52 protein-coding genes and 2 tRNA genes (2 of these 54 running past the window's edge) are annotated in these 56,090 nt (G+C 65.4%); 24 read left to right on the top strand and 30 right to left on the bottom strand.

What is annotated here, in order from left to right; genetic code table 11:
* The 3 genes from DAEP_RS0101420 to cobF form a co-directional block, all read left to right on the top strand.
* Window positions 1-516: the 3' portion of a CbtA family protein gene (locus DAEP_RS0101420; RefSeq protein WP_027243418.1), read on the top strand. It extends 183 nt beyond the left edge of the window; 516 of the gene's 699 nt are visible here — the last part of the coding sequence; the start codon falls outside the window, past its left edge; its stop codon occupies window positions 514-516.
* A 66-nt stretch (window positions 517-582) separates the two neighbouring features.
* Complete coding sequence (locus tag DAEP_RS0101415; RefSeq protein WP_027243417.1) at window positions 583-1,086, top strand: hypothetical protein; 504 nt, start codon at window positions 583-585, stop codon at window positions 1,084-1,086.
* A 73-nt stretch (window positions 1,087-1,159) separates the two neighbouring features.
* Complete coding sequence (cobF, locus tag DAEP_RS0101410) at window positions 1,160-1,912, top strand: precorrin-6A synthase (deacetylating) (RefSeq protein WP_027243416.1); 753 nt, start codon at window positions 1,160-1,162, stop codon at window positions 1,910-1,912.
* Between the two features lie 50 nt (window positions 1,913-1,962).
* Here cobF and DAEP_RS0101405 read toward each other — a convergent pair.
* Window positions 1,963-2,052, bottom strand: a tRNA-Ser gene (locus tag DAEP_RS0101405).
* Between the two features lie 240 nt (window positions 2,053-2,292).
* On the opposite strand from DAEP_RS0101405, the gene DAEP_RS0101400 reads away from it, so the two are divergent.
* From DAEP_RS0101400 to DAEP_RS0101370, 7 genes are read left to right on the top strand one after another with little or no spacing between them, the layout of a single operon-like run.
* Window positions 2,293-3,204, top strand: a complete 912-nt coding sequence (locus tag DAEP_RS0101400; RefSeq protein ID WP_027243415.1) for an SPOR domain-containing protein — start codon at window positions 2,293-2,295, stop codon at window positions 3,202-3,204.
* 28 nt (window positions 3,205-3,232) lie between these two features.
* Window positions 3,233-4,402 (top strand): D-alanyl-D-alanine carboxypeptidase family protein, encoded by a 1,170-nt coding sequence (locus DAEP_RS0101395; RefSeq protein ID WP_008555617.1) that lies wholly within the window; start codon window positions 3,233-3,235, stop codon window positions 4,400-4,402.
* Entirely contained in the window at window positions 4,399-5,046 is a 648-nt protein-coding gene (gene tmk, locus DAEP_RS0101390) for a dTMP kinase (protein ID WP_008554353.1), read from the top strand. The genes DAEP_RS0101395 and tmk overlap by 4 nt, the downstream gene beginning before the upstream one ends.
* Window positions 5,043-6,161, top strand: a complete 1,119-nt coding sequence (locus tag DAEP_RS0101385; RefSeq protein ID WP_027243414.1) for a DNA polymerase III subunit delta' — start codon at window positions 5,043-5,045, stop codon at window positions 6,159-6,161. Before tmk ends, DAEP_RS0101385 begins: the two co-directional genes overlap by 4 nt.
* A 35-nt stretch (window positions 6,162-6,196) precedes the next feature.
* Window positions 6,197-7,006, top strand: a complete 810-nt coding sequence (locus DAEP_RS0101380) for a TatD family hydrolase (protein WP_027243413.1) — start codon at window positions 6,197-6,199, stop codon at window positions 7,004-7,006.
* Window positions 7,006-7,803, top strand: a complete 798-nt coding sequence (locus DAEP_RS0101375; RefSeq protein WP_027243412.1) for an MBL fold metallo-hydrolase — start codon at window positions 7,006-7,008, stop codon at window positions 7,801-7,803. The genes DAEP_RS0101380 and DAEP_RS0101375 overlap by 1 nt, the downstream gene beginning before the upstream one ends.
* A gap of 47 nt (window positions 7,804-7,850) precedes the next feature.
* Window positions 7,851-8,783 (top strand): AEC family transporter, encoded by a 933-nt coding sequence (locus tag DAEP_RS0101370; RefSeq protein WP_008557045.1) that lies wholly within the window; start codon window positions 7,851-7,853, stop codon window positions 8,781-8,783.
* A 123-nt stretch (window positions 8,784-8,906) separates the two neighbouring features.
* Here DAEP_RS0101370 and DAEP_RS0101365 read toward each other — a convergent pair whose 3' ends face one another.
* From DAEP_RS0101365 to DAEP_RS0101330, 8 genes are all read right to left on the bottom strand, one after another.
* Window positions 8,907-9,599 (bottom strand): GntR family transcriptional regulator, encoded by a 693-nt coding sequence (locus DAEP_RS0101365; protein ID WP_008553461.1) that lies wholly within the window; start codon window positions 9,597-9,599, stop codon window positions 8,907-8,909.
* Window positions 9,600-9,745: 146 nt separating this feature from the next.
* Window positions 9,746-10,648 (bottom strand): hypothetical protein, encoded by a 903-nt coding sequence (locus DAEP_RS0101360; RefSeq protein ID WP_008556343.1) that lies wholly within the window; start codon window positions 10,646-10,648, stop codon window positions 9,746-9,748.
* A 78-nt stretch (window positions 10,649-10,726) separates the two neighbouring features.
* Window positions 10,727-12,100 carry a hypothetical protein gene (locus DAEP_RS0101355; protein WP_027243411.1) on the bottom strand — a complete coding sequence of 458 codons (1,374 nt, stop codon included), beginning with the start codon at window positions 12,098-12,100 and terminating at the stop codon, window positions 10,727-10,729.
* On the bottom strand, window positions 12,090-12,791 hold the full coding sequence (locus tag DAEP_RS0101350) for an FkbM family methyltransferase (RefSeq protein ID WP_027243410.1): 702 nt from the start codon (window positions 12,789-12,791) through the stop codon (window positions 12,090-12,092). The genes DAEP_RS0101355 and DAEP_RS0101350 overlap by 11 nt, the downstream gene beginning before the upstream one ends.
* Window positions 12,788-14,356 carry a class I SAM-dependent methyltransferase gene (locus DAEP_RS0101345; RefSeq protein ID WP_027243409.1) on the bottom strand — a complete coding sequence of 523 codons (1,569 nt, stop codon included), beginning with the start codon at window positions 14,354-14,356 and terminating at the stop codon, window positions 12,788-12,790. Before DAEP_RS0101345 ends, DAEP_RS0101350 begins: the two co-directional genes overlap by 4 nt.
* Before the next feature lie 110 nt (window positions 14,357-14,466).
* The gene (locus DAEP_RS0101340) at window positions 14,467-16,743 is read right to left on the bottom strand and encodes a glycosyltransferase family 2 protein (protein ID WP_027243408.1); all 2,277 of its coding nucleotides are present in this window, start codon (window positions 16,741-16,743) and stop codon (window positions 14,467-14,469) included.
* Between the two features lie 203 nt (window positions 16,744-16,946).
* Window positions 16,947-17,033 (bottom strand) — tRNA-Leu (locus tag DAEP_RS0101335).
* Between the two features lie 311 nt (window positions 17,034-17,344).
* Window positions 17,345-18,961 (bottom strand): peptidoglycan-binding domain-containing protein, encoded by a 1,617-nt coding sequence (locus DAEP_RS0101330; protein ID WP_027243407.1) that lies wholly within the window; start codon window positions 18,959-18,961, stop codon window positions 17,345-17,347.
* Window positions 18,962-19,090: 129 nt separating this feature from the next.
* Between DAEP_RS0101330 and lipB the strand changes: the two genes are divergently transcribed.
* Window positions 19,091-19,741, top strand: a complete 651-nt coding sequence (lipB, locus tag DAEP_RS0101325) for a lipoyl(octanoyl) transferase LipB (RefSeq protein WP_027243406.1) — start codon at window positions 19,091-19,093, stop codon at window positions 19,739-19,741.
* Here the strand turns inward: lipB and DAEP_RS0101320 are convergent.
* A complete protein-coding gene (locus DAEP_RS0101320; RefSeq protein ID WP_027243405.1) occupies window positions 19,738-21,426 on the bottom strand; it encodes an alpha/beta hydrolase in 1,689 nt (562 codons plus the stop codon). The two genes, lipB and DAEP_RS0101320, sit on opposite strands and share 4 nt — an antisense overlap.
* Window positions 21,427-21,793: 367 nt before the next feature.
* Window positions 21,794-22,219: an HIT family protein gene (locus DAEP_RS0101315; protein ID WP_027243404.1), complete on the bottom strand. Its 426-nt coding sequence runs from the start codon at window positions 22,217-22,219 to the stop codon at window positions 21,794-21,796.
* A gap of 233 nt (window positions 22,220-22,452) precedes the next feature.
* Between DAEP_RS0101315 and DAEP_RS0101310 the strand changes: the two genes are divergently transcribed.
* Together DAEP_RS0101310 and DAEP_RS0101305 are read left to right on the top strand one after the other, a co-directional pair.
* Window positions 22,453-24,126 (top strand): cytochrome c oxidase subunit I, encoded by a 1,674-nt coding sequence (locus DAEP_RS0101310; RefSeq protein WP_008555249.1) that lies wholly within the window; start codon window positions 22,453-22,455, stop codon window positions 24,124-24,126.
* A 152-nt stretch (window positions 24,127-24,278) separates the two neighbouring features.
* Window positions 24,279-24,761, top strand: a complete 483-nt coding sequence (locus DAEP_RS0101305; protein WP_027243403.1) for a DUF2244 domain-containing protein — start codon at window positions 24,279-24,281, stop codon at window positions 24,759-24,761.
* A gap of 95 nt (window positions 24,762-24,856) precedes the next feature.
* Here the strand turns inward: DAEP_RS0101305 and DAEP_RS0101300 are convergent, their stop codons facing one another.
* Window positions 24,857-25,330: a GatB/YqeY domain-containing protein gene (locus DAEP_RS0101300; RefSeq protein ID WP_008554621.1), complete on the bottom strand. Its 474-nt coding sequence runs from the start codon at window positions 25,328-25,330 to the stop codon at window positions 24,857-24,859.
* Between the two features lie 182 nt (window positions 25,331-25,512).
* Between DAEP_RS0101300 and carA the strand changes: the two genes are divergently transcribed.
* Both carA and DAEP_RS0101290 read left to right on the top strand, forming a co-directional pair.
* Complete coding sequence (gene carA, locus DAEP_RS0101295) at window positions 25,513-26,673, top strand: glutamine-hydrolyzing carbamoyl-phosphate synthase small subunit (protein WP_008556709.1); 1,161 nt, start codon at window positions 25,513-25,515, stop codon at window positions 26,671-26,673.
* A gap of 110 nt (window positions 26,674-26,783) precedes the next feature.
* Window positions 26,784-28,736: a glycosyltransferase gene (locus DAEP_RS0101290; RefSeq protein WP_027243402.1), complete on the top strand. Its 1,953-nt coding sequence runs from the start codon at window positions 26,784-26,786 to the stop codon at window positions 28,734-28,736.
* On the opposite strand, the gene DAEP_RS0101285 is transcribed toward DAEP_RS0101290, so the two are convergent.
* A complete protein-coding gene (locus tag DAEP_RS0101285; protein WP_027243401.1) occupies window positions 28,696-29,340 on the bottom strand; it encodes a GntR family transcriptional regulator in 645 nt (214 codons plus the stop codon). The two genes, DAEP_RS0101290 and DAEP_RS0101285, sit on opposite strands and share 41 nt — an antisense overlap.
* 143 nt (window positions 29,341-29,483) lie before the next feature.
* Between DAEP_RS0101285 and DAEP_RS0101280 the strand changes: the two genes are divergently transcribed.
* The 3 genes from DAEP_RS0101280 (at window position 29,484) to DAEP_RS0101270 (ending at window position 31,815) form a co-directional block, all read left to right on the top strand.
* Window positions 29,484-30,128, top strand: a complete 645-nt coding sequence (locus DAEP_RS0101280; RefSeq protein ID WP_027243400.1) for a pyrimidine 5'-nucleotidase — start codon at window positions 29,484-29,486, stop codon at window positions 30,126-30,128.
* A gap of 162 nt (window positions 30,129-30,290) precedes the next feature.
* The gene (locus tag DAEP_RS0101275; protein WP_008555153.1) at window positions 30,291-30,539 is read left to right on the top strand and encodes a hypothetical protein; all 249 of its coding nucleotides are present in this window, start codon (window positions 30,291-30,293) and stop codon (window positions 30,537-30,539) included.
* Window positions 30,540-30,618: 79 nt separating this feature from the next.
* Window positions 30,619-31,815: a UbiH/UbiF family hydroxylase gene (locus DAEP_RS0101270; RefSeq protein ID WP_027243399.1), complete on the top strand. Its 1,197-nt coding sequence runs from the start codon at window positions 30,619-30,621 to the stop codon at window positions 31,813-31,815.
* 76 nt (window positions 31,816-31,891) lie between these two features.
* Here DAEP_RS0101270 and DAEP_RS0101265 read toward each other — a convergent pair whose 3' ends face one another.
* The 3 genes from DAEP_RS0101265 to DAEP_RS0101255 all read right to left on the bottom strand — a co-directional run bounded on the left by DAEP_RS0101265 (window position 31,892) and on the right by DAEP_RS0101255 (window position 34,125).
* The gene (locus DAEP_RS0101265) at window positions 31,892-33,016 is read right to left on the bottom strand and encodes an aminotransferase class V-fold PLP-dependent enzyme (protein ID WP_027243398.1); all 1,125 of its coding nucleotides are present in this window, start codon (window positions 33,014-33,016) and stop codon (window positions 31,892-31,894) included.
* Between the two features lie 198 nt (window positions 33,017-33,214).
* The gene (locus DAEP_RS0101260) at window positions 33,215-33,673 is read right to left on the bottom strand and encodes an Lrp/AsnC family transcriptional regulator (RefSeq protein WP_008557658.1); all 459 of its coding nucleotides are present in this window, start codon (window positions 33,671-33,673) and stop codon (window positions 33,215-33,217) included.
* Window positions 33,670-34,125 (bottom strand): Lrp/AsnC family transcriptional regulator, encoded by a 456-nt coding sequence (locus DAEP_RS0101255; RefSeq protein ID WP_027243397.1) that lies wholly within the window; start codon window positions 34,123-34,125, stop codon window positions 33,670-33,672. Before DAEP_RS0101255 ends, DAEP_RS0101260 begins: the two co-directional genes overlap by 4 nt.
* 132 nt (window positions 34,126-34,257) lie before the next feature.
* On the opposite strand from DAEP_RS0101255, the gene ilvC reads away from it, so the two are divergent.
* From ilvC to DAEP_RS0101240, 3 genes are all read left to right on the top strand, one after another.
* Complete coding sequence (gene ilvC / locus DAEP_RS0101250) at window positions 34,258-35,280, top strand: ketol-acid reductoisomerase (protein ID WP_008555490.1); 1,023 nt, start codon at window positions 34,258-34,260, stop codon at window positions 35,278-35,280.
* A gap of 198 nt (window positions 35,281-35,478) precedes the next feature.
* A complete protein-coding gene (locus DAEP_RS0101245) occupies window positions 35,479-36,387 on the top strand; it encodes a DMT family transporter (RefSeq protein ID WP_027243396.1) in 909 nt (302 codons plus the stop codon).
* A gap of 92 nt (window positions 36,388-36,479) precedes the next feature.
* Window positions 36,480-37,385: a DMT family transporter gene (locus DAEP_RS0101240; RefSeq protein WP_027243395.1), complete on the top strand. Its 906-nt coding sequence runs from the start codon at window positions 36,480-36,482 to the stop codon at window positions 37,383-37,385.
* Between the two features lie 12 nt (window positions 37,386-37,397).
* Here DAEP_RS0101240 and glmM read toward each other — a convergent pair whose 3' ends face one another.
* From glmM to DAEP_RS0101195, 9 genes are all read right to left on the bottom strand, one after another.
* On the bottom strand, window positions 37,398-38,744 hold the full coding sequence (gene glmM / locus DAEP_RS0101235) for a phosphoglucosamine mutase (protein WP_027243394.1): 1,347 nt from the start codon (window positions 38,742-38,744) through the stop codon (window positions 37,398-37,400).
* Between the two features lie 25 nt (window positions 38,745-38,769).
* Window positions 38,770-39,765, bottom strand: a complete 996-nt coding sequence (folP, locus tag DAEP_RS0101230) for a dihydropteroate synthase (RefSeq protein ID WP_027243393.1) — start codon at window positions 39,763-39,765, stop codon at window positions 38,770-38,772.
* Complete coding sequence (locus tag DAEP_RS0101225) at window positions 39,762-40,682, bottom strand: dihydroneopterin aldolase (protein WP_027243392.1); 921 nt, start codon at window positions 40,680-40,682, stop codon at window positions 39,762-39,764. The genes folP and DAEP_RS0101225 overlap by 4 nt, the downstream gene beginning before the upstream one ends.
* 128 nt (window positions 40,683-40,810) lie before the next feature.
* Window positions 40,811-41,464 (bottom strand): cell wall hydrolase, encoded by a 654-nt coding sequence (locus tag DAEP_RS0101220; RefSeq protein WP_027243391.1) that lies wholly within the window; start codon window positions 41,462-41,464, stop codon window positions 40,811-40,813.
* 170 nt (window positions 41,465-41,634) lie between these two features.
* On the bottom strand, window positions 41,635-44,211 hold the full coding sequence (locus DAEP_RS0101215) for a putative PEP-binding protein (RefSeq protein ID WP_027243390.1): 2,577 nt from the start codon (window positions 44,209-44,211) through the stop codon (window positions 41,635-41,637).
* Window positions 44,212-44,388: 177 nt separating this feature from the next.
* The gene (glyS, locus tag DAEP_RS0101210; RefSeq protein ID WP_027243389.1) at window positions 44,389-46,488 is read right to left on the bottom strand and encodes a glycine--tRNA ligase subunit beta; all 2,100 of its coding nucleotides are present in this window, start codon (window positions 46,486-46,488) and stop codon (window positions 44,389-44,391) included.
* Window positions 46,489-46,564: 76 nt separating this feature from the next.
* Entirely contained in the window at window positions 46,565-47,098 is a 534-nt protein-coding gene (locus DAEP_RS0101205) for a DUF6446 family protein (RefSeq protein ID WP_027243388.1), read from the bottom strand.
* Window positions 47,091-47,630: a hypothetical protein gene (locus DAEP_RS0101200; RefSeq protein ID WP_027243387.1), complete on the bottom strand. Its 540-nt coding sequence runs from the start codon at window positions 47,628-47,630 to the stop codon at window positions 47,091-47,093. The genes DAEP_RS0101205 and DAEP_RS0101200 overlap by 8 nt, the downstream gene beginning before the upstream one ends.
* Window positions 47,627-48,556: a glycine--tRNA ligase subunit alpha gene (locus DAEP_RS0101195; protein ID WP_027243386.1), complete on the bottom strand. Its 930-nt coding sequence runs from the start codon at window positions 48,554-48,556 to the stop codon at window positions 47,627-47,629. The genes DAEP_RS0101200 and DAEP_RS0101195 overlap by 4 nt, the downstream gene beginning before the upstream one ends.
* A gap of 256 nt (window positions 48,557-48,812) precedes the next feature.
* Here DAEP_RS0101195 and DAEP_RS0101190 point away from each other — a divergent pair, with 256 nt between their 5' ends.
* Window positions 48,813-50,600: a trypsin-like peptidase domain-containing protein gene (locus DAEP_RS0101190; RefSeq protein WP_027243385.1), complete on the top strand. Its 1,788-nt coding sequence runs from the start codon at window positions 48,813-48,815 to the stop codon at window positions 50,598-50,600.
* A 317-nt stretch (window positions 50,601-50,917) separates the two neighbouring features.
* Here DAEP_RS0101190 and DAEP_RS0101185 read toward each other — a convergent pair whose 3' ends face one another.
* The 4 genes from DAEP_RS0101185 to DAEP_RS0101170 all read right to left on the bottom strand — a co-directional run bounded on the left by DAEP_RS0101185 (window position 50,918) and on the right by DAEP_RS0101170 (window position 53,454).
* Window positions 50,918-51,559, bottom strand: coding sequence for an SDR family oxidoreductase (locus tag DAEP_RS0101185; protein WP_008553899.1), 642 nt, complete (start codon window positions 51,557-51,559; stop codon window positions 50,918-50,920).
* A 13-nt stretch (window positions 51,560-51,572) separates the two neighbouring features.
* The gene (locus DAEP_RS0101180) at window positions 51,573-52,076 is read right to left on the bottom strand and encodes a DUF1178 family protein (RefSeq protein WP_027243384.1); all 504 of its coding nucleotides are present in this window, start codon (window positions 52,074-52,076) and stop codon (window positions 51,573-51,575) included.
* A 67-nt stretch (window positions 52,077-52,143) separates the two neighbouring features.
* Window positions 52,144-52,917 carry an EcsC family protein gene (locus DAEP_RS0101175; RefSeq protein WP_027243383.1) on the bottom strand — a complete coding sequence of 258 codons (774 nt, stop codon included), beginning with the start codon at window positions 52,915-52,917 and terminating at the stop codon, window positions 52,144-52,146.
* Window positions 52,918-52,965: 48 nt separating this feature from the next.
* On the bottom strand, window positions 52,966-53,454 hold the full coding sequence (locus DAEP_RS0101170) for a GNAT family N-acetyltransferase (protein ID WP_027243382.1): 489 nt from the start codon (window positions 53,452-53,454) through the stop codon (window positions 52,966-52,968).
* 99 nt (window positions 53,455-53,553) lie between these two features.
* Between DAEP_RS0101170 and DAEP_RS0101165 the strand changes: the two genes are divergently transcribed.
* A complete protein-coding gene (locus tag DAEP_RS0101165; protein WP_027243381.1) occupies window positions 53,554-54,159 on the top strand; it encodes a flavin reductase family protein in 606 nt (201 codons plus the stop codon).
* Window positions 54,160-54,167: 8 nt separating this feature from the next.
* On the top strand, window positions 54,168-54,809 hold the full coding sequence (locus tag DAEP_RS0101160; RefSeq protein ID WP_008557242.1) for a CatB-related O-acetyltransferase: 642 nt from the start codon (window positions 54,168-54,170) through the stop codon (window positions 54,807-54,809).
* 95 nt (window positions 54,810-54,904) lie between these two features.
* Here the strand turns inward: DAEP_RS0101160 and DAEP_RS0101155 are convergent, their stop codons facing one another.
* On the bottom strand, window positions 54,905-56,090 hold the 3' portion of the coding sequence (locus DAEP_RS0101155) for a SulP family inorganic anion transporter (protein WP_027243380.1). The gene runs 425 nt beyond the window's last position; 1,186 of the gene's 1,611 nt are visible here — the last part of the coding sequence; its start codon lies beyond the right edge, outside the window; the stop codon is at window positions 54,905-54,907.

Here is a 56,090-nt window from a genome sequence, read left to right as displayed (position 1 = left end):
GCCGAGCCTGTGCGCGATGGCCTCAGCATCGTGTTCACCATGCTGACCTATACCGGCTATGCGCTGGTGCTGGCGGCACTGATGTCGGTGGCCGAACGCCAGGGGCATGAGGTCAACGCGCGCAGCGGCCTCTTGTGGGGTCTTGCAGGCTTCATCACCTTCCACTTTGCGCCGGGCCTGTCGCTGGCGCCGGAAGTGCCGGGTGTCGCTGCCGCTGACATCGGCGCGCGGCAGATCTGGTGGACGGTCACCGTTGCGGCCGCAGGGGTTGCCATGTGGCTGATCGCCTTTGGCGGCAATCTGGTGAGTGTCCTGGTCGCAGCGCTGCTGCTGATGGGCCCGCATATCATCGGCGCGCCTGAGCCAGAGAGTTTCTCAGGCCCGGTTCCGACCGAAATCGGCGCGCTGTTTGCCGCCCGCGCCTTTGGCGTCGGCATGGCCGCCTGGGTTCTGCTGGGCGCCTTCACCGGCTACTTCTGGCAAGCCGAAGGCAAGCGCGAACACGCCGCAGCCTGATCCAGCCTTACAGAGTTCCCCGCCGGCCCCGCCCGGCGGGGACATTCTTTTCCAGAGGAGACCGATATGTCCCGCTCTCTCGCTCTTTTCGCCATCGGCCTGGTGTTCGGCGGCGGCGCCGGGTTTGTGATTGCCGCCGGCAATGGCGTGACCTTTGACGGCCACGACCACGGCGCCCCGGCGGACCACGGCGGCGGCCATACCGAACTGGCGGCGCATGACCACTCCCGATCCGTCAGCCTGCCCGCAGGCCCGGATGCGCCCAGCGTTGCCATCCGGCTGCACAAGGACCCGATGGCCGGATGGAACCTGCAAGTGGTGCCGCAGAACTTCCGCTTCGCGCCCGAAAATGCCTCCGCCGCGGACGCCGATGGCGAAGGCCATGCGCATGTCTATGTGAACGGCGAGAAACTCGCCCGCCTTTATGCCGGCTGGATGCACATCCCTGCCCTGCCCGGCGGAGCCGAAGTCACGGTCTCGCTTAACACCAACAGCCACAGCCACCTGATGGTGGATGGCAAGCCGGTGGAAGCCACGCTTACCGTGCCGGCAGGCGGCGAAGGCTCCTGAGCGCAACTGCAGGCTTGCAAGACCAGCAGCGCGGCCCCATAGGGGGCCGTGTTTTCACGTGAAAGGCCCCGTCATGATTGAGCTTACCCTGATTGGCATCGGCACCGGCAATCCGCAGCACATCACGCTGCAGGCGATTGAGGCGCTGAACGCGCAGGATCTGATCCTGATCCCCAACAAGGGCGCGGGCAAGGACGACCTGGCAGGGCTCAGGCGCGAGATCTGCAACCGCGCGATCAAGGGCGATGGCCCCAGGATCGTGGAGTTTGCCCTGCCAGTGCGCGACGAGGCCACCAAAAGCTACCGCAAGCGGGTGGACGACTGGCACGACGCCATCGCGGAAATCTGGTGGCAGACCATCACTGCGCACCTGCCCGAAGGCGGCAAGGCCGGGTTCCTGGTCTGGGGCGACCCGTCGCTTTACGACAGCACCATGCGGATCGCCGAGCGGCTGCAGAAGCTGGCGGAGATCAAGCTGACGGTGATCCCGGGCATCACCTCGATCCAGGCGCTGACCGCAGCGCACGCCATCCCGGTCAATGAAATCGGCGCCCCGTTCACCATCACGACGGGCCGCCAGCTGCGCGAAAACGGCTGGCCGGACAGCGCGGATACGCTGGTGATCATGCTGGACGGGGAGTGTTCCTTTCAGGCCATCGACCCGCAGGGGGTAGAGATCTTCTGGACCGCCTATGCCGGGATGGAGAACCAGATTTCGCTCGCAGGCCCCCTGGCCGCAACCGCGGAAAAGATCATCGAAACCCGCGCCAAGGCGCGTGCAGAGCATGGCTGGATCATGGATATCTACCTGCTGCGCAAGGGCTGAGTCCGGCGGCGGCGCTGCTGGCGTCTGATGCGCAAGGCTGCCGGGCTGAGTGGCGGGGAGACAGGGATTCGAACCCTGGGAACGCTCTCACGTTCAACGGTTTTCAAGACCGCCGCATTCGACCACTCTGCCACCTCCCCGGTCCGTCAGCGGTTTAGGATGCAACGCTGGGCGAGGCAAGCGGAAATCCGTGCCGCAAGAGAAAACTGCGAGCCCCCGCCGGCCGCGCGGATTTATGCCGCCCCCGCGGGTTTCCCTTGTGCCGTTGCCTGTCAGGGTTTTCATGGCCGGATGTGCAGGCTATCATGCCGCCAAACCAAGAAGACCGGGCATTCCGGCGGGGGCGCAGAAGCGCCGCGGGCACAGGCAAGGAAGAGAGCATGAAAGACACCATGTCGAAAGCAATGACGGCCCCGCGCGCCGCCGCGGCGGCCGTGGGCCTGCTGCTGCTGGCAGGCTGCGAGGACGGGCCGAAACTGGGCTTTCTGCAACCCAAATCCAAGGCCGAAGGCGCCGTCCAGGCCTCCAGCAGCACCAAGCTGGTGGAGCGCGACGTGGAAGCGCCGGAGGTGTTTCAGGTGACCGAAGCGGGCCTGTGGGACGGCCGCCCCTCGATCGGCGGTGTCTGGGTGGCGCATCCCGACACCCAGGATCCGGAGCGGGTGATCATCCGCAACAACGCCAACGGCCAGTTCGTGATCGGCGCGCTGTTCCGCCGCGAGCGGGAAATCCCGGGACCGCGGCTTCAGGTTTCCTCGGATGCCGCGGCGGCCCTGGGGATGCTGGCCGGCGCGCCGGTGGAGCTGAACGTGACGGCCCTGCGGCGCGAGGAAATCACGCCGGAACCGCAGCTGGAAGAGCAGGCAGGCGATGGCGCCGCGCTGCCGGAAGCCGCGGATGTGAATGAGGTCGCGCTGGCGGGCAGCGCGATCACTGAAACCCAGCTGGACCCGATCACCGGCGCGGCTGCCGCAATTGACGCCTCCGCTCCGGCGCAGGCCGCGCCTGCCGCGGCGGAGCCTGCTGCGGCCCCTGCCCCCAAGCCGCAGAAATCGTCGCTGAACAAACCCTTTATCCAAATCGGCATTTTCAGTGTCGAGGCGAACGCCGAGCGGACCGCCAACGTGATGCGCAGCGCGGGCATGGTGCCGGTGGTGCGGGAACAGTCCTCCAGCGGCAAGACGTTCTGGCGCGTGCTGGTCGGCCCGGCACAGAACAAAACCGAACGCAGCCAGCTGCTGAAAAGCGTGAAGGAAACCGGATTTGCGGATGCCTATGCTGTCACCAATTGAACGAAACACCAATTTCTTGCGCCACGCTCTGAAATCGCCGCTGCGGCTGGCGCTGGCGGCGGGCCTTGCGCTCAGCCTGCCGGCGCTGCCGGCCGCGGCCTTTGATACCAGCGCGCGCGCGGCTTATGTGGTGGATGCGGGCACCGACACGGTGCTGTTGTCCAAGAACTCCGACGTGCCGCTGCCGCCGGCCTCCATGTCCAAGCTGATGACGCTCTATGTGGCGTTTGAAGCCCTGCGCGACGGGCGGCTGACGCTGGACGAACGGCTGCCGGTGAGCGAGCACGCGATGAGCTATGGCGGCTCGACAATGTTCCTGGACACCACCGACCGGGTCCGGGTCGAGGATCTGCTGCGCGGCATCATCGTGCTGTCGGGCAATGACGCCTGCGTGGTGATCGCCGAGGCGCTGAGCCCCGATGGCACCGAAGCCGGCTTTGCCCGCTACATGACCAAGCGGGCCGAGGACATGGGCATGACCGCCTCGACCTTTGCCAATTCCAACGGCTGGCCCGCCGCCGGGCACCGGATGTCGGTGCATGACCTGGCGGTCCTGGCCGAGCGGCTGATCGAGGACTTCCCGGAATACTACCCGCTGTTTGCCGAGACCACGTTTGAATTCGACGGCCGCGCGCCCTCCAACATTCGCAACCGCAACCCGCTGCTGCGGCTGGGGATCGGTGCTGACGGGCTCAAGACCGGCCATACCGAGGAAGCGGGCTATGGCCTGGTCGGCTCTGCCACACAGGGCGACCGGCGGGTGATCTTCGTAGTCTCCGGCCTCGACACCGAGCGCGGCCGCGCAGAGGAGGCGGAAGCCATTGTTAACTGGTCGTTTCGCCAATTTACCAAAAAGACCGTCGCCAAGGAAGGTATCGCCATCGCCGAAGCCGAGATTTGGCGGGGGGCCGAGCGATCGGTAGGGCTGGTGCCGGCCAAGGATCTGGAAATCCTGCTGCCGTCGCTGTCCGCCAACACCATCCAGGGCGAGGTTGTCTATAACGGCCCGATCGAGGCGCCGGTGAAGAAAGGCCAGCGCCTGGCGGAACTGGTGCTGCAGCCGGAGGAGCTGCCGGAGGTGCGGCTGCCGCTGGTGGCGGAAAGCGACGTGCCCGCGGGCGGCTTTGTGGTGCGGGTCAAGACCGCGGCGCAGGTGCTGATCAAGCAATTCCTGACCGGTCCCGAGGGGGCGCTGTGACGGCGGGCGGCACGCGCGGGTTGTTCATCACCTTTGAAGGCATCGACGGCTCCGGAAAATCGACGCAATGCCGGCTGCTGGCCGAGGCCCTGCGCGCGGCGGGCCGCGATGTGGTGCTGACGCGGGAGCCCGGCGGCTCCCCCGGCGCCGAGGAGATCCGCCGCCTGGTGCTGGAGGGCGACCCCGACCGCTGGTCGGCGGAGACCGAGCTGCTGCTGTTCATGGCGGCGCGGCGGGACCATCTGGAGCGCACCATCGAACCCGCCCTGGCGGCGGGCAAGGTGGTGATCTGCGACCGCTTTGCCGACAGCACTCGGATGTACCAGGGCCTGTCGCGCGGCGACCTGCGCGCGGCGGTGGACCAGATGCACAGGCTGATGATCGGGCGCGAGCCGGACCTGACCCTGCTGATCGACATGGACCCGGCCGAGGGCCTGGCCCGCGCCAAGGGGCGGCAGGGCAAGGAAGAACGGTTCGAGGATTTCGGCGTGGAACTGCAAGAGAAAATGCGCGCCGGTTTCCTGGCGCTGGCGCAGGAGTTTGCGGACCGTTTCCGGGTGGTCGATGGCGCCCGCCCGGTCGAAGAGGTGGCCGCCGATGTGCGCAGGCTGGCGGAAGACGCGCTGGAAGGAACCGGGGCATGAGCGCTGGCGACGAGCTGCCGCGCGCCGATCAGGCCGAGGGCGCCCCGCACCCGCGCGAAACCCTGCGCCTTATCGGACAGGAGGCGGCGGAGCGCGATTTCCTGACCGCCTATAATTCCGGCCGGCTGCACCACGGCTGGCTGCTGACCGGCCCGCAAGGGGTGGGCAAAGCGACACTGGCCTGGCGGATCGCGCGCTTTCTGCTGGCCACGCCCCCGGCGGAAGAGGGGCTGTTCGGCGCCCCGCCCCCGCCGCAGACGCTGGACATTGACCCCGAGCATCCGGTCTCGCACCGCATTCAGGCGCTGGCAGAACCCGGTCTGGCACCGATCACCCGCTCCTACGACGACAAGGGCAAGCTGCGAACCCAGATCGTCGTCGACGACGTCCGCAAGCTGAACCGGTTCTTTGGCCTCTCTGCCACCGACGGCGGGCGCCGGGTGGTGATCGTGGACGCCGCCGACGACATGAATGTTAGTGCCGCCAATGCGCTCTTGAAGATGCTGGAGGAGCCGCCCGCGCGCACCACGATCCTGCTGATCTCGCACCAGCCCTCGCGCCTGTTGCCGACGATCCGCTCCCGTTGCCGCACCCTGCGGCTGGGGCCGTTATCTGCGCCGGACATGGAAGCGGCACTGGCGCAATCCGGTGTCGAACTGCCGCAGAACATGGACAATCTCGCTGCCCTGGCGGGCGGGTCGGTCGGCGCGGCTTTGCGGCTGATCAATCTGGGCGGCCTCAAGATCTATGCAGAGCTGGTCCAGATCCTCGATTCCATGCCGCGGCTGGACCGGCAGCGCGCGATGGCGCTGGCCGAGGCCGCCGCGCAGCGCGGCGCGGCGGAGCGGTTTGAGCTGCTGTTGTCGCTGACAGAGATGGCGCTGGCCCGGCTGGCGCGCACCGGCGCAACCGGCGCGCCGCCAGCGCTTGAAGCGGCACCGCAGGAAGCGGCAATGCTGGCGCGGCTGGCGCCCGATCCCCGCAAGGGGCGCGCCTGGGCCGACCTCGCAGCGGAAGTGACCGCCCGCGCCCGCCACGGCCAGGCGGTGAACCTTGACCCCGCGGCGCTTGTCCTAGATACGGTTTTCAAGATGCAGGAAACCGCGTCGCGCTAGGCTTTTGGCGCGGCGCAAGCGGCACCAGAGGATACATGACCGAGACGCCCCCCCAGATTACCGACAGCCATTGCCACCTGGATTTCCCCGACTTCGAAGGGCGCCTGGATGAGGTGATCGCCAGCGCGGCAGAGGCAGGCGTGACCCGGATGGTGACGATCTGCACCAAGATGAAAAACGAACCCTCCGTGCGCGCGATTGCCGAAGCACACGCGCCGGTGTTCTATGCTGCAGGCACCCACCCGATGAGCGCCGCGGATGAGCCGCTGGTGACCGTTGACGAACTTGCGGCACTGGCCAAGCACCCGAAATTCGTCGGCATCGGTGAGACGGGCCTCGACTACCACTACACCGCCGACAGCGCCGCCGTGCAGCAGGAGAGCCTGCGTATTCACATTGCTGCCGCCCGCGAAACCGGCCTGCCGCTGATCATTCACGCCCGCGCCGCGGATGACGACATGGCGCGCATCCTTGGCGAGGAAATGAAGAACGGTGCCTATTCCTGCGTGATGCACTGCTTCTCCTCCTCCGCAGAACTGGCCAGGGCGGCGCTGGACCTGGGCTTCTACCTGTCGATGTCCGGCATCGCTGCCTTCCCCAAGAGCCAGGAGCTGCGCGACATCTTTGCCGCTGCCCCGGTGGAGCGCATCCTGGTCGAAACCGACGCCCCCTATCTGGCGCCGCCGCCCTATCGCGGCAAGCGCAACGAGCCTGCCTATACCGCCTTTACCGCCAGGGCGGGCGCGGAGGTGTTCGGCATGGATTACACCGATTTTGCCGCCCAGACGCAGGCGAACTTCGACCGGCTGTTCTGGAAAGCCGCCCAGTATGAGGCTGCCGCCTGATGGCAGAGATGCGCTTTACCATCCTCGGCTCGGGCTCCTCGGGCGGGGTGCCGCGGATTGGCGGCCACTGGGGCGACTGCGATCCGCAGAACCCGAAGAACCGCCGCCGCCGCTGCTCGATGCTGGTGGAGCGCGACGGCCCGGACGGAACCACCTCGGTGCTGATCGACACCACGCCGGACATGCGCAGCCAGCTGCTGGATGCGGAGGTCAGCCGCCTGGATGCGGTGGTTTACACCCATTCCCATGCCGACCACCTGCATGGGATCGACGATCTGCGCATGGTCTATTTCAACATGCGCCAGCGGATCCCGGTCTATGCCGACGGGGCAACCCAGAACGACCTTCTGAACCGCTTCGGCTATGCCTTTGCACAGCCCGACAACTCCCCCTATCCGCCGATCCTGGACCTGAAGACCATCGGCGGCCCGTTCACCATTCACGGGCCTGGCGGTGGCATCACGTTCCGCCCGTTCGAGGTCAGCCACGGCTCTATCGACGCGCTTGGGTTCCGCATTGGCGGGCTGGCCTATCTGCCGGATGTGTCCGCCATCCCCGACAGCGCCCTGCCGGAGCTGGAAGGGCTGGATATCTGGATCCTGGACGGCCTGCGCCGCACCCCGCATCCCACCCATTTCAGCTATCAGGATGCGCTGGAGTGGTTCGAAAAGATGGCGCCCAAGCGCGGCATCATCACCAACATGCATATCGACATGGATTACGCCACGGTCGAGGCCGAGACCCCGGACCATATCACCCCCGCCTATGACGGGATGGTGATCCGGATGGAAGTCTGAGGGGCGCTGGCGGCGCCCTTTTTCTTTGAGGGATTTGAGGAAGCAGCGTGTTTCAAAGCCTGATTGATGTCATCCTTCCGGTGTTTCTGGTTGTCGGCGCGGGCTATGCCGCCACCGCCAGGGGCGTTCTGAGCCAGGACCACATCGAAGGGGTGATGAAATTCGCCCAGGGCTTTGCCATTCCCTGCCTGCTGTTCAAAGCGATGGCGGAGCTGGATCTGTCCGCCAGTTTCGATCCCCGTCTGCTGGCAAGCTTCTACACCGGCGCCTTCACCTGCTTTCTGATTGGCGTCTTTGGGGCCCGGATCCTGTTCAAACGGGACTGGGAAGACTGCATCGCCATCGGGTTCTGCTGCCTGTTCTCCAACTCCGTCCTGCTGGGCCTGCCGATCACTGAGCGCGCCTTCGGTCCGGACAACCTGACCGGCAATTACGCGATCATCGCCTTTCATTCGCCGTTCTGCTACGGCGTCGGCATTACCGCGATGGAGATTGTGCGCAGCCGAGGCGCGGGCGGGATCAGGACCGTGGTTTCGGTGCTGAATGCGATGTTCCGCAATGTGCTGATCCTGGGGATCACGCTGGGGTTTGCGGTCAACTTGTCGGGGCTGACCATTCCGCTGGTGGTGGATGAGGCCCTGTCGCTGATCATCCGCGCCGCCCTGCCCGGCGCGCTGTTTGCCCTGGGCGGGGTGCTGGTGAAATACCGGCCCGAAGGCGACATGCGGGCGATCCTGTTTGTCTGCTTCACCTCGCTGATGATCCACCCGGCGATTGTCTGGACCTTGGGATCGGCGCTGGCGCTGCCGCAGGATCTGTTCCGCTCCGGCGTCCTGAACGCCGCGATGGCGACCGGGTTCAACGGCTATATCTTTGCCAATATGTACGGGCGGGCCAAGCGGGTGGCGGCCTCATCCGTGCTGATTGCCACCGGGGCGAGCATCCTGACAGTATGGTTCTGGCTGCTGATGCTGAGCTGACAGAAAGGTCAGCACCTCTGCCGCAATGTTTCGCGCGCGAAACATTTGGACAGAAAACCTGACCTTATCCTTCAGATTTTATTAAGGAATTTCCGGCGCCTGCAAACGGCCGGCCCAGCCCCCCTACTCGTCCGGCACGTACAGCTGGGAAAAGGCGATGCGGACAGCCTCCGTCGCTTCCTCCCGGCGTTTTTCGATATGGCTGCGCATGGCCGCCGCTGCGGCCTGCGGATCGCGGGCGGCGATGCCTTCGGCGATCTGACGGTGCGCCGAGGTGTCCCCCGGCGCCTTGCCCCCGGCCCGGTCGCGCATGCGCTTGAGGTCAATGAGCCGGATATAGCGGGTGCGGCCGTTGAGGTTGTTGAGGATGCGCTGCAGTTCGCTGTTGCCGGAGAGCTGTGCGAGGCGGGCGTGGAAACTTTCGTCCATCGCCAGAAGTGCCTCCGGATCGGTGGCGCTTTCGTAGTCCGGCTCCATCCGCGTCAGGTGATCCGCCAGGGCCGCGATATCCTCATCCGAGGCCCGGGTGCAGGCCAGCCGGACGGCTTCGCATTCCACTGCCACCCGGGCCTCGTACAGGTCCATGATATAGCTGGGGGTCAGCGGGCGGCAAAAGAAACCGCGGTTGTTCTGGAAGGTCAGGAATCCCTCGGCCACCAGCCGGTTCAGCGCCTCGCGCAGCGGTGTGCGGCTGGCGCCCAGCACCTCGGACAGCGCGCTTTCGTTGATACGCTGATCCGGCTTGAAGGCAAAATCCGCCGCCATCCGGCGCAGGGCTTCATATACCCGCTCCACATTGCTTTCGCGTTTGGCCATGTTCCCGCCGTTCGTTCAGTCCGCCGTGCAGAGTACGGCAGCGGCCGGCCCCGCGCAAGATTGAGTTCGAAGCTGCATACAGTTACTGCGCCTTTCAAGCCGGACAGCCTGAGCCGCCGCCGGAGGGCGGCGCGGATGTCCGGACCTCAGGACAGGAACGTGACCCCGGGCATCCGGCGGATCAGTTCGGTGTCGGCCATGTAGGTCTCCCCCATCGCATCCACCAGCGGCTGCGACCAGCCCGGCAGGTCGATCTCCTCCTCCACCGCCTCCTCGGAATGGAAGTAGGTCAGGAACAGCTCATGCACCCGCTCCCGCTGCTCTTGGGACAGGCCGGGGCGGCTGGCGAGATAGGCCTCCAGCCGCTCGTACCCCTGCTCGGAAATGATGCCGCGGGTGATGTCCAGCGCGCCGCTGAAGCGGAAACTGCCGCCGAGACCGGTCACGTCGCCCAGGATGGCGGGCCAGATCACCGGGGTTTCCTCGTTGCACCAGACGGTCAGGCGGCAGCCGGGATTGTGCTCCAGGATGTCCGCCACAACATCGGACCAGCGCAGGTTCAGGAAATCCGTGCGCCCGGCGAACTGCTCCCACGTTCTGCCCGACTGCGACCGGAACACCGGTCCGATCAGTGTGGCGGGGTCGCGCAGGCCCAGGAAAAACTCGCACGGGTTGCCGGGGAAGGCGTGCCGCAAAGAGGCGGCGTTCTTGCCCGCGTTGCGGAACAGCCGGCCGCCGCTGAGCATCCAGCCCGGCATCCCCAGAAAGGCCGAGTTGGACAGGATGAGGCGGGACACATCCTGGTCCTTGATGATCGAGGCCAGCAGCGCCTCGCGCTCCTGATCCGTCACCGGTTCTCTGTCCTGCTTGTGTATCAGCTTGGTGACGGCGGTCAGATAGGTGCCCGGGCGGCGGATCAGCACGCCGCGTTCCAGCAGCGGCTGCGCATCCTTGCGCAGCGACCAGGTCAGCTGGCCGTTGTCGGTGTTGGGCGCCCCGATGTGAAAGGCGAGGGTAATGTCCCGCATGGTGCTGTCTGCCTGGTTCATTGTCCTGTCCGGCCGTTGCCCGGGGTCCTTTCTGCAGCAGCGGCCCGGTCCGGCCTGCTGCACCGCTGTTTGCACGGGTTAGAGCCGCGCCTTCATCCGGCGGAAGAACCGGTCGTCCCGCTGGCGCAAAATATAGTCACAGACCCGCTGCGCAAGCCGGGGATGGCCGCGGTCCAGCGCCAGGTTTGCCAGCTCCCGCTGGAAGCGGGGAAAGCCGTGCCGTTTGCGCAGCAGGCGATGGAACTGGTGCGCCGTCAGCCCGCCTGCGATGGCATCGCGGGCAATCTCCTGCAGGATGCCCATCTGCTGCAGCGAAGAGCCCAGCCGGTGCCCCAGCAGCGGACAGCGCCACAGCCTGACATTTGCCCCGGTGAAGCGGGCGGCATGGGCCGCGTCCGGCGCCACATAGGGGTCGAACATGATATGCACCTCGCCCGCCGCCCGGCTGGCTTGCGCGGCATCACCGAACGGGCCGGAGAAATCCCGGTCCCAGACCTTCTTGTAGCGCATCTCCCAAGGCACCAGGGTCTTGTCGAGGGTGGATTGCGGGCTGATTGCAAACACTATCGACCCCGGCGCCGCGGCAGCATAGGCCGCCGCCGCATAGCCGCCCATCGAGGCGCCGTAGAACACCACCCGCGAAAACTGCGTGAAAAACCCGCTGTCGCGCAGCGCCTCGAACTTGCGGGTGACTTCGGGGTGCCGGAACCAGGTCCAGCCATTGGCCATCACCCCCAGCATCGACCAGCCCTGCGACTCGATAAAGCCATATCCCCAGGGCCGCCGGTCCTCCCGCTTGGCCATCGCGATGTCGAGGTTGTCGAAAGTGACCACCAGCGTCTTGCCGCGCGGCATGAACAGGAACGAATGCTCCTCCAGCGCGTCAAAGAAACCTTCCTTCCCGGCCAGCGCCTGCGCAGTCTGCGCCCAGCCTTCAAACGGCTCCGCGTCCTCCTGCGGCTCGACAGAGAGCACCGCAAGCCCGTTGCAGCCGTCCTCCGGCAGTTTCAGGGTATTACAGCCGCCGTAGGATTTGAGAAACGGATAGCTGCCGGAGCCCTTACGGATTTCAAAGACGGCGCGGCTGAGCGGGTGCAGCGCCCGGTCCAGCACGTATTTAAGCTTCCGAGGTGCGTGAACGGCGCCGAAACCCTGCAGCGACATCAGGACATCATACTGCCTCAGCCTGTTCGGCTGATCGACCACACGGACAGCCTCGCGGTCAACCCCGCCCTGTTCGAGCCGGGACAGGTATTCCGCCAGCTTCGCCTGCGGAAGGGAAACAAAGGCGCCGCTGCCGTCGAGGCTGACAACGTCGATGGAGCAGCCATATCGCTGGTGCAGCAAGACTGCCAAACCGGGGGCCTCCCCATTCACATCCGCAACACTTTCGACCTCATCCGCATCCAGGGCGGCGAGAACCGTTTGGTAGTCGAAACCGTTATCCAGCATACTTTTTCAACTGCCATTTTGGAATGCGCCGGAACAGTACCGATCCGCCGCGGCTGACCTGCTGGTCGTAACAAAAGCCGCTCTGCGACAGCGCGTCAAAACACTGCTTTATCCCAATTCTCTTAATTTTTCGCGTATGGATCTCTAGGAATATCTTGTCGATACCGCTGAGATCCGCCGGCGCGAACAGATCCCGCTCGCCGCCTTCGATGTCCACAATAAGCGTGTTGGCCTTGAAATCCCGGATCAAATTCGACAGGCGGATGCCCGGAACTTCGATTGCCTTCAGGTAAGGCTCCTCCCCATCCAGCGAAGAAGACCAGAATTGTTCGCGGACATAGAAAGACACCGGGGCTTCGGTTGCCGCATCATTCAGAGCAACGCAGTTGCGGACCTGCGCCGATTGCAGGCCGTTCAGTTCGTGGACGCTCTGGATAAAGGTGCAGAGCGTTGGATCTGCCTCGACACAGAGCACGTTTTCGACTCCGAGATTGACGCCCAGGAACGAAGAAATGAATCCGATCCCGGCCCCCAGCTCGATCACGCGGTCGTCCTTTTCCAGGAATTTTGGAGTGCCGGAGACCTCATCCAGTTCATAGCGCCCCTTACGGATTGCACGTTCGATCTTTGAGGTGATGACGCCCGGATCCAGCGGGATTTTCACCCCGTGCGTTTCAAGCATTTCCGTCATTTCTGCTGTGCCTTCCGGGTGAGAACGGTGGAGTATTTTCCGTGTTTTTCCAGCACCTCGACAGTGCCGAAACTTTTCATCGCGCCGATGCCGCCGGAGCCCTTGCGGATGTCCAGCACGATACCGCCGCCCTTGCTGATCTGATTGCGGAACAGATCCTCGTAAGTGGCAACCGGATAGTGAAACCCGCAAGACGCCAGGCTGATCACCAGGTCAAAGCTGCCCAGCGCCGCGGTGTCCCCGGTTTTCGGGTTGAGGGTGATAATCTTCTCCGCCGGAACGCCGTTCTTCTCAAGGAACGCGCGGGCGGTCTCCAGACTGGTATAGCCTGCCCCTTCGCCCTCAAAGCCGAAGTGGCGGCCATTGCCGTCCTCGATGTCGATAAGCACTACCTCGCAGCCGTAGCGGCGATGCAGCAACAGGCTGGCAAAGGCATAGCCGCAGCCGATGTCGGCAACCCGCTTGGGCGCGATGGCATCGGTGGCGGCAAAGAAGAAACTGCATTCCCGCTGCGCAATCCGGATCGACTCCTGCAGGATACGGTCCCGCTGCGCCCGGGCTTCCGCCAGCAGGAGCGCCTCGTCGCCGGCCATCCAGTCCCTGAGGGTCTGGCCGGAGCGGGCAAGTTCAGAGCGCTGCAATAAAATGTTGGCGGTATCGCGGTCGCTGAACATTGAAAAGTCCAAGCCGGCGGGGTCGATCGCATCGGTCCCGGACACTTCCGGCTCGGGGGCGGGCTGCAGCAGGTGGCGGGTTTTCTCCGCATTGATCCGGTGCTTGGCCAGCAGGTCGTGAACATAACAGCCCTCGGCCGGCACGCCGCCGTATTTGGCCGCGATACTGCGGAAGCGGCGGCCCCAGAAGTGGATCGACAGGGTGTCGCTGCGGATGTGGTCCCGCGCCTGGTTCGGGCGGTTCGGGTTCAGCACCACCCCTGCCCGCTTGAACGGAACCGGATAGATCACATGCCCCGGACGGGAGTGCGCGATCTCGCCGGTTTCCTGCAGGAACCAGGTCAGCGCATCCGGCCCCCAGACGCCCCAGGGCAGCAGCGAGACGTGAACCCCCTGCCCGGCCTCCTTGAGCGCCTGCAGCTCGGCTTGTTTCTGCGCGCTGTACCAGGGCGGGATTGGATATTCGTCGCTGGTGAACCGCAGCATCGCCTTCAGCGTCCTGGAGGTCTTGGGCAGCCGCAGCACGCCGTTGTTGACCATCGGCTTGTCGTCGGAGATCCAGCCGTGGAAATGCTTGCCCCTGATATCCCAGGGCTGGCAGCAATAGGCATCGGTATCGGCCCAGATATAATCGGTCTGGCGCAGCATATGCAGCCGGAAGATATCGGCGTGATAGGCCGGGCTGCCGGTCCGGGCGTGGCGTATAATCCGCTCGGAAGGCAGGATGCCGTTAGCGTCCGCGATCTGCACACCGTCTGGAACGCCTTTGACCGCATCATAGGTGAACAGGATCACCTCGTGGCCGTTGTCGAGAAAGGATTTCAGGCAGAGCTGTTCAAGCCAGCTGAGCTCCGGGCCCACCCATAGCGACGCGATGACCGGAAGTGCCATAATACTGCCCCTTGTTAGCCTCGTTACTGCTACTGCCCAAATACGTTATTTTGTTGGCGCAAATTAGCCTTTGACTCAAAATGCTGTCAAATTGCCCGGGCGCGGAGGCCCTAGTGTTTGGTTTCCCCGCGCGCCACCGTGAACCAGAAGCCGCTGTCCGGATCCTTCTCGGCAATCTCGTCCGGGATCACGCCGGGGCCGCTGAGGAAAACGTTGGCGCCGAAATGCGCGTGCATCCGCGACAGCTTGCGCAGCTTGTCCCCGGTCAGTTCGCGAAACAGTTCCAGCATGTCATCCCGCGTCTTCAGCTCCTCGATCTTTTCGCGGTGCTTGCGGCAGGCGTATTCATGCGCCGCCGCGATTTCCGGATCCGCCAGAAGCCGCGCCATCTCCGCCTCCAGCGCCGGGATCATCCGCTGGATCGAGCGTTCCTCCTCGGCGTTGTTGTTCATCCGGAACCAGTAGGACAGGCCCTGGTCGCGGTCGACGTGGTTGACCCGGCCGCGGTCGCGCTTGACCAGAAAGCTTTCGGCGCTGCGCACCGCATAGTGGTTCAGCTGCACCAGGTCATAGCCATAGGTGCTCAGCGACGAGCGCCAGCCATTGCGGAACATCTCGCGCGGCATGTCCCGGCCGGAGCCGTTGACCCAGCGGATGTCCTCCCACAGCTGCGGCTTCAGCCCCTTGGGCCGGTGGACCCCCAGTTTCTTGAAGATGCCAGTGTTGCGGAACAGCGTCTTGAAGCCCCAGGCCTGATGCGGCTTGCGGGTCACCTCAAAGGCGCAGCGGGTGAAGTCGCGCAGGATCAGGCCGCCGGTGAAATCGCGCACATCATTGTTGCCGAACAGCCGCCAGGTCATCGAGATCATGTTGGCACCGCCCGCAGCCGCGAACAGGTCGGCCAGCCGCCCCGAGCCGCATTTGATGTTGATGAACTCATCCACATCCATGCAGACCAGCCAGTCGGCGTTCTTGACAACCGCTTCATCCTCCGCCGCCTGCAGGGCCGCGTGCTGCGGTTTCAGGCCGGATCCCCGGAACGGGTTTTCGCGGTGCTGCACAAGGCCTTTTTCCTGCAGCATCTGCAGCATGGTGTCGGTGCCGTCGGTGCAGTCGTTGGTGTAGATCAGAAAATCATCCACCCCGATCACCCGGTGATAGGCCAGCCATTCCAGGATGAACGGGCCCTCATTTTTCATGGTGGTGACGATCGCGGTCCTGGGTTTGCCGCCGCTGCGTTTGACCGCCTGTTCTTCAGGGATGCGCACGGGTTTGGCGCCGAAATGCCCCGTGGCAAGGTCCAGCAGTTCCGGGTTTTCCACCAAGCTGGTTTTCGGCACGATCCTGGACACCGTTTCGGTGGGATGGCGCAGGGCCATGCAGCGGTAGAACCGCAGATCATCCGCCGGTGCAGGCTCCGCCCCCACCACCCGGATCAGGCGCCAGATGGTGCTCTCCCTGGCCTTGGCGGGCGCCAGGCACCAGCGCGGGCGCAAGCCGGTGGCGTCGAACTGGGTGCAGATATGGTCCGCGAACGAGGCCTCGCTGTCCTTGCGCACCCGCCAGGGGTAGGCCTGCACCCCGCCCAGCCGCACACAGCCGCTGGGGGCCTCCGCCGCGCGGTCAAAGACACTGGGGCCGCCGCTGGGGGCCAGCAGATCAAACAAATCGATATTGGCCACCGCCCGCGCCCGTGCCAGAAAGCGGGCGCGCAGGATCTCGTAGATCAGGAATTCGCCCAGCGGCGCACGCCAGGGATCTGCGGGCGGAATTTCCATCCGGTCCTTGCCCGGTGCGCCCGGCACGTTGAAGGGGTGCGCCTCCTCCGGCAGGCCGTCCTTGCCCAGAGGCAGTTTGGAATGCACCACCACAACCCGCTGCAGCCCCTTGATGCCCGCTGCCTGCTCCCGCAGGGCCTGAATGAACAGCCGGCTCTCCTGCGGCGGCGCCCGGTCAAGGATGACCGCGCCTTGCAGACCATGCTGCGCCGCGTGAAACCGCAGCCATTCCACCGCCGTCCGCACCGTTTCGCCATTGCGCACGGCGGCCAGCACGTTCAGGCCCGCAAACAGCTCCGTCTCATCCGGGTGCAGGCCGATCTCAAACCGCGTGCCATCCACGGAAACCGCAATCGGGCCGCTGGCGTCCTCGGCCTCCACGTCCAGAACGGGCGCCCCGCCAAAGTTGTGCAGGATCGTTTTGCCGGACCGGGAGGCCGTTCGGAGTGCTTCGGGCCGGGTGCCGGATTTGAAGAAAAGCCGGGCCAGGCGGCCGTTGCTGCCAGGCATCGCGACCGCATCCAGCAAATCAGCGTGCCGCAAGGACAGCGCGCAAAGCTCGCGTTCAAGGATCCTGCTGTCGCGCTTCCCGCTTTCTGGACTGGACATACTGCTGCTTCACTTTGGGGCGTTTTTGGCCCCGCAAGCCGCGCCCCGGGGCATCTGCGCTTATAACCGGCCCGCCAATGTGCCGGAACCAGGAAACGCCGCAGCCCGCCGCCAAATCCGCCGGCCACTGATATTCCAGCAACAGACCAACCAGGCAAAGCGCCACACCGGGCGCCGAAGAGGGGATATTTTTCTTGAAAAGTTGGTGCGGTCGAGAAGACTCGAACTTCCACTCCGGTTAAGGAACAGCGACCTCAACGCTGCGCGTCTACCAATTCCGCCACGACCGCACTGTCTTAGGCTTGGTGTAGGGGCGTATAGACCAGCGCGGAAGCGATGTGAAGACGAAAATCGCCTTTTCGCCACAGATTGTTCGCCGCAGCCGCGAACGCCGCCTAAGCGCTGGAAAACAGACGTATAACCGGTCCGCCCTTGCTGTTTTCCGAGGCCCCGCTGCCGGTCAGGCGGCTGGCGCAGCCACCTGGCGGCGCAGGCCCGCCTCTCCGGGCGGGCGGCTGCAAGAGGCCGGCAGCGGGCCATGATTCACCAGTGGCACAGCTGCCGGCCTTTCGCGCTGCGAAGGCAGGGCGCCTCCCCTTCCTCAATCAGAGGAGAAAGAGGGCAGCGCCGCCGCGCCGCTGGAGGCCTGGACCGGCTGCACCCGGCCGCCCGCCAGCTTGGCCGAGGCCGCCTTGATCAGTTCAGGACGCCCGGGCTGTCCGGGAGCGAACACCGGCGCGGTGCCGCTTTCCAGCGAGATCACCGCCATGCTGTACCACTCCTGCGCCTTTTCGGCCGCATTCGGGGCGCCGAAGCCCAGCGCCAGGTGGTGGCCGATCAGCTCCGCATAGGGACGCTTGCCGGTGCCGGTCAGGATCAATGCCGCGCCCAGCGCCACGTCCATGTCATCGCGGCGGTAGCCGGAGAACAGGCAGATCCCGGCGGTATTGGCCAGCTGCTCCAGCGACATGCCGGATTGCAGCACGAATTTCTGCACATCCCCCATCACCTCGCCGCTGCCTGCGGTGCCAAGTTTGGCCAGGAACGGCTGCACCGCCGGGCCGAAGGCATCGCACTGGCTGTCGATCTGCGCTTGGGTCACGCCCTTGACCTTGCCGGCCTGCGTCTCCCCTGCGTTTATGGCATAGGTCCGGGCCAGGCAGAACTGCTCGCCCAGCGCCAGTTCCGGGTCGGTCATGCTGGCAGCCGTCATGAAGCCGCCGTTGGAGCTGGTCAGCAGGCTGACCTTGCTGCAATAGCTGGTGAGCGAGGCGCTTTCCTTGGGCTGGTCAAACAGGGTGATCCCGCCCAGCGGCACGCTTGGCTGCGCGGCAGCGGCGGTCACCGTGCTGCGGGTCTCCTGCACGGCCTGCACCGGGGAGTCGGCGCCGGCATCCACCATGCGGCAGGCGCCCTGGTGGCAGGCGAAGCTGGCGGGCGTCACGCCGCGCGCCAGGAAGTCGTTGCGCTGGTACCCCTGTGGGGTCGAGGCAAAGACCATCACCGAACAGTTGGAAGCACCGCACCAGAACGAGCTGCCGGAAACCGAGGTGTCCAGCACATAGTCGTTGCGGCCGTCGCCGTTCAGATCTGCCAGCTGCATGAAACCGGTGCGCTGCAGAAGCTGCTCGCCCGAGGGTTCGGAGCTGGCGGCGACCTCATCCACCGCATGGCTGACTTCCGGCGGCAGGCCGCCGTAGGTGTTGCCGCCATAGCTGCTGCCGGCGGTGCGCAGTCCAGCCGCCTCATCGCGCCAGCCGTGCAGCAGGCCGCGCACCCCCTGCGGGCCCTGCATCGCCTTGATCACCTGCGGGCCGCCGATCTGCGCGCGGTTGTAGGAACTGACAAGAAAGTTGCGCTCATACGGAGCCAGATGGCCGGTGGCCGGATAGCCCATGTGGATCTGATACTCGGTGATGGCCGCACGCGACCGCCGGCCCAGAACCCCGTCGGCGGAGCCGGCATTGAAGCCAAAATAGTTGAGCGCTGTCTGGGTCTCGCGGTTTTCAGCCCGCGCAGCGGAATAGACCGGCGCCTGGCGGTAGGTCCTGGTGGTGGTGCGCTGGCGCTGCTTGTTCTTGTGAATTTCATTGACGATAACGCCGCCAATGACGCCCCCGACAATTGCGGCGCCCAATTCGTCCGCGATGGCAGGGCCCGTGGCCGAGGTTGCCAGGAATGCGGCCGCCAAGGCCGGCTTGAGCGGCTTGGTAAACATGATACTCGCCCCCTATGGATACTCGTTACGGAATCAGGATACTCCACAGGCAGCACCTGCACCTAGGAATTTTCCGGCCGAATTGCCGGCCTGCCCCTTGCGCACGGATGGAAAAGGACAGTTTCGGCCATGGTTGAGTGGATCACTGCAGACGGTCTTGTTGAGTATGATCAAGCGGTTGCCTTCATGGAAGAGCGCGCGGCAGCGATTGCTGCGGGCACGGCGGAAGAATGCATCTGGCTGGTCGAACATCCGCCGCTTTACACCGCCGGCACCTCGGCCAAGCGTGAAGATCTGACCGATCCGGACCGTTTTCCCGTCTATGAGAGCAAACGCGGCGGCCAGTACACCTATCACGGGCCGGGGCAGCGGGTGGTCTATGTGATGCTGAACGTCGGCCAGCGCGGCCACGACGTGCGCCGGTTCGTGGAGCAGCTGGAGAGCTGGGTCATCGCCGCGCTTGATGAGTTCAACATCAAGGGCCACATCCGCGACGGCCGGGTCGGCGTCTGGGTCGAGCGCCCGGACAAGCCGCGCACCGTCTCGGGCAGCATGGCAGAGGACAAGATCGCGGCCATCGGCATCCGCCTGCGCAAATGGGTGAGCTTTCACGGCATCTCGATCAACGTCGAGCCGGAGCTGGAGCATTTCACCGGCATCGTGCCCTGCGGGATCACAGAATACGGGGTCACCAGCCTGGTCGACCTGGGCCTGCCGGTCACCCTGGCCGATGTGGATGTCGCCCTCAGGCGCAGCTTTGCGCAGGTGTTCGGAGACTAAGACGAGTCCAGTGCCGCTGCGGCGCAGTCCTGCAAGGCTGTCAGAACCAGCTCCGGAAAAGTGTAGAACACCAGTGCGCCCGCATCCTGGCTGACACACAGCTGGGCGCCGCCAAGCCCGCTCAGCGCGTCCCGCACATCCCGCAGCGGCGCCACGTGATCCTCGCCGCCATGCAGGAAGACCGCCCGCGTCCCGCGCGGCAGCGGCAGCTTGGGGACGCCCCGCCGCATCATCTGCACATCCGTCAGGAACCCGGCCCCGCCCTGTTGCAGGAACAGCGCCTGGCTCTGCTGCAGCAGCGGCAGCAGAGCCATTTTTTGCAGCAGCGCTCTTTCGCGGCTGCCGCGGGCGGTCTGGAACCGCAACAGCGCCTTGGGGCCGTACCAGCGCAGCGCCGCGGACCAGCCCTTCATCAGCAGCGGCAGCAGCCAGCCGGCACGCGCGGCGCAGACGGCGACAAGCCAGGCATACCCCCGCAGCCCGGAAAACTGCCGCGTCGAGGTGATGGAGCAATTCGGAGCCACCGCCACCAGCCCGGCGATCCGCCGGTGCAGGCGGTTGGCGGCGCGGCAGCCGTAGAGCACGCCGCCGCGATGGCTCAGCAGCACCGGGCGCTGCAGGTTTTCGCGGTGCATCAGCCCCTCCAGCTGCCGCACGAAGGCGTCCGCCGGATCCTGCCCGCGCGGCAGCGGCGCCGAGCCGCCGTAGCCGGCCCGCATCGGCGCATAGACCCGGAACCCAAGCATCCGCAGTTGCGGCTGCAGCCGCTGCAGCGGCGCGATGCCGTCCAGCAGCCCGTGCACGAAGACCACGGGCTGGCCGGTTTCCGACCCCAGCCGGAAATACTGGCAGCGCAGCCCGCTCGTGTCCTCGAACTCCTCCGCAGGCGGCAGCAGCTCTCCGCGCGCAATCTTCAGATCCCGGGTGTGTTCGGCCATCAGGAAGGCGGTCAGCCGGATCAGCTCTGCCGTGCCCGGCGCCCCGGCCCGTGCGGCGGCCTGCTGCAGCCCCCCCGCCACCCTGCCGCCGGGGCCGCTCAGCACCGCTTTCAGCGGCCTGAGGTCAGCTTTTTGCAGGCCAAAGGCCGCCGCGACCTGGCCCGCGGCTTCGCCGTTCCATTCCCACTCCAGAAGCTCTGCCATCACGGCCGCCGCGCCGCCTGCGGCGTCCAGCCGGACCGGGCGGCACAGAAACCGCTCACCGGGACGGCGGGTTCGCAACACCAGAACGTCCTGCCACGAGAATGCCCCCTGGCGCACCTGCTTCAGAAAGGTATGCCAGCGGCCGGCAGCCGCCCGGGTAAGCCCCATAGCTGCGGCGAGACTGCCGCGGCCCTCGATTTGCCCCGCCGCCCGCTGCGATGCATTAAGCAGCCTGCCGCCGGTTCCGGTCCCGGTCCCGGCTAGCAGCCAGAACCGGCTCCCCATACCGCAATAGCTGCCGGGGTGCGGCCGCCCGGCCTGCTCCCATTGCTGTTCCTGGATCTCCGCGGCGCGGGCAAAATGCGCCCGCAGCACCGGCGCCCCCCGCGGGCGCTGCGGCATCTGGCTGCCCGCGGCGGCCTCGCCTGCCGCCGTCGGCCCGGTGAAAAACCGGTCGAACTGCTCCGGCCGGATCATGGTCTCGTAAATTGCGGCGGCGACCTGCTCCTGGGACAAGGCCTGCGCGCGGTACAAGAGCGTCACGGCGCCCCTCCAATACTGCTATCCGGGCCAAAGAGACCGCGCGCGCCGCAAGCATAGGACAGCGTGCGGGCGCAACGGCCCGCACGGTTCAGGCATTCAGCCTGTCATAAATGAAAACCCGGCATTTGCGCCCCTGACAGAGCAGCCAATTGGTGCCGGACCACCCCAATTCCAGGGGCCCTATACGCTTGGGCGCGTGCGCCCTCTCTGACTTACAACCAATTTGAGAAACAGGTATGATCAAATTCAACTGAAATTCAACATTTAATTCAAATGCCCGCTGCCGCGGAAGATTTCACCAATAATTCACAGTGAAAACGCCGCCTGACCCGGCGGCGTCCCCATGGCGCTGCGCGGGCGGCAGCCGTCAGTCCCGGCCAAGGGCCGCGCGGATCTTTTCCGCCAGGGCCTGAATTTGGTCCATGTCGCCCATCTGCCCGGGCGGGCGCAGCCGGTCGCCCTCCTTGCGCGGCAGCACATGCATATGCAGGTGAAAGACCTCCTGCCCGCCGGCCGCCTCGTTGAACTGCTGCACGGTGACGCCATCTGCGTCCAGCCCCTTGATCACCGCATGGGACAGCTTCTGCACCGTCTGCATCACCGCTGCCATCTGCTCCGGGCTGGCATCCAGCAGGTTGCGGCAGGGGGTTTTCGGAATCACCAGCAGATGCCCGTCCGCCCGCGGCATGATATCCATGAAGGCCAGCGTCTCGTCATCTTCATAGACGCGAGTTGAAGGGATTTCGCCTCGCAGGAGCTTGGCAAAGATGTTGTCGGGATCATATGCGGGCATGCGCCTGTCCTCCATAATGGCTTTTCCCGGTTGTGCGCGCGCCCGAACGCCAGGTCAAGCGCCGCCGGTCCGGAACACAGCCTTCGGTTTCAAGGCCCTGCGGCAATAAATCTTGATCCAGATCAAACTCCGCCATTGAAGGCCACGGCGGGCCATTCTAATACTCCGAAGGAATCCAGGCCGCCCGGAGTCCGTCTCCGGGGGCCTTTCGTTATGCAGCAGGAGGCACCTAAATGGCAGACGCAGCCATTCATGGTCACGGCCACGAGGACGAGCGGAGCTTTTTCACCCGCTGGTTCATGAGCACGAACCATAAGGATATCGGCATTCTTTACCTGATCGTTTCGGCGATCGCAGGTCTCATCTCCGTCATCTTCACCGTCTACATGCGGCTGGAGCTGATGGACCCCGGCGTTCAGTACATGTGCCTGGAGGGTGCGCGCATGTTTGCCGACGCCTCCGCGGAATGCACCCCGAACGGCCATCTCTGGAACGTGATGATCACCGCGCACGGCATCCTGATGATGTTCTTCGTGGTGATCCCGGCGCTGTTCGGCGGGTTCGGCAACTATTTCATGCCGCTGCAGATCGGCGCGCCGGACATGGCGTTCCCGCGCATGAACAACCTCAGCTTCTGGATGTATGTCGCAGGCACCTCTCTGGCGGTTCTCTCGGTTGTCTCCCCGGGCGGCAATGACCAGCTGGGCTCCGGCGTGGGCTGGGTTCTGTACCCGCCGCTGTCGGTGAACGAGGGCGGCTACTCGATGGACCTGGCAATCTTTGCGGTTCACGTCTCGGGCGCGTCGTCGATCCTGGGTGCGATCAACATGATCACCACCTTCCTGAACATGCGCGCCCCGGGCATGACCCTGTTCAAGGTGCCGCTGTTCAGCTGGTCGATCTTCGTCACCGCCTGGCTGATCCTGCTGTCCCTGCCGGTTCTGGCAGGCGCCATCACCATGCTGCTGATGGACCGCAACTTCGGCTTCACGTTCTTTGACGCGGCAGGCGGCGGCGACCCGATCCTGTACCAGCACATCCTGTGGTTCTTCGGCCACCCGGAAGTGTACATCGTGATCCTGCCGGGCTTCGGCATCATCTCCCACGTCATCGCCACTTTCGCCCGCAAGCCGGTCTTCGGCTACCTGCCGATGGTCTGGGCGATCATCGCCATTGGCGTCCTCGGCTTTGTCGTGTGGGCGCACCACATGTACACCGTCGGCATGTCGCTGAACCAGCAGGCCTACTTCATGCTGGCCACCATGGTGATCGCGGTGCCCACGGGCGTTAAGGTGTTCTCCTGGATCGCCACCATGTGGGGCGGCTCCATCGAGTTCAAGGCGCCGATGATGTTCGCCTTTGGCTTCCTGTTCCTGTTCACCGTCGGCGGTGTGACCGGCGTGGTGCTGTCGCAGGCGGCTGTCGACCGCGCCTATCACGACACCTACTATGTGGTTGCGCACTTCCACTACGTGATGTCGCTGGGTGCGGTGTTCGCGATCTTCGCAGGCGTCTACTTCTACTTCGGCAAGATGACCGGCCGCCAGTACAACGAGCTGGGCGCCCAGATCCACTTCTGGATGTTCTTCATCGGCGCCAACCTGACCTTCTTCCCGCAGCACTTCCTGGGCCGTCAGGGTATGCCGCGCCGGTACATCGACTATCCGGAGGGCTTTGCCTACTGGAACAAGATCTCCTCCTACGGTGCGTTCCTGTCCTTTGCATCGTTCCTGCTGTTCTTCGGCGTGGTGATCTATTCGCTGCTGCGCGGCGCCCGCGTCACCCAGAACAACTACTGGAACGAATACGCGGACACGCTGGAGTGGACCCTGCCCTCCCCGCCGCCGGAGCACACCTTTGAAATCCTGCCCAAGCAGGAAGACTGGGACCGCTCGCACTCGCACTAAGCGGCGTGAAGCACTGACATCAGAAAAGGCCCCGGAGCATCCGCTCCGGGGCCTTTTTCCTGACACCCGCCCACGGTATCATGGCGTTGGAAATCCGGACTTTCCGCCACATCATTAAGAAAAGAAGCTCACCTCACAGTAGACACTGCCCGATGCCTTACAACTGGACCCGACCGCAAACCGGTGCCGAACGCGAGCTGCACCTCTGGCCGCATCAGTCGCTGCCGCCGCAGGGCTATGCCCGGTTCCTCGCCCTCACCGCCGCGCTGATCTGCGTGCCGCTGATCCCGGTGCTGGGCTCTGTCCTTCTATGGGGGCTGCTGCCGTTTCTGATGCTTGCACTGTTCGGCATGAAATGGGCGCTGGACCGCAGCCGCCGCGACCACCAGATCCTGGAGGTGCTGACCATCGGCCCGCAGGACGCGCATCTGGAGCGGATCAACCCGGACGGCAGACGGCAAAGCTGGCACTGCAACCGCCATTGGGCGCGGGTCGAGATGCACGACCGCGACGGCCCGGTGCCGCATTATGTCACCCTGCACGGCTGCGGCCGCGAGGTGGAGATAGGCGCCTTCCTGTCAGAGGAGGAGCGGGTCGCGCTTTACGGCGACCTCAAATCCGCCTTCACCCGCTGAGCCGCAAAAGAAAGGGCCCGCGATGCGGGCCAGCTCTCTTTATCTTTCCCGAAATACTCCCGCCGGAGGCAGCGCGCGCCAGCGCGCCCGCCCGGTCAGCAGCCGCCCTTGCTGCAGAGCCGGTCCTTGACCATCGGGCCGGCTTTGCCGAAATCCATCTGGCCGGTGTATTTCGCCTTCAGCGCGGCCATCACCTTGCCCATGTCGCGAATCGATTCGGCGCCGGTTTCAGCCACCGCGGCCTTCACCGCATCCGCGGCTTCCTCTTCGCTTAGCTGCTGCGGCAGGAATTCCTCGATGACGGCGATCTCGCCCAGTTCCCGTTCCGCCAGATCCAGCCGCCCGCCTTCCTCGTAGGCGCGGGCGCTTTCCTTGCGCTGCTTGGTCATCTTGCCCAGGATGGCCAGAATTTCCTCATCGCCGATGCTGCTTTCCTCGCCATCGGCGCGGGCCGCAATCTCGCGGTCCTTGATGGCCGCATTGATCAGCCGCAGCGTGGCCAGCCGGTCGGCGGCCTTGTCTTTCATCGCCTGCTTCAGGGCCTGATTGACCCGCGTGCGCGTATCCATATTCAAAAGCATCCCCATGGTTGCCGGACACCGATGGTTATCCATTCTGCCGCCGCTGTGCAAGTTTACAGTAAATTTTCCATTCCGGACCCCGCGTCAGCCTGCCCGCCCCTTGCCGGGTTGACCCGCTGCCGCGCCCCCCTTACAAGCCCATGAATTTAACCCGCATGGAGACTCGCGCAATGGCCGCTTCTGCCCCGTCCAAGCCCACCGCATGCCTGGCGCTCGCTGATGGCACCGTCTTTTACGGCACCGGCTTCGGCGCCACCGGCGAAACCGTGGCCGAGCTCTGCTTCAACACCGCGATGACCGGCTATCAGGAGATCATGACCGACCCCTCCTATGCGGGTCAGATCGTCACCTTCACCTTCCCCCACATCGGCAACACCGGCGTGACCCCGGAGGATGACGAGACCGCCGATCCGGTTGCCGCCGGCATGGTGGTGAAATGGGACCCCACGCTGGCCTCCAACTGGCGCGCCACCGAGGAGCTGAAGGACTGGCTCACCCGCACCGGCCGTATCGCCATCGGCGGCGTCGACACCCGCCGCCTGACCCGCGCGATCCGCCAGCAGGGCGCGCCGCATGTGGCGCTGGCGCATGACCCTGAGGGCAACTTCGACGTCGAGGCGCTGGTCGCCAAGGCGCGCGGCTGGTCCGGCCTGGTGGGTCTGGACTTGGCCAAAGACGTGACCTGCGCCCAAAGCTACCGCTGGGACGAGATGCGCTGGGCCTGGCCTGACGGCTACGCCCGCCAGGAAAACCCTCAGCACAAGGTTGTCGCCATCGACTACGGTGCCAAGCGCAACATTCTGCGCTGCCTCGCCAGCGCCGGCTGCGACGTGACCGTGCTGCCCGCCACCGCCACCGCGGAAGAGGTGCTGGCCCACAACCCCGACGGCGTGTTCCTGTCCAACGGCCCGGGAGACCCGGCCGCCACTGGCGAATACGCGGTGCCGATGATCCAGGACGTGCTGAAAGCGGACCTGCCGGTCTTCGGTATCTGTCTGGGCCACCAGATGCTGGCGCTGGCACTGGGGGCAAAAACCGTCAAGATGAACCACGGCCACCACGGCGCCAACCATCCGGTCAAGGAGCATTCCACCGGCAAGGTCGAGATCACCTCGATGAACCATGGCTTTGCGGTGGACGCGCAGACCCTGCCCGAAGGCGTGGAAGAAACCCATGTGTCGCTGTTTGACGGCTCCAACTGCGGCATCCGGGTATCCGGCCGCCCGGTGTATTCGGTGCAGCACCACCCCGAAGCCAGCCCCGGCCCGCAGGACAGCTACTACCTGTTCGAACGCTTTGCCGAAGCGATGGCCGAGCGCAAATCTGCGTAAAAAAGCTGTTAACCATGCCGCCGGCCGGCATGGTTAACGCCGCGTTTACCGTTTTTTAAGCCGCCGCCGCCAGCCTGAGGGCCTGACGGGTTTACTGGTGCGGGCAGGCGATGGGTTATGTGTCACAACCGCTGCGGCAGGTCTGGCTGCCGCAGCCTGCGGAGCAGCCTTTCCCGGGCCCGCAGCAGCCGCTGGATGGCGCCGGCATGATGCGCGCGCTGGTGCTGCGCCAGCACCAGAAGGCAGCGCTGGGACGGGTGCTGGTGGCCGAAGGGCTGGCCAGCGAGGAGCAGGTTCAGGAAACGCTGGCGCGGCAGTACCGGATGCCCCGCGCCGATCTGGCCGGCCAGATTGCCAACACCCGGCTGCTGGCCCGCAAACCCGCCCAATTCTGGCTGCGCCATTGCGCCCTGCCCTGGCTGCAGTTGGGCAAGACCGTCACCGTTGCCATTGCTCACCCGGACCGGTTCGAGGCGCTGCAGCACGAGTTGCAGGACAGCTTCGGGAGCATCACGCCGGTGCTGGCGGGCGAGGCGCAGATCACCGCCCTGCTCACCAGCCATTTCAGCCCCGCCCTGGTGCGCGAGGCCAGCAGCAGCGTGGTGCCGCAGCTCAGCTGCCGCACCCTGCAGCCTGCCCGGGGCCGCGCCGTGGCAGCCGCCTGCGCCCTGCCCGCCCTGTACCTGTGCTGCACTGCACCGGCGGCGCTGTTTACCGTCTTCAGCCTGCTGGCGCTTGCGTCGGTGCTGCTCTTCACGGCGCTGAAGGCCTGCGGGCTGGCGGCCTATTGGTCCGCCCACGCCCGCTGCAGGCGCCCCGCCACCCCGCCTCTGCTGCCTGCCCCGCGCCCGCAGCAGGGGCCGGACCTGCCAGTCATTTCGGTCATGGTCCCGCTCTACAAGGAGGCCGAGATCAGCCGCGCCCTGCTGACGCGCATCCGCAAGCTCAGCTATCCCCGGGCGTTGACCGACGTGATCCTGGTGCTGGAGGAACAGGACAGCGTCACCCGTGCCGCGCTGGAAAACACCCGACTGCCGCCCTGGATCCGGGTAGTGGAGGTCCCGGCCTTCGGCGGGCTGACCACCAAGCCGCGGGCGATGAACTACGCGCTGAACTTTTGCCGCGGCGCCATCATCGGCGTCTGGGACGCCGAAGACGCGCCGGAGGCGGACCAGCTGGCCAAGGTGGCGCAAGCCTTTGCCCGTGCGGACAGCAAGACCGCCTGCGTCCAGGGAGTTCTCGACTATTACAACCCGCGCACCAACTGGATCTCGCGCTGCTTCACGCTCGAATACGGCAGCTGGTTCCGCATCGTCCTGCAGGGTATGTCCCGGCTTGGTCTGGTGATGCCGCTGGGCGGCACCACCATGTTTGTCCGCCGCCATGTGCTGGAAGAGCTGGGCGGCTGGGACGCCCACAACGTGACTGAGGACGCCGACCTGGGCGTCCGCCTCTACCGCGCCGGCTACCGCACCGAAATGCTGCCCAGCACCACCTATGAGGAGGCCAACTGCCGCCCCTGGCCCTGGGTCAAGCAGCGCTCGCGCTGGCTGAAGGGGTTCATGCTCACCTACCTGGTGCACATGCGCCAGCCGCTGCGGCTGCTGGGCGATCTCGGCTGGAAACGCTTCCTGGGGTTTCAGGCGTTCTTTCTGGGCACCCTGGGGCAATTCCTGTTTGCGCCGCTTTTGTGGTCGTTCTGGCTGATTGCCCTGGGCCTGCCGCATCCCAGCCAAAGCGTGGCGCCGCCGCTGCTGCTGCCGCTGGCGGCGGCTGCGCTGGTGTTTTTCGAACTGCTGGGCGTGCTTATCTGCATCACCGCTGCCCGGGACATGGGCCGCCCCTGGCTGGCGGCCTGGGCGCCCGTGATGGTCCTGTATTTCCCGATGGGCGCCCTCGCCGCTGCCAAGGCGGCTTATGAGCTGGTGGCCCGCCCCTTCTTCTGGGACAAGACCGCCCACGGCGTCAAACCCAACGCCAAACCCGGTGCCAAACCGCGCCGCAAATCCCGGCTCGGACGGTTCAGCTCCGCCCCTTGGCGTCCTGTTTTAAACGGGTCATGAAGGCAATGGAGATGTGATCCTTCAGCGCCTGGCCCGCGGCATCCTCGTCGCGGCGGCTGATCGCATCGACGATCCCCTTATGCTCGCACTGGGCTATCTCGCTGCGCCCTTCCGCTGCCAGCGAGGTGGTCGCCATCAGCGCCATGGTCCGATGCACCAGGTCCAGCTGCTGCACCAGATACCGGTTGTGCGAGGCCAGATGGATCTGCTCATGAAACCGGCGGTTGGCCTTGGACAGCGCCGCCGGATCACCGACAAGCTGGTCATCCGCCTCGACCATCTCCTGCAGGACACGGATCTCTTCCTCGGTGGCATGGCGCGCCGCCAGCCGCGCCGCCAGCCCTTCCAGCTCGCGCCGCACCACATAAAGCTCCGCCATCTGGTTGTGGTCCAGCGAGGCCACGATCAGCGACCGCCCGTCACGCTCCAGCAGCGATTGCGTCTCCAGCCGCTGCAGCGCCTCTCGGATCGGAGTGCGCGAAACGCCAAAGCGCTCGGCCAGGTCGCTCTCCACCAGCCGGTCGCCCGGTTTGTAGACCCCTGAGTCGATCGCTTCGAGGATCAGCGCATAGGCGTCTTTCTGGTTGCTGCGGCTCTGGTTCATTGTCGTTCCTGTTTTTTTCCGGTCCGCCAATCTCTACAGGCCAAGGGGCAGCAATCAACCCTGATGGCGCCAATGTGCTGAAAACCCGCAGGCAAAATGCGCTTTTGATTGCAATCGCGGCCATCGCGCCCTAATCCGGCGGCATGCCCAAACACGCCTTTTCCCATGTCTCGCAATGGGTGTTCGACCTCGACAACACCCTGTACCCCCCGTCCGCGCGGCTGTTCGACCAGATCGAGGTCAAGATGACAGCCTATGTGATGGACGCCCTCAGGGTGGACCGGGCCGAGGCCGACCGCCTGCGCAGCCACTACTGGCGCGAGCACGGCACCACGCTTGCGGGCCTCATGCGCGAGCATGATCTGGATCCGGAACCCTATCTTGTGGCGGTGCATGACATCTCGATGGACCACCTGGAGGAGGATGCAGACCTGGCCGCAGGCATCCGCAACCTGCCGGGCAAGAAGATCGTCTACACCAACGGCTCCGCCCCCTATGCCGAGCGGGTGCTGGCCGCACGCGGGCTGTCGGGGCTGTTTGACGGCGTCTTTGGCGTCGAGCACGCGGACTACCATCCGAAACCGGAGCGGCGCGCCTTTGACAGGGTATTTGCCCGCGCGGGCATCGCCCCGCAGCAGGCGGCAATGTTCGAGGATGACGCGCGCAATCTCGCCGCACCGCATGAGATGGGCATGCGCACGGTGCATGTGGCGCCAGAGCCCGTGGACGCCGCGCACATCCATCATCATTCCCATGATCTGGCCGGTTTCCTGGCACGGCTGATCTGATTTTCCGGCGCTTACGGCGGCCCGTGCAGGGGGGCGATGCCCCATTTCTGCATGTGCACAATCGCATACCGGCGAATCTTCGCACCTGCGGCAAAATATACCTGTTTGCCGCATGTTTTCGTCCCTATATGCGCCGCGTACCCAAACGTAGGAGCCTGACCGATGAGCGCATATGCCCTTCCCGCACAACTGACCCTGTGGCAGCGAATCCTGTTTGCCGTGCCGCTGTTGGGACGGATGATCAAGGAGGTGGCCTACGGCCCGGCAGAAAACCTCTATTATGCCATCGCGACCTTCGTCAGCCTGTGGGGCTGCGCGATCCTGCTGTTCGGCATTCCGGGGCTGTACCTCCCGGCGCTGGCGATGGTGCCGGTGATGTTCACCCTGCTGATCACCATCACCCGCGGCTAAGCGCCCTATCTGCCGGTATCGGCTTGTCTTCCCCCGCCGTCCGAGCCTATTTCTGGCCACAGAACGGAGGGCTGACGAGATGGCCGATACCTGCGATATCCTGATTTCCGGCGGCGGCATTGCGGGACTGACCGCAGCCGCCGCTTTTGCCTCCAGCGGCTTCAGCGTCATCTGCGCGGACCCCGCCCCGCCAGTGACCGAGCGCGACGCCGAAGGATCCGATCTGCGCACCACCGCGTTTCTGCAGCCCGCGCAAGCGCTGCTGGTGCGCTGCGGCATCTGGGCGCGGCTGGAAGCGCACGCCGCTCCGTTGCAGATCATGCGTATCGTCGATGCGGGCGGCGCCCGGCCCGAACCGCGGGTGGTCAAGGATTTCAACGCCGCCGATATCTCCGACCAGCCCTTCGGATGGAACCTGCCGAACTGGCTGTTGCGGCGCGAGATGATTGCCCGGCTGGCGGAGCTGCCGAATGTTGACCTGCGCTTTGGCACCGGCACTACGGGCCTGTTCACCCGCACCAACGAGGCGCGCGTCAGCCTCAGCGACGGCAGCCAGGCGGCCGCAAAACTGGTGGTGGCCTGCGACGGCCGCAACTCGCCGATGCGCGAGACGGCGGGCATACCGGTGAAGACCACCCGCTACGGGCAAAAGGCGCTGGCCTTTGCCGTCACCCACCCGGTGCCGCACGAGAATGTCTCCACCGAAATCCACCGCTCCGGCGGCCCCTTCACCCTGGTGCCGCTGCCCGACTACCAGGGGCAGCCGTCCTCGGCCATTGTCTGGATGGAGCGCGGGCCGCGCGCGCAGGAGCTGTTGAACCTGGACCCCGCAGCCTTCGAGGCCGCGATGACAGAGCGCAGCTGCGGATTGTTCGGCGATCTGAAACTGGCGTCGCGCCGCACCATCTGGCCGATCATCAGCCAGTCGGCGGAACGGCTGAACGGCGAACGGCTGGCGCTGATGGCCGAGGCCGCCCATGTGGTGCCGCCGATCGGCGCGCAAGGCCTCAACATGTCCCTGGGCGATCTCCGCAGCCTGCTGGAACTGGCCGAGGCCCGGCCCGAAGGCCTGGGCGATGCGCAGATGCTGGCGGCCTACCACAAGGCCCGTCACAACGAGATCCTGCTGCGGGTGAAGGGCATCGACCTGTTGAACCGGACCTCGATGCTGGCCCCGCGCCCGTTGCGCGACCTGCGCGCCTTCGGCCTCAACGCGCTGTATTCGCTGGCACCAGTGCGCAAGACGCTGATGCAGATGGGGCTGGGAGTGAAGTAAAGAAAAAGCGGCTTTCCTGGTGGAAAGCCGCTGCCTCCGGCGGGAGTATTTTTCGAAAGATGAAACGCCGGCGCGTTTACAGCACCTGATCCACGACCGTCTTCAGCCGCGCCAGAGTGGCGTCCACATCATAGAGTTTGTCGAGGCCGAACAGGCCCAGGCGGAAGGTCCGGAAATCGGCGGGCTCATCGCATTGCAGCGGTACGCCTGCGGCGATCTGGGTGCCTAGCGCCAAAAACTTCTTGCCGTTCTGAACCTCCGGGTCGCTGGTATAGCTCACCACCACACCCGGCGCGCCAAAGCCGTCGGCGGCAACCGAGGTGATGCCCTTGTCCTTCAGCATCATCCGCACGCCGTTGCCCAGCTTCCACTGCGCCTCGCGCAGACGTTCAAAGCCGTATTCTTTGGTTTCCAGCATGGTGTCGCGGAAGGCGCGCAGCGCATCGGTCGGCATGGTGGCGTGATAGGCATGGCCGCCGTCCTCATAGGCCTTCATGATGGCGCGCCACTGTTTCAGGTTCAGCGCAAAGCTGTCCGACGCGGTCTCCTCCAGCCGTGCCAGCGCGCGGACTGACAGCATCACCAGACCGGCGGAGGGCGAGGCGCTCCAGCCCTTTTGCGGGGCGGAGATCAGCACATCGACGCCGGTCGCCTTCATGTCGACCCAGGCGCAGCCCGATGCGATGCAGTCCAGCACCATCAGCGCGCCAACCTCATGCGCGGCCGCCGCCATCGCGGTGACGTAATCGTCCGGCAGAATCACCCCTGCGGCGGTTTCCACATGCGGGGCAAAGACGATGTCCGGCTTCTGCTCCTTGATCGCGGCCACCACATCTGAAATCGGCGCAGGCTCAAACGGCGAAGCACTCTCATTGCCGGTGCGGCGCGCCTTCATCACGGTCGAGGACGCGGTAAAGCCGCCCGCCTCGAAAATCTGGCTCCAGCGGTAGGAGAACCAGCCATTGCGCACCACCAGCGCCTTCGCATCACGGACGAACTGGCGCGCCACCGCCTCCATCGCATAGGTGCCGCCGCCGGGCACCAGAACCACGGCTTCGGCGTTATAGACCTCTTTCAGCATCGCGTTGATGTCCAGCATCACCTGCTGGAAGGTCTTGGACATGTGATTGAGCGAGCGGTCGGTGAACACCACCGAGAATTCATCCAGACCCTGCGGGTCGACGGTATCGAGCAATGCCATTGCGGCCTCCCTGAAATATTTCATGAAACGGCTAGCCGGTGCTGCGGGCTTTGGCAAACCCTGACTTGGCATACATCGGAACCGCCGTTCCCCGAAGGGGGATATTGACGCCGGACTGGCAAAAAGACAGCCCAGGCACGACAGGAAGCCCCCGCATTTGCGCCACGCGGGTTCCGGACCGGCAACAAAAGGGCGGCGTCAGCCCAGCGGCCCCGGCCGCCGCTCCTCGCTCAAGAGGACATTGGCCTCCACATTGCCGACGCCCGGCAGGGTCATCACCCGCCGCCGCAGCACGCGTTCAAAGTCGGAAATGTCCCGCGCCGTCACCCGCAGCCGGTAATCATACATTCCCAGAACATGCTCCACCGTCTGCACTTCAGGGATGGCTGAGACCGCGCGTTCGAAATCCTCCAGAGAGACCCGGCCTTTGGTCGCCAGCTTCACGCCCAGAAAGACAGTGACGCCGAACCCAAGCTTCTCCTTGTCGAGTTCCAGCCTGCGGCCCGCGATGATCCCCTCCTCCTGCAGCCGCTTGATCCGCCGCCAGGTTGCGGGCTGGCTGAGACCCAGTTGCCGCCCCAGCGCGCCCGCCGAAAGGGCCGCATCCTCCGACAAGGCGCGCAGCAGGGCAAAATCGAGTGCATCCAAAGCGCTCATACCGGCAGCACCTCGTCCGACTTGATCCGCGCCACATGCATCAGCGCCTCGATATCGGCGATGTGCGGCAGCGTCAGGATGCCTGCGCGGTAGATCTGCTGGTAATGCGGCATATCCCGCGCGATCACCGAAAGCCGCACGTCGACCTGGCCCAAGAAGGTCTGGATCTCCAGCACCTCCGGGATGTCACGGGCTGCGGCAATGAACTCATCAAAGGCGCGCGGATTTGTCTTGTCCAGCGTCACCCGCAGCGAGACCTCCACCGCGTAGCCCAAGGCCCGCCAGTTGATCACCGCCCGCTGGCCCAGGATCACGCCGCCCTCGCGCAGCTTCTCCAGCCGCCGCGACAGCCGCGAGGCGGTCATGCCCAGCCGGTCGGCCAAATCCGGAATCGATTGCTCCGGCTCGCTTTGCATGTAGCGCAGAATGCGCCGGTCGAGGTCATCAAGCATGATATTGTCACTAACAGCCAAATTGACGAATGACTACTGCAAAGAAGGCGTGAAAATCATGCATGACTGCAATCGCATTCCCTGCCCGCTTGCCTATGATACCTTCAAACACCAAACGAAAGGACGTGGATCATGCGCGTTTATTACGACCGCGATTGCGATGTGAACCTCATCAAAGACAAGAAAGTGGCTATCCTGGGCTATGGCTCCCAAGGCCACGCCCACGCGCTGAACCTGCGCGACTCTGGCGCCAAGAACCTTGTCGTTGCCCTGCGCGAAGGCTCCCCCTCGGCCAAGAAAGCCGAAGGCGAAGGCCTGCAGGTCATGGGCATCGCAGAAGCAGCGGCCTGGTGCGACGTGATCATGTTCACCATGCCCGACGAACTGCAGGCAGAGACCTACAAGAAATACGTCCACGACAACATCCGTCCGGGCGCAGCCATCGCGTTCGCCCACGGCCTGAACGTCCACTTCGGCCTGATCGAGCCGAAAGAAGGCGTTGACGTCATCATGATGGCGCCCAAGGGCCCGGGCCACACCGTGCGCGGCGAATACACCAAAGGCGGCGGCGTGCCCTGCCTGGTCGCGGTTCACACCGACGCCACCGGCAAGGCGCTGGAAACCGGCCTGTCCTACTGCTCCGCCATCGGCGGCGGCCGCTCCGGCATCATCGAAACCAACTTCCGCGAAGAATGCGAAACCGACCTGTTCGGCGAGCAGGCCGTTCTCTGCGGCGGCCTGGTTGAACTGATCCGCTGCGGTTTCGAGACCCTGGTCGAGGCCGGCTATGCCCCGGAAATGGCCTATTTCGAGTGTCTGCACGAAGTGAAGCTGATCGTTGACCTGATCTATGAAGGCGGCATCGCCAACATGGACTACTCGATCTCCAACACTGCCGAGTACGGCCAGTACGTCACCGGCCCGCGCATCCTGAAGTACGACGAGACCAAGGCGCGCATGAAAGAGGTTCTGCAGGACATCCAGTCCGGCCGCTTCGTCCGCGACTTCATGCTGGAGAACCAGGTTGGCCAGCCCACCCTGAAGGCCTCCCGCCGTGCCAACGACGAGCACCTGATCGAGGAAACCGGCGCCAAGCTGCGCGGCATGATGCCGTGGATCTCGGCCGGCAAGATGGTCGACAAAGAGAAGAACTAAGGCGCCCGCGGAACCCTCCGCTGACCTTACCTCTGCAGGGCGCTCCGATTTCGGGGCGCCCTTTTTCGTCAGCACTCCTATTCGCGCAATCTTAATTTCGTTGAACAATATGCCCGAATGCGGAGAACTTCATGTGATGCGCCAAGGGCAGCGCCGGACCCTGAGCGGGTGTGCAGCCGGGCGATACAGGAGACAAAGATGAACCATTCCCCCGGTGCCGCCAATTGGGCCAAGCTGCTGTTCCTCGGCGTGATCTGGGGTGCTTCCTTCATGGCGGTGTCACTGGCGCTGCGGGGCTTTCCCCCGATGACCATCGCCGCGCTCCGCATCTTGATCGGCGCGATCTGCCTGCTGGCCGTCGTCTATGCCATGGGCGTCGGCCTTCCGTCGCTGCGCGCGCGAGAGGGCCGGATCATCTGGGCCTGCGCCGCCGGGATGGGGTTCTTCACGAACGCCCTGCCCTTCACTCTGCTCAGCTGGGGACAAACTTATGTCGCCAGCGGCTTTGCCGGGGTCTGCATGGCGGTGGTGCCGCTGTTTGTGCTGCCGCTGGCGCATCTTCTGGTGCCGGGCGAGCATATGACCCTGCGCCGCACCATCAGCTTCCTCATTGGCTTTGCCGGCGTGGTGGTGCTGATCGGGCTCGACGCCTTCCGCTCTGCCGGGACGGATTTTGAATCGCTCGCCCGCCTGGCCTGCCTGGGCGCGTCGCTGTGTTATGCCATCGGCTCGATCATCACCCGCCTCTGCCCGCAGGTGAACATGCTGTCGCTCTCTGCCGCAGCACTGCTGTGCGGAGCTGCCATGATGACCCCCGCCGCGCTCTGGGCTGAAGGCGTGCCTGAGCTGCCCGCTGCCCTGCCGCTCGCCGCCGTCATCTACCTTGGCCTCTTGCCAACTGCCCTGGCCCAGGTGCTGCTGGTGCAGGTCGCCCGCAGCGCAGGCCCGGCGTTCCTGTCCACCGTGAACTACCAGGTGCCGGTCTGGTCGGTGATCTTCGGCGCAGCCCTTTTGGGCGAAACCCTGCCGCCGCAGTTGTTTGCCGCGCTGGCGCTGATCCTTGGCGGCCTCCTCCTCAGCCGCAGCCGCCGCCCGCGCATTGCCTGAACCGCAAACTGTTCGATAGATAACAAAGCAATTGCCATTGACCCCGCCCGCCCGGCGGGGTCTTGTCGCGACGTGAACGGCAAGAGGGTCCCATGCCCGACATCGCACCGCGCTACTGGCTGATGATCGCCACCCTGGGCTTTGTCTGGGGCGGAACCTTTCTGCTGATCAAGCTGGCGCTGGACGGCACCACCCCATTCTGGCTGGCGGCCAGCCGGATCGGTTTTGCCGCGCTCCTGCTCTGTGCGGTCTGGGGCTGGCGCGGGTTCAAGCTGTTCCGGGGCGAGACCAGCTGGCCCTCGCTGGTGATCATCGGCATCCTCAGCACCGCCCTGCCCTTCATGCTGATTTCCTGGGGGCAGCAGCATGTCTCCTCCGGCTTTACAGGCGTCAGCATGGCGGCGATCCCGCTGATGGTGCTGCCGCTGGCGCATGTCTTTGTGCCGGGTGAGCAGATGACCCTGCGCCGCTTGGTTGGTTTTGCCATCGGCTTTGCCGGTGTTGCGCTGCTGATCGGCGGCAAGGCGTTTGAAACCAGCGGCGCTGAACTGGAAGCCTATGGCCGCGCCGCCTGCCTGTCGGCGGCGGCGTGTTATTCGGTCAGCTCGATCCTGACCCGCCGCCTGCCGCCAGTGGACCCGGTGGGGCTGGCGGCCATCCTGCTGGTGATCGGCTGCTTCGTCATCTTCCCGGCCGCCTGGGCAGCTGAAGGCGCGCCGGTGATGCCGGACACGAAGACGCTGGTGATTGCCGCCATCCTCGGCCTGATTCCCACCGCCGCGGCCAATCTGCTGCGGGTGATCGTGGTGCGCGAGGCCGGGCCGACCTTCATGACCCTCACCAACTACCAGGTTCCGGTCTGGGCGGTGGTGCTGGGCGCCATCTTCCTGGGCGAGGAGCTGCCGCCCTCGATGCTGCTGGCGATGGTGATGATCCTGGGCGGCCTCGGCCTCAGCCAGTTCGGCAGGCTGAGCCGGCTGTTCGGCAAAGGGGGCTGAACGTCCCCTCAATTACTCGGCAACAGCCGCCTCAACCGCGGCAACCACGCTGTCGACCGCCAGCGTCATCAGCTCGGCGTCCTCGCTCTCGGCCATCACGCGCACCAGCGGTTCAGTGCCGGATTTGCGGATCAGCAGGCGCCCCTGACCGTCCAGCATCTTCTCGGCCGCGGCGATTGCCTCCTGCACCTGCTCGTCCTCCAGCGGCGCCTGGCCTGCCTGGAAGCGCACGTTGCGCAGCCGCTGCGGCACGGTTTCGAACTGATGCGCCAGGGCGGAGGCTTTCTGGCCGGTCTGCACCATCTCCGACAGGAAATGCAGCCCCGCCATCAGCCCGTCGCCGGTGGTGGCATAATCGCTCATCACGATATGGCCGGACTGCTCGCCACCCAGGTTAAAGCCGCCCTCGCGCATCCGCTCCACCACGTAGCGGTCGCCGACGGCGGTGCGCTCCAGCCCCAGTCCCTTGGCCTCCAGATGCCGCTCCAGGCCCAGGTTCGACATCACCGTCGCCACCAGCGCGCCGCCCGCCAGCTGGTCCTGCTCGGCCCAGCGGGTCGCCAGCAGCGCCATCAGCTGGTCGCCGTCGGCCACCGTGCCGGTCTCGTCGATCACGATCACCCGGTCCGCATCGCCATCCAGACAGATGCCTGCATGGGCGCCATGGGCCACAACCGCCTCTGCCGCGGTCTGCGGCTGGGTCGAGCCGCAGCCGCGGTTGATGTTCAGACCGTCCGGCGACACGCCAACCGGGATCACATCGGCGCCCAGCTCCCACAGGACTTCCGGCGCCGTCCGGTGCGCTGCGCCATTGGCGCAGTCGATCACCACTTTCAGCCCGCTGAGGCTCAGGTTGCGCGGCAGCGAGCTTTTGACACGCTCGCCGTAGCGGAAGCGGGCGTCGTCGATCCGCTTGGCGCGGCCGATATTGGCGGCCTGCGCCGGCTCGACGCCGCTGTCGATCAGCGCCTCGATTTCCAGCTCGGCACTGTCGGACAGCTTGAAACCGTCCGGGCCGAAGAACTTGATGCCATTGTCCTCCGACGGGTTGTGGCTGGCGGAGATCATCACGCCGAGATCGGCGCGCATCGACCGTGTCATCAGCCCCACCGCAGGCGTCGGCACCGGCCCCAGCAGCAGCACGTTCATGCCCGTCGAGGTCAGCCCCGCGGTCAGCGCGTTTTCGAACATGTAACCGGACAGCCGGGTGTCCTTGCCGATGACCACCCGGTGCGCCCCGGTGCCATCGCGCCGGAAATAGCGCCCGACTGCGGCACCAATGCGCAGTGCCATCTCGGCGGTCATGGGGTGGATATTGGCTGTGCCGCGCACGCCATCAGTGCCAAAAAGCTTTCGCATTATTGTTTTCCTGCCCAATAAGGCCTTAGCGGACGGCCTGCCAGAGGCGCAGCGCCTGAACCGTCTCGGCCACGTCATGCACCCGCAGAAATTGCACGCCTTGCGCCAGCGCCGCAAGCCCAGCGGCAATGGACCCCGGCGCACGGGCCTCTGCGCGCGGCTCTTCGCCGATCCTGCCGATAAAGCCCTTGCGGGACACGCCCAGCAGGATCGGGCAGCCAAGCCCGTGAAACAGGCTGAGATTGCGCAGGAGCGTCAGATTATGCTCTTGCGTCTTGCCAAAGCCGATGCCGGGGTCGATCACGATCTGCTCGCGGATTACGCCGATGGCTTCCAACCGGTCGATCTGCTGCTCCAGGAAGTCATAGACGTCCAGCAGCACGTTGTCGTATTGCGGGTCCTGCTGCATGGTGGCGGGATCGCCCTGCGCATGCATGATGCAGACCGGCACGCTGGCCTGCGCCGCCAACGGCGCCAGCGCGGGGTCGAAGGTGAAACCCGAGACATCGTTCAGCAGATCGGCGCCCGCCTCCAGCGCTTCCAGCCCGACTGTGGCCTTGCGGGTGTCGATGGACACAGGCACCGGGCTTTCGGCACGGATTGCCGCAATCACCGGCGCGGTGCGAGCGATTTCTTCGGCCTCAGCCACTTCCGCGGAACCTGGGCGGGTGGACTCGCCGCCCACGTCAATGATCGTCGCGCCGTCGGCAACCATCTGCAGCGCCGCGGCCTTGCCTGCCTCGACGCCTGCATGTTTGCCGCCGTCGGAGAAGCTGTCAGGGGTCACATTCAGAATGCCCATGATCTGCGGCTGGGTCATGTCCAGCCCGGCGATAGAAGCGCGCCGCGCGCTCAGGCGGCGGCGCTCCTTCTCGGGCACCAGCCCGGCCGGTGCAATCCGCGGCGGCGCCTCGCGGCTCAGGATCTCAACCTCGGTGAACCACAGGGCACTGCCCGCCAGCGGGACCGCGCCCTCGGGGCGCGCCTCGCCATGTCGAACCAACGGCCGGTAATATATCACAGTTGTGCTTGCTCCACGCTGACGCCCCGCAACGGGACGCCGGGATTATCAGGTAAATTCCCGCCAAGCACAATCATTTCACCCGCCCTGAACGTGGCGGCAAACCAGGCCGCCAGCGCCACCGAATTCGACGGCGGCGCCGAGGGCCCGTCCACCGAGTCCAGCACGATCTTGGAGGGCGCCCAGACGCAGATCTGGCCGTTCTTCATCGCCCAGTCCAGCTCGGTGCGGGTCGACACCACAACGCAGCGCTCGTCCCTGGCTGCCAGCCGCCAGGCGTTCTGTTCAATCGCCAGAAGGTCGATCCGCCTCTGGGTCCATTTGTGCCCTGTCGAGGGCACCGGCAGCGGATGGGTGCCGACGCACAGGATCAGCGGCCGCTTCCGGCATTGCATCTGGTCGATCCAGCCGGTCAGGTTCTCGCTGTCGATAGCGTCGTTGGAGAGATACATCAGACGCGGATGCGGACGCTCTTCCTCATTCACCAGATGGCTGATCTGATCCTTGGAGCGCACCACCTCGACACCCAGCGCGCCGGGGCCGCGGTCCAGCTTCTCGATCCGCACAAAGGCGCGCACCGCCTGATGCTCCAAGAGGATCCGCTCGGCCACGCGTTCGGCTAGGGTTTCCAGCAGGTTCAGACGCTCGGCCGCCAGCTCATGCGCAATCGCCTCCGTCACCTTGTCGTAGGACAGGATGCGGTCGACATCGTCATCCAGGTCCTTGGGCAAGGGCGCCACTTCGACCACCACGTTGAAACAGATCCGCTGGGTGGTGCCGCGCTCCGCCTGAAAGGCACCGATCTCCACCTCAACGGTGTGGTCCCGCAGGGAGATGCGGTCCAGCGGACCCGGTGCGGCGGTCGCCACGGAACGCTCGGAGGGGTGCGCAAAGGCGAGGCGGATTTCAGAGGGCATGGGAAACGGGCCTTTGGCTGGCTGTGTCGGGTGTGGGTCCCAACAATAGTCTTTCGGCGCCTTCATAACAGTCCCGCAAACGCCATGCCAGTAGCCGAAAGCGGCACGGATATGCCGCCTTCAGGCGTTCAGTTGCTCAGCGCGGTCCGGTAGCGGTCATCGCGGTAGAACACGTGCACACCGATGCGCGCGGTACTTGTGAAGACCCGGCTCCAGCGCGGCCGCACCGCGGTGGTGTGATAGTAGGTCGCGCCATCCGTCAGCTCAGTCTTCAGCCCGTCCAGCGCCGCCCGCGCCACCTTGGCCACCCGCTGATAGGCCTTCTTTTCGTTGATCACTTCCTTGTAGCCGTCGCAGGTGTAAGTGAACTGGCACTGGTACTTGCGCCCGGTGCCCTGCTTGATCACCCCGCACAGCGTGTTGGGAAACTGGGCGCTTTTGACCCGGTTCAGGATCACCTCGGCAACGGCAAACTGGCCTTTCACGGTTTCGCCCCGGGCCTCGAAATACAGCGCCTCCGCCAGGCAGGCAAATTGCTCGCCGCCTGTCGCTTTTGGCCGCGAATCCAGCCACGCTTTGCTGTATTCGACTTTTGCCTGAGGTTTTCGGCTATTGAGCGGATCTGCGCGGAATCCAAACAATCCGCTGAACTTTCGCGCAGGTACCGCGTTGAGACTGGCCTGTTCACGCTCGATCAGCGCATCCAGGCCGGTTTCGGCGGCAACACTCTTACCCATCGTGATGGTGGCAGCCATCACGGCAAACATAGTCAACAATTTCATTCAGGGTTCCCCCGTCCTAGCAGCTTGTGCCCGGTCTCCCCAGCACATGCGGTCGCATCCATTAATGGAAAAGGCCCCAAACGTCCAGCTTTGGGGGGGCTGCCGCACGGTACGGGAAACACACGAGCCGCCGGCCTGACGCCGGCGGCCGCTGAATGCCCCAATTTTTCTTAATATTTTGTGTAGGTTGGCGCGACTTGGCCGGTTTGGCTGGAAATTGCCAATTGGGCTGCGGCCAAACGCGCAACCGGCACGCGATACGGCGAGCACGAAACGTAATCAAAGCCCGCATCCCGGCAAAACGCAATCGATTCGGGGTTGCCGCCATGCTCCCCGCAGATCGACAGAGTGATGTCCGGATTCTCCGCCCGGCCGCGCTGCACGCCGAGTTTCAGCAGCTCTCCCACGCCGTCGGTGTCCAGCACGTGGAAGGGATCTTCGGGGAAAACGCCCTGGTTCACGTAAACCGACATGAACCGCCCCGCATCGTCGCGCGACAGGCCATAGGTCATCTGGGTCAGGTCGTTGGTGCCAAAGCTCAGGAACGCCGTGTGCGGTGAAATCTCCCCCGCGCGCAGCGCCGCCCGCGGCGTTTCCACCATCACCCCCAGGCGGTAGGTGAAATCCTCGCCGCGCTCCGCCTTCACCGCGGCGGCCACCGCGTCGATACGGGTTTTGACCAGCTCCACCTCGCGCTTGGCCGAGACCAGCGGAATCATGATCTCCGGCACCACCGGCTCGCCCCATTTGGAGGCCTCCAAAGTGGCCTCAAAGATCGCCCGCGCCTGCATGTCGTAGATTTCCGGCACGGTGACGCCCAGCCGCACGCCGCGCAGGCCCAGCATCGGGTTGTACTCGCCCATCTCCTCAACCCGGCGCGTCACATCGCTGACCGGAATGCCCAGAGCCTCCGACAGCTCGCGCTGGCCGGATTTGGTGGCGGGCAGGAATTCATGCAGCGGCGGGTCGAAAAGACGGATGCAGACCGGCATCCCCTCCATGATCCGGAACAGCTCGCGGAAATCATTTCGCTGCATCGGCAGCAAGCGCTCCAGCACCGCAGCCCGGCCAGAGGGGGTTTCGGCAAAGATCATTTCCCGCATCACCGTCAGGCGGCCGGGATCGAAAAACATGTGCTCTGTACGGCAGAGACCGATGCCTTGAGCGTTGAATTTCCGCGCAGTTTCAGCATCTTCCGGCGTATCCGCGTTGGCGCGGATTCCGATGTCGCGGGCATCGTCCGCCCAAGCCAGCAGGGTCAGCAGCGCACCGTCCTCGGCCGCCTCCAGCATCTCCGGCTGGCCCGCCAGAACCTGGCCGCTGCTGCCGTCGATGGTGATGACGTCGCCGGCCTTGAACATCCGGCCATCCGCCGCCTGCAGCATCTTGAGCTTGGTGTGGAACTTGATGTTGGACGCGCCGACGATACAGGGCAGCCCCAGCCCGCGGCCGATCACCGCGGCATGGCTGGTCATGCCGCCCTTCTCCGTCAGCACTCCGGCAGCGGCGTGCATGCCGCGCACATCCTCCGGCGAGGTTTCCCGCCGCACCAGGATGCAAGGCTCGCCGCGTGCCGCACTGGCCTGCGCCCCGGCGGCCGTGAACACCAGCTTGCCGGTGGCCGCGCCCGGGCTGGCGGCGATGCCGCGCCCGATCACGTCGCGCTTGGCATAGGGCGCCACCTGGCGGTGCAATAGCTCGTTCAGGATATGCGCATCGACCCGCATCAGCGCCTCTTGCTGCGGGATGATGCCGTCCTCCGCCAGTGCCACCGCAATCTGCACCGCCGCCCGCGCTGAACGCACAACCCGCACCCCGTCCAGGATATGCACCCGGCCGTTGTCGACGACGAATTCCAGCTGCATCTCCTCGCGCAGCTTGCAGCGCATCAGCGCGGCGTGGGCCTTGAGATCCGCAAAGGCTTCCGGCGCCAGTTCCTCCAGCGACAGCCCGCGGGCGTCCTTGGCCAGATACAGCGCCCCGGCCCCGGCCCCCAGCGCATCGCGGCCCTGGCTCTGGCTCAGGTAGCGCCCGGTCAGTTGCGGCTGGCCGGTGGTGGAATTCACCAGCTGCAGCACACCGGAGCCGCACTCGCCCTGCCCCACGCCGGGGATCATCTCCTGCACCACCAGCCCGAGGCCCGCATCGGCCGGCGCGCCCTTGGCCTGACGCAACAGCCGCGCCGAGGTGCCCTCCCATGCCCGCGCCATCGAGCGCAGAACTTCCGCCAGTTGCTCGCCCGGGTCCTGCGGGAACGGCTCGTCGGTTTCCGCCTCATAGGCGTGCAGGATCTCGCTCAGCGCATCCGGGCCGCCGTCCTCGACATCGTCGAACACATCCGGGTCCAGCCGCGCCACATGCACTGCGTAGGACTGCACAAACCGCAGATACAGCGCCGCCGCCGCTTCCCGGCCCAAGGTGTCGCACAGGTCGACATAGCGCGCATCGTTCATGCCGATGTTCAGGATTGCTCCGGGCCCGCCCCAGTCCGGGTCCTCGGACGAGGGGCGCACGCACAGCAGCGCTTCCGGGTCGAACTCTCCCAGCACTGCCGACAGATCGGGCATCTGCCCTTCGGCGATGGCATGCACCGCATCAAAGGACAGCGCCACCGTGCGCGGCACCGGCAGGTCCAGCCGCACCAGCCGCTGCAGGCATTTTGCCCGCCCGCCATGGGTGGCGGTGGCAATCGGCGCGGTGGCGCTGATGAGGCAGGCCGGCGGGGTCTGTACGAAATCTTTCTGCACTGCAGCACGTCTCCTTTGCCAGTCACCATAAGGGGATGCGGCGATGGCGCAAGAGCCTTGTAGCGGCCTGCGGAGGCCGAAAGCGCTCTGGAAACGAAAAACCGGCCTTCCCTTGCGGAAAGGCCGGTCCCTGCGGGGCGAGTATTTCTTGGAAAGATGAAAGAGCCGGCGGCTCTCTCAGCCTTCCACCTTGGTGAGGTCGGCCACCTGGCCGCAGACCTGGCGGATCTGGCTGAGGAGGTTGAGGCGGTTGCGGCGCAGCACCTCGTTCTCCGCGTTCACCTGCACCGCCTCAAAGAACGCATCGACCGGCGCGCGCAGGGCGGCCATGCCCCGCATGGCAGCCGCGAAATCTTCGGCCTCGATGGCCGGAGAGATCGCCGCCCCGCCTGCCTCCAGCGCGTCGAACAGCGCTTTTTCCGCCGGGTCCTCGGCAAACTTGCGGTCGGCGCCAAAGGAGTATTCCACGCCGTCTTTTTCCTCGGCCTGGGTGAGGATGTTGTTGGCGCGCTTGAAGCCCTGCAGCAGGTTCTCGCCATCCTCGGTCTTCAGGAAATCCTCCAGGGCGCGGGCGCGTTTCACCAGCAGAGTGAGGTCGTCGCTGCCGTCCATGGCGATGCAGGCGTCGATCACATCATGGCGGATGCCCTGATCGCGCAGGAAGACCTTGAGGCGGTCGTGGAAGAAGCCACGCAAATCATTCACGTCAGCAAATGCTTCACCTGACGCACCTTCACGCTTGCCAGTAATCTCAGCGGCTTTGCCGAAGACCATATTGAGAGGCATCCGCACATCGTTTTCCAGCACCAACCGGATCACCCCCAGCGCAGCGCGGCGCAGGGCGTAGGGGTCTTTCGACCCGGTGGGCTTTTCATCAATCGCCCAGAAGCCGGTCAGCGTGTCCAGCTTGTCGGCCAGCGCCACGGCGACCGACACCGGCTCCGACGGCACATCATCGCCCGGCCCCAGCGGCGAGTAATGCTGCTCGCAGGCGTTTGCCACTGCCTGCGGCAGGCCCGCGGCCTCGGCGTAGTAGCGGCCCATCAGGCCCTGAAGCTCCGGGAACTCATAGACCATCTCGGAGCTGAGATCGGCCTTGGCCACACGTGCCGCCTGTTCGGCCAGATCCGCATCAGCGCCGACCACCGGAGCGATCTCGCGCGCCAGCGCGGCGATCCGGTCGATGCGCGCGGCCTGGGTGCCCAGCCTGTTGTGGAAGGTCACGTTGGAGAGGTTCTCCACCCAGGCGCTCATGCCCGCTTCGGACTTCGCCGTGCGCAGGTCGTTCTCCCAGAAGAACTTGGCATCCGCCAGACGCGCCGACAGCACCTTCTGGTTGCCCGCCAGGATGGTGGCGCCATTGTCCGCGGTCTCGCGGTTGGCGACGGTGATGAATTTCTCGATCCGGCCCGTCTTGGGGTTCTTCACCGAGAAGAACTTCTGGTGCTCCTTCATCGAGGTCTGCAGCACCTCCGGCGGCAGTTCCAGGAATTCGGCGTCAATCGCGCCCATCAGCACAACCGGCCATTCGACCAGACCGGAGACCTCGGCCAGCAGGCCCTTGTCCTCAACCACATCCAGCCCGCTGGCAAAGGCCTGATTGGTAGCCTCCTGCCAGATCGCCTCGGCCCGCTCGCGGGCGTCCAGCACCACAAAGGCGCGCTTCAGCTTGGCCGCGTAGTCGTCAAAGCCGGTGACGGCGAAGGCATCCGGCGCCATGAAGCGGTGGCCGCGGGTGGTGTTGCCCGATTTGATGCCGTCGATATCCAGGTCCACCACCGAGGTGCCGTTTTCATCCGACAGGATGCACAGAATCGAATGCAGCGGACGAACCCAGCGCAAAGAGCCTGCGCCCCAGCGCATGGATTTGGGCCAGGGGAAGTTGCGGATCGTGTCTTCCAGCACTTCGGCAATGATCTCTGCCGCCGGGCGGCCCGGCTTTTCGATCATCGCGAAATAGACCGCGCCCTTGGGGGTCTCGCGCTCTTCCAGCTGCTCGCGGCTCAGGCCTGCGCCGCGCAGGAAACCCTCGATCGCCTTGTCAGGCGCGCCCACTTTCGGCCCTTTACGCTCTTCGCGGATGGTGGGGCTTTCGGCCAGCAGGCCATCGACGGCCAAGGTCAGGCGGCGCGGCGTCGACAGCGCGGCGGCCCCGGCATAAGTGAGACCCGCCTCGACCAGACCATCGGTCACGCGCTTCTTTAGGTCCTCGGCGGCACGCGCCTGCATGCGGGCCGGGATTTCCTCGGAAAACAGTTCAATCAGCAGATCGGGCATCAGATATCCTCGGGCGTGGCCGCGCGGGCGGGCGCAGCAGTATAATTGAATAGGGCGGGCTTGCGGCGAGCGCTCATCATTCGCTTCCGCCCGCCTCAGGCCGGGGCGGGCATTCTTCGCCCACCACGGTGCCGTCATAGGCTTTCTGGCCGCAGTCGTTCAGTTCATGCCAAACATAGCCGCGGCCCTCATCGGTGACGGCAACAATGCGGTCGACACCATAGGAGATGTTCTTGACCGACAGGAAGGACTTGGCCGAGCCATCCGCCAGCTTGGCGCCAATGGCAGCGGCGTCGAAACACTCGAACCAGTCCGGCGCATTGCGCGGCTCGACCTTGTCGGACAGGGTGAAGACCTGCGCCAGCTCATCCGGCGACACCTTTGTGGTGAAACAGGCGCGGTAGCGGATCGGGGAGCTGCCTGCGTCAATCGCCTCGAAATCCGAATAGGCAATCGGCTGCGCCTCGCCGCCATCCAGCGGCACCAGCACCACATCGCGGCCCGGCTGAAGCGCCACCTCATCATAGAAGCCATAGACCTGCAGGTAATACATCGCCCCCCCGGCCGCGAGGCCGGAGATGATCAGGATCAGGGCCAGAAACTTACCCATCGGCACCTCCTCCAATTGAACCTTCATTCAGCGCGCCGGTTTCCACGCCGGTCAGAATTCGTTTCTGATACGGACGCAACAAAAGTCGCCCCTCAGACACGGAGCGCCCGGATCTTTGCAACTCGGCTGTCTCGTCTTCCGTGACTGCGGCGGACGTCAGCAACTTGCCCTCCGCTTCGCAGTCTTTAAGCATTTCCAAGAACCATGGCACACGAGAGGTGCACAAATTGACGGTAAACTCGAACCCATCTTCGCCAAGCGGCGTCAGCCAGAAGTGCTTACCTTTCGGGTGAGAGCGCGGTGAGTTCTGCTTCAGGTTTTCCTCATCACAGAAAAAAACTTCCAAGGAAACAACCCCATCCGCCTTCATGGGGTCCTGATGATAGTCCCAAATGTCCTGCCCCTTGTCATAGACAAAGCTGCCAAACCCATTGAGTCTGGTCACAAGCGGTCTCCAATTTCCTGTCGACCAGTTCACACTGCTTTCGAGACGTTTCTCGAAGCTGTGAAACTGCATAAACAGCTTGGTCAAGCCGCATGCCCTCCAGCCTCGGTCAGCACGAATGCATCGGCGCATTGCTTGGCCAGCGCCCGGACGCGGCCGATGTAGGCCTGGCGTTCAGTGACCGAAATCACCCCGCGCGCGTCCAGCAGGTTGAAGATGTGGCTGGCCTTGATGCACTGGTCATAGGCCGGGTGCGCCATGATGATGCGCTTGCCGGTCTTGGGGTCCATATGCTCCTGCGCGAGGATGGCCGCGCATTCGGCCTCGGCCTCCTCGAAATGGCGCAGCAGCACATCGGTGCTGGCCACGTCAAAGTTCCAGCGGGCGTATTCTTCCTCGGTCTGCTTGAACACATCGCCGTAGGTCAGCGGGATCATCGCGTCCGGATCGTTGAACGGCATGTCCATCACGTGATCGACGCCCAGCACATACATCGCCAGACGCTCCAGGCCATAGGTCAGCTCGCCGGAGACCGGATGGCAGTCATGGCCGCCAACCTGCTGGAAATAGGTGAACTGGCTGACTTCCATGCCGTCGCACCAGACCTCCCAGCCCAGACCCCAGGCGCCCAGCGTCGGGCTTTCCCAGTCATCCTCGACAAAGCGGATGTCATGCAGCGCCATGTCGATACCGATCGCCTCCAGCGAGCCCAGGTACAGCTCCTGCAGATCCGGCGGGCTCGGCTTGATCAGCACCTGGTACTGGTAATAGTGCTGCAGCCGGTTCGGGTTCTCGCCATAGCGCCCGTCGGTCGGACGGCGCGAGGGCTGCACATAAGCCGCCGCCCAGGCCTTGGATCCCAGCGAGCGCAGCGTGGTCGCCGGGTGGAAGGTGCCGGCGCCGACTTCCATGTCATAGGGCTGCATCACCGCGCAGCCCTTGGCGGCCCAGTAGTTCTGAAGCCTCAGGATAATCTCTTGGAAGGAGCGCGGCGCGCCGTTGGTCTGGGTCATGTCTTATCCCTTTGGGGGCAGCTAAGGCAGCAATTGCGGGGATCTTCCTATGCAAGGCTTTTGGCAGGGTCAACGCCCTGCGGGCGCTTGCAGCGGCGCTGCGGCCCGCAGCCCGCAGCACATCGGCAACAAAAGTGCGGGAATGCGGCAACGCGCCGGGAATTCCCCCTGCGATGAGGAGTTCCCTTTGCTCCTGCAAAATGCTTAACCTCCGCGGCAAAGAATAAGAGTACTTCCGGGATACGAGGCCCTGACAATGAATAAACTGTTTGCCGCTCTGGCGCTGCCCCTGATCGCGCTGGCCATTGCGTTCTCTGCGCCTGTGTCGGCGCAAAGCAGCCGGGATGCGGTCTGGATCCAGATTGCTGCCCGCCCCTCCCTGCGCGAGGCCGAAAACGAGGCCCGCACCTATGCCGCGCGCCTGCCGGACGTGTCGGGCTACGCGCTTGGCGGCGGCTGGTACGGCGTGGTGCTGGGCCCCTATGCCCGCGAGGACGCAGAACGGGTGCTGCAGGTGTACCGCGCCGAGGGTCAGATTCCGCGCGACAGCTTCATCGCCTTCCGCCGCAACCTGGGCAGCCAGTTCTACCCGGTGGCAGCAGATGCCGCCCCGCCGGCAGAACCAGCCCCGGCCCCTGCCCCGGCAGAGCCTGCAGCGCAGGAGCCTGCCGCGCAGGAGCCTGAACCGCAGCAGCAGACGGCCCCGCAATCGGCCCTGCCCGACGAGACTCCGGCCCAGGCGCGCCGCAGCGAAAGCGCGCTCAGCCGCGAACAGCGGATGGATCTGCAAGTCGCGCTGAAAGCCGCTGGCTTCTACGATTCCGGCATCGACGGCGCTTTCGGCCGCGGCACCCGCGCCTCGATGAGCGACTGGCAGGCGGCCCGCGGCTTTGAGCCGACCGGAGTGCTGACCACCGCCCAGCGCCAGGTGCTGATGGATGAATACAACGCGCCGCTGATCTCTGCCGGCATGGCACGGGTGGAGGACACCAAGGCCGGCATCGCCGTGCAGATGCCCGCAGCTGAGGTGAGTTTCGACCGCTATGAATCACCCTTTGCCCATTACACCAGCAAGGGGGATGCGGGCGCCCAGGTGCTGCTGATCAGCCAGCCCGGCGACAAGCGCACCCTGTTCGGCCTCTACGACATTCTGCAGACGCTGGAAATCGTGCCGCTTGAGGGCCCGCGCCAGCGCGGCAGCGACAGCTTCACCATCGAAGGCCGCAACGACCGGATCGTCTCCTTCACCCAGGCAAGCCTTGAAAACGGCGAAGTGAAGGGGTTCACCCTGATCTGGCCCGCCGGTGATGAGGACCGCCGCACCCGTGTTCTGGCCGCGATGCAGGCCAGCTTCACCCGGCTTGAAGGCGTGCTGGACCCGGCCGCGGGCAGCGACGCGGTGCAGGACATCGACCTGGTTTCCGGCCTGGAGATCCGCAAGCCGAAGCTCTCGCGCTCGGGCTTCTTTGTGGACGGCAACGGCAGCGTGCTGACCACATCTGACGTGGTGGCAGGCTGCACCCGGATCACCCTGGATCACGGCTATCAGGCCGAGGTGGCCGCCAATGACACGGCCGGCGGCATCGCCATCCTGCGCCCGGCAGAGCCGCTGGCCCCCGCCGCCGTGGCCGAGCTCAGCACCTCCTCCCCCCGCCTTCAGTCCGAGATTGCGGTCTCCGGGTTCTCCTACGAGGGCGTGCTGGGCGCGCCGAGCCTCACCTGGGGCAAGATCGCTGATGTCAAAAGCCTCGATGGCAACACCGCAGTGGCGCGCCTCGACCTGGCGGCCCAGCCGGGCGATGCCGGCGGCCCGGTGATTGACAGCACCGGCGCGGTGCATGGCATGCTGCTGCCGCGGCAGCCCGATGGCAAGCAGCTGCCCGAGGGCGTGAGCTTTGCGGTCAACGCCGAAGCCCTCCGCAGCGCGCTGAGCGCGGCCGGCGTAACCGCAGCCAGCAAGTCCCCCGCCGCAGGCAGCCTGCCCAGCGCGGCAATCTCCCGGCTCGCCTCCGGCATGACCGTCCTGGTCAGCTGCTGGGAGTAAGCGCCCGGCCCGGATACGGGCGCCAAGGGCCAACCACCATCAGCCGGCGCGCCCGTCGCGCCGGCTTTTTTTTGCGGCCAGTGCCGCGCCGGAAAGAGGTCTATCCGCTTGCAGCGCACGGGGCTGCTCCCGCCCGGCGCCGGGCCTTGCCAGGCCCTCAGCCCGTTGGGAACGGCACCGCACTACCGTGCGGTGCAGCGGCGCGCGCAGGCGCGGCGCCGGGCCCAAGGCCGCCAAGGCGTCCTCAGCCCCGCTGAGGACGCCTGCGGGCGCGGGAGCCCCGCCACTGCGTTTAGGGCGCAGGGCGGGGAGGTGTATCAGTACGGTTGGATGCGGCCGTCCCAGGTGTGGAAGCAGCCGGTGGTCTCCAGCGACAGCACGTCGAACTCGTTGATCAGCCCGGCGACCGACTCTGCCACCGTGATATCGCCCTCATCGCCGCCCATGTCGGTGCGTACCCAGCCCGGGTGGTAGATGCCGACGGCAATCCCTTCGGCCTTCAGATCGGTGGCCAGGTTGCGGCCGAGGTTCAGCGCCGCGGCCTTCGACGCGCGATAAGCATAGCTGCCGCCCGGCGCCCGTGACTGGCTGGCCATCTGCGACGACAGGATGGCAATCTTGGGCGCATCCGACAGCCGCAGGTTGGGCAGCATCGCCTGCACGGTCAGGAACACGCCCGTCACATTGGCCGCCAGCGTCTTGGCCCAGACCTCGGCCGAGTAATCCGCAAGCCCCATCGCCTTGTCGATATAAACCCCGGCATTGCAGACCAAGAGGTCCACCGGCCGGTTCCGGATCTGGGCAGCAAAACGCGCCTGCTGGCCGGGGTCGGAGACATCCAGCTTCACCCCCGAGGAATGATCCCGCGAGGTGCCGGTCACCTCGTGGCCCGCCTCTCGCAGCTGCTTCACCAGCTCCTTGCCGATGCCGCGGCTGGTCCCCGTTACGACTGCGTGCATACTGCCCTGCCTCTCAATTCGCTTTGCGCCCGGGACGGAACGGCAGCGGCAGCACCGGCACGCCTTCCTCGATCAGTTCCCGCGCGTCTTCAAGTTTGGCCTCGCCATGAATGGCCCGCTCCGGCGCCTCGCCCAGATGCATCGCCCGCGCCTCCTGCACAAAGCGGTCGCCCACATAATCGGAGTTCTCTTCAACCTTCCGGCGCAGCTCGGCAATGGCCTTCTCCACCTCGCCTGAAGGACGGCTCAGCAGGCCCGGCCCCGCCTGCGCCGGCACAGGTGCCGGCACCGAAGCTGAAGGCGCAGCGACGGCCTGCGGTTCGGGCTCGCCGACACCGGACACTGCCTTGCGCCCCGGACGCACCCGCGGGGCCATGACCGCCTTCTTCACCCCGGTGCCGCCGCAAACCGCACAGGACACCAGACCGGCCGCCGCCAGTTTGTCAAACGCCGCTGCAGACTGGAACCAGCTGTCGAAGCTGTGGCCCTCTGCGCATTTGAGGCTGTATTGAATCATGTTTTCCCTCATAGCAGGAAGAGGCGATTAAATCTCCCTTTCCGGCAAGTGCAAGAGCGCAGTGCGCCTAAACCGCCGCACCGGGGCGCTGCAGCCGCTGCCGCAGCCGTGCCGCCAGCTCCTCCTGCGGCGTTCCGGCCTCCACCGCCAGCCGCCGCAGGCCGAAATGCACATGCGCCATCTCCCGGTAATAGCCGGAAAAGACGTAGTTCACCGCAGCCCCTGCAACCGCGCCGGCAAGCGGCACCGCCTGCGCCGCCAGCTTCTGCCCCAGCACCGCCCCCAGCTTGGGCGCCACCTGGGCAATCAGCTTATGCACCCCGCCGGGCAGCCCCAGCCGCAGCGAGACGAAGCCAAGATCGGCCCCGTCATCGCTGGCCAGCGGGCCCGCCGCAGCGAACACCTGGATGCAATCGAAGGTGACGCTCTCGGCCTCCGGGTCAAAGCCTTCGGCGGCTGCGGCGCTTTGAATGGTGCGCAGCAAAAAGGCGGTGGTGGCAGGCAGCTCCACCAGCGCGCCGGGAAGACCGGCTGCGCCGCCCGCCGCGCCCATCGCGGCGCTGACCACCCGGTCGACGCCGGGCTTCTGGTCGGGCACCAGGCGGCGCGACGTGGTTGCGCCTTTCATGGCCAGCCGCAGCGCCGTTTCCGCGGCACCGGTCAGCCCGGCCCGCACCGGCGCCGGCAAGCGTTCCAGCAGGCTCTCGCCGCTGCCGCCCAGCCGGGTCATCAGCTCCACGCCGAACCCGCCCGCCGCGTGATAGCGTTTGGCCAGCGCGTCCAGCTCCGCCTCGACCTGCTGCGGGGTCAGCTCCCGCGCATTGCTCAGAATGTCTGCCACATACGCCTCCTGTATCTGCCTAACAGATCGGCGGAACCGAGGCCGATTTCAACCCTGCCAGCGGGTGACCTGGCCGCGGACGCCGTCCCAGGCGCCATCCTGCAAGGCAAGCCCCAGAACCCGGTCCGGGTTGGTGGGCGGCGGCATTTCCACCCCCTCCAGGCGGGTAAAGCCAAAGCGCCGGTAATAGGGCGCATCGCCCACCAGCATCACCCGCGCCCAGCCACTCTCCTGCGCCTTGGCCAGGCTGTCGCGAATCAGCGACCCGCCCAGCCCCTCGCCCTGCCGCGTCGGATGCACCGCCACCGGCCCCAGCAAGAGCGCCGGCGCGTCCCCGATCAGCACCGGCCAGAACCGGATCGCCGCAGCCAGGATTCCGTCGCTGTCGCGCGCCACCTGGCTGAGGCCCGCCACCGGCGGCACCCCTTCGCGCAGCCGGTAGGAAGACAGGGCCTCCCTGCCCGGCGCAAAGCACAGGTCGTAAAGCGCCTCGACCTCCCACCGGTCGTCCGGCCGTTCCGCTTGCAATTCGATCACGCTGCCCTGTCTCCGCCGATATCCTCTGCAGGCTGGCATTTGGCCTAACACGGGCGTAAGGCTTGGGCAAACACCTAAGCCACAGAACAGGAAGCCAGAATGTTCTACCGCCCCGAGGACGGCCACGGCCTGCCCCACAATCCGTTCAACGCCATTGTCACACCCCGCCCCATCGGCTGGATCTCCTCCCGCTCCGCCGACGGGGTGAACAACCTGGCGCCCTATTCCTTTTTCAACGCAGTGGCCTATACGCCGCCGCAGGTGATGTTTGCCTCCACCAGCGCCAAGCCCGACCAGGACGGCACCAAGGACAGCGTCGCCAACATCGAGGCCACCGGCGTCTTTTGCGTCAATGTGGTATCCTATGCGCTGCGCGATGCGATGAACGCCAGCTCCGGCGCGCTGCCCAAGGATGTGGACGAGTTCGCCCATGCCGGCCTGACCGCCGTGGAGTGCGAAACCATCGCCTGCGCCCGTGTCGCCGAAGCCCCCGCGGCGCTGGAATGCCGGCTTACCCGAATCGTGACCCTGCCGGGCGAGGCCAACAAGGTCGTGTTCGGCGAGGTGACCGGTGTCCACATGCGCGACGAGTGCCTGAAGGACGGCACCTTCGACGTCACCACCTTCCAGCCGCTCGCCCGCCTCGGCTACCGCGACTATTCGGTGGTGCGCGACCTGTTCCCGCTCACCCGCCCCGATGATTGAGACCCGCGATGCCGCTGCCTGATCCCCGTAAACGCAACCCGATCATCCTGCCGGACGGCACGCCGCACCCGGGCACCGTGATGCTGTCACGGGTGCTGGACCATCCGAACATTCAGGCCGGCGACTACAGCTATGCCTCCGATTTCGACCCGCCGGACAACTGGGCGCTGCACCTCGCCCCCTACCTGTTCCCCGGCGCGCGGGAACGCCTGGTGATCGGCCGGTTCTGCCAGATCGCCCACGGCGCGCGCTTCATCACCGCGTCGGCCAACCACGCGCAGGAAGGCCTCAGCTGCTACCCCTTCCCGGTGTTCGATCCCAGCCAGATGGCCGGTTTCCAGCCCGACACCCGCGACACGGTGATCGGCAACGACGTCTGGATCGGCTACGGCGCCCTGATCCTGCCCGGTGCCCGCGTCAGTGACGGCGCCATCATCGGCGCAGGCGCCGTGGTGCGCGGCACGATACCGCCCTACGCCATCGTCACTGGCAACCCCGGCACCGTGCAGGGCTACCGCTTCCCCAAACCGCAGATCGCCCGGCTGCTGGCCTTGAAATGGTGGGACTGGCCCGCGGACCTCATTACCCGCGCCGAACCGGCACTCTTGTCTGGCGACCTCGACATGCTGGAGAGCATCGCGCCTGACTGAGCGTTTTCTGATATGGTGAGCCAGAAGCCACCCTGGAAACTAATAAAGCCCGCAGTTCATTCGAACCGCGGGCTTTTTTGTCAAACCGTCAGCGATTAGTGGCCGCCCAGGATCCCGGTCCTGACCGAGTAGTCCACCGCCAGCTCATAGTCCGGGTCGTCGTCGCTATCGACCATCAGGTGGCCCGCCTTGGTCAGCAGCTGGTGGCAGTCGCGGCTCAGGTGGCGCAGCACCAGTTTCTTGCCCTCGGCTTCATACTTTCCAGCCAGCGCCTCGATTGCCTGCAGCGCCGACTGGTCCACCACCCGGCTGCGCGCGAAGTCCACGATCACATGGTCCGGATCGCCCGCCACGTCAAACAGCTCGATGAACCCGTCGGTGGAGCCGAAGAACAGCGGGCCTTCGATCTCATAAACCTTGGCGCCCTTGTCGCTTGCGGACTCGCGGGTATAGGCGTGGATGCGGCGCGCGTTGTTCCAGGCATAGGCCAGCGCCGAGACGATGACGCCCACCACAACCGCAATCGCCAGGTCGGTCATCACCGTCACCACGGTCACCAGCACAATCACGAAGGCGTCCATCGGCGGAACCTTGGTCATGATCTTGATCGAATTCCAGGCGAAGGTGCCGATCACCACCATGAACATCACGCCCACGAGTGCGGCCAGCGGGATCTGCTCGATCAGCGGCGAGGCCGCCACGATGAACAGCAAGAGGAACAGCGCCGCGGCAATGCCCGCGATCCGGGTCCGCCCGCCCGATTTCACGTTGATCATCGACTGGCCGATCATCGCGCAGCCGCCCATACCGCCGAAAAAGCCGGTCACCACATTCGAGGCCCCCTGCGCAATGCATTCCTGGCTGGCGCCGCCGCGCTTGCCGGTGATTTCGCCCACCAGGTTCAGGGTCAGCAGACTCTCGATCAGGCCGATCGCCGCCAGGATCACCGCATAGGGCAGGATGATCTCGAAGGTCTCCCAGTTCAGCGGCACCATCGGGATATGGAAGGCGGGCAGGCCGCCCTCGATCGAGGCCATGTCACCGACCCGCGGCACATCCAGCCCCAGCGCGATCACCAGAACCGCCACGATTCCGATCCCCGCCAGCGGCGCCGGGATAGCGTTGGTGATCTTGGGCATCCCCCAGATGATCACCATGGTCAGCGCCACCAGCCCCAGCATCATGTAAAGCGAGGCGCCGCTCAGCCACTCCGCGCCATCACTGCCCGGCACCTTGAACTGGGTGAGCTGCGCTAGGAAGATCACGATGGCAAGGCCGTTC

The sequence above is a fragment of the Leisingera daeponensis DSM 23529 genome, from assembly GCF_000473145.1.
GTDB classification, from domain to species: Bacteria; Pseudomonadota; Alphaproteobacteria; order Rhodobacterales; family Rhodobacteraceae; genus Leisingera; species Leisingera daeponensis.
Note: the sequence above shows the minus strand (reverse complement) of the source record. Positions and strands in the feature narration are given on the sequence as shown.

Excerpts from the sequence above, each read along its gene's own strand:
- DAEP_RS0101280 (WP_027243400.1), top strand. The coding sequence starts at position 29,484 with ATGCCCAAACACGCCTTTTCCCATGTCTCGCAATGGGTGTTCGACCTC.
- DAEP_RS0101180 (WP_027243384.1), bottom strand. The coding sequence starts at position 52,076 with ATGATTCAATACAGCCTCAAATGCGCAGAGGGCCACAGCTTCGACAGC.
- DAEP_RS0101255 (WP_027243397.1), bottom strand. The coding sequence starts at position 34,125 with ATGCTTGATGACCTCGACCGGCGCATTCTGCGCTACATGCAAAGCGAG.
- DAEP_RS0101195 (WP_027243386.1), bottom strand. The coding sequence starts at position 48,556 with ATGACCCAGACCAACGGCGCGCCGCGCTCCTTCCAAGAGATTATCCTG.
- DAEP_RS0101310 (WP_008555249.1), top strand. The coding sequence starts at position 22,453 with ATGGCAGACGCAGCCATTCATGGTCACGGCCACGAGGACGAGCGGAGC.
- DAEP_RS0101300 (WP_008554621.1), bottom strand. The coding sequence starts at position 25,330 with ATGGATACGCGCACGCGGGTCAATCAGGCCCTGAAGCAGGCGATGAAA.
- DAEP_RS0101380 (WP_027243413.1), top strand. The coding sequence starts at position 6,197 with ATGACCGAGACGCCCCCCCAGATTACCGACAGCCATTGCCACCTGGAT.
- DAEP_RS0101315 (WP_027243404.1), bottom strand. The coding sequence starts at position 22,219 with ATGCCCGCATATGATCCCGACAACATCTTTGCCAAGCTCCTGCGAGGC.
- DAEP_RS0101245 (WP_027243396.1), top strand. The coding sequence starts at position 35,479 with ATGAACCATTCCCCCGGTGCCGCCAATTGGGCCAAGCTGCTGTTCCTC.
- DAEP_RS0101285 (WP_027243401.1), bottom strand. The coding sequence starts at position 29,340 with ATGAACCAGAGCCGCAGCAACCAGAAAGACGCCTATGCGCTGATCCTC.
- DAEP_RS0101160 (WP_008557242.1), top strand. The coding sequence starts at position 54,168 with ATGCCGCTGCCTGATCCCCGTAAACGCAACCCGATCATCCTGCCGGAC.
- DAEP_RS0101305 (WP_027243403.1), top strand. The coding sequence starts at position 24,279 with ATGCCTTACAACTGGACCCGACCGCAAACCGGTGCCGAACGCGAGCTG.
- carA (WP_008556709.1), top strand. The coding sequence starts at position 25,513 with ATGGCCGCTTCTGCCCCGTCCAAGCCCACCGCATGCCTGGCGCTCGCT.
- DAEP_RS0101345 (WP_027243409.1), bottom strand. The coding sequence starts at position 14,356 with ATGGCACTTCCGGTCATCGCGTCGCTATGGGTGGGCCCGGAGCTCAGC.
- DAEP_RS0101340 (WP_027243408.1), bottom strand. The coding sequence starts at position 16,743 with ATGTCCAGTCCAGAAAGCGGGAAGCGCGACAGCAGGATCCTTGAACGC.
- DAEP_RS0101355 (WP_027243411.1), bottom strand. The coding sequence starts at position 12,100 with ATGCTGGATAACGGTTTCGACTACCAAACGGTTCTCGCCGCCCTGGAT.
- glmM (WP_027243394.1), bottom strand. The coding sequence starts at position 38,744 with ATGCGAAAGCTTTTTGGCACTGATGGCGTGCGCGGCACAGCCAATATC.
- DAEP_RS0101220 (WP_027243391.1), bottom strand. The coding sequence starts at position 41,464 with ATGAAATTGTTGACTATGTTTGCCGTGATGGCTGCCACCATCACGATG.
- cobF (WP_027243416.1), top strand. The coding sequence starts at position 1,160 with ATGATTGAGCTTACCCTGATTGGCATCGGCACCGGCAATCCGCAGCAC.
- DAEP_RS0101265 (WP_027243398.1), bottom strand. The coding sequence starts at position 33,016 with ATGGCATTGCTCGATACCGTCGACCCGCAGGGTCTGGATGAATTCTCG.
- DAEP_RS0101225 (WP_027243392.1), bottom strand. The coding sequence starts at position 40,682 with ATGCCCTCTGAAATCCGCCTCGCCTTTGCGCACCCCTCCGAGCGTTCC.
- DAEP_RS0101205 (WP_027243388.1), bottom strand. The coding sequence starts at position 47,098 with ATGGGTAAGTTTCTGGCCCTGATCCTGATCATCTCCGGCCTCGCGGCC.
- DAEP_RS0101240 (WP_027243395.1), top strand. The coding sequence starts at position 36,480 with ATGCCCGACATCGCACCGCGCTACTGGCTGATGATCGCCACCCTGGGC.
- DAEP_RS0101260 (WP_008557658.1), bottom strand. The coding sequence starts at position 33,673 with ATGAGCGCTTTGGATGCACTCGATTTTGCCCTGCTGCGCGCCTTGTCG.
- DAEP_RS0101185 (WP_008553899.1), bottom strand. The coding sequence starts at position 51,559 with ATGCACGCAGTCGTAACGGGGACCAGCCGCGGCATCGGCAAGGAGCTG.
- DAEP_RS0101375 (WP_027243412.1), top strand. The coding sequence starts at position 7,006 with ATGGCAGAGATGCGCTTTACCATCCTCGGCTCGGGCTCCTCGGGCGGG.
- DAEP_RS0101330 (WP_027243407.1), bottom strand. The coding sequence starts at position 18,961 with ATGTTTACCAAGCCGCTCAAGCCGGCCTTGGCGGCCGCATTCCTGGCA.
- DAEP_RS0101400 (WP_027243415.1), top strand. The coding sequence starts at position 2,293 with ATGAAAGACACCATGTCGAAAGCAATGACGGCCCCGCGCGCCGCCGCG.
- DAEP_RS0101385 (WP_027243414.1), top strand. The coding sequence starts at position 5,043 with ATGAGCGCTGGCGACGAGCTGCCGCGCGCCGATCAGGCCGAGGGCGCC.
- DAEP_RS0101165 (WP_027243381.1), top strand. The coding sequence starts at position 53,554 with ATGTTCTACCGCCCCGAGGACGGCCACGGCCTGCCCCACAATCCGTTC.
- DAEP_RS0101350 (WP_027243410.1), bottom strand. The coding sequence starts at position 12,791 with ATGACGGAAATGCTTGAAACGCACGGGGTGAAAATCCCGCTGGATCCG.
- DAEP_RS0101275 (WP_008555153.1), top strand. The coding sequence starts at position 30,291 with ATGAGCGCATATGCCCTTCCCGCACAACTGACCCTGTGGCAGCGAATC.
- ilvC (WP_008555490.1), top strand. The coding sequence starts at position 34,258 with ATGCGCGTTTATTACGACCGCGATTGCGATGTGAACCTCATCAAAGAC.
- DAEP_RS0101270 (WP_027243399.1), top strand. The coding sequence starts at position 30,619 with ATGGCCGATACCTGCGATATCCTGATTTCCGGCGGCGGCATTGCGGGA.
- DAEP_RS0101290 (WP_027243402.1), top strand. The coding sequence starts at position 26,784 with ATGGGTTATGTGTCACAACCGCTGCGGCAGGTCTGGCTGCCGCAGCCT.
- DAEP_RS0101415 (WP_027243417.1), top strand. The coding sequence starts at position 583 with ATGTCCCGCTCTCTCGCTCTTTTCGCCATCGGCCTGGTGTTCGGCGGC.
- lipB (WP_027243406.1), top strand. The coding sequence starts at position 19,091 with ATGGTTGAGTGGATCACTGCAGACGGTCTTGTTGAGTATGATCAAGCG.
- DAEP_RS0101360 (WP_008556343.1), bottom strand. The coding sequence starts at position 10,648 with ATGAACCAGGCAGACAGCACCATGCGGGACATTACCCTCGCCTTTCAC.
- glyS (WP_027243389.1), bottom strand. The coding sequence starts at position 46,488 with ATGCCCGATCTGCTGATTGAACTGTTTTCCGAGGAAATCCCGGCCCGC.
- DAEP_RS0101190 (WP_027243385.1), top strand. The coding sequence starts at position 48,813 with ATGAATAAACTGTTTGCCGCTCTGGCGCTGCCCCTGATCGCGCTGGCC.
- DAEP_RS0101365 (WP_008553461.1), bottom strand. The coding sequence starts at position 9,599 with ATGGCCAAACGCGAAAGCAATGTGGAGCGGGTATATGAAGCCCTGCGC.